We start from the raw sequence: 56,865 nt of genomic DNA on the forward strand, positions 1-56,865 counted from the left end.
CTGCGTGACCTCAAGGTGACCCTGAGCGCCAACCGCCTGCTGGTGGAAGTGGCCGCTGCAGATGCCGATGTGTTCGGTGGCGATGATCTGCTGGAAATCGAGCATGCCAGCGATGCGGCGGAACTGGCGGAGATCGGGGAGACGTTGAGGACTTTGCTGGCGGGTGTCGGGACATTGGAAATCAACTGACCTCGCTCTCCGCAGCCCTGTCTATCTGCATACGTGTAGGAGCGGCCAGTGGCCGCGAAATGGCCGGCCGACGCAACCGATCTCTGTGGCCGTGCAAGCTTGTTCGCGGCCACTGGCCGCTCCTACGGAACTCAGAGGTGCCCGGTCGAACACGCCGATTCCTCTCCCACCCCCCAATGCATTAAAGTAGCTGCCCCCGGCCAAGACGCCCTCACCCGCGTACTCGGTCCCTTCTTCAGGAACCGTCAACGATGGAACATCGTGAAGCGCTGATCGCGCTGCGAACCTTTCTTTCCACGCAGATCCTTGGCCAGGAGAAACTGGTCGAGCGCCTGCTGATCGTGTTGCTGGCAGACGGTCACATGCTGGTCGAGGGCGCGCCGGGGCTGGCCAAGACCAAAGCGATCAAGGAACTGGCCGAAGGCGTCGAAGCGCAGTTCCATCGTATCCAGTTCACTCCAGACCTGCTGCCCGCCGACATCACCGGCACCGAGATCTATCGACCTGAAACCGGCAGCTTCGTGTTCCAGCAGGGTCCGATCTTTCATAACCTGGTGCTCGCCGACGAGATCAACCGGGCGCCGGCCAAGGTCCAGTCGGCGCTGCTCGAAGCCATGGCCGAGCGCCAGGTGAGTGTCGGGCGCAGCACCTACGACCTCTCGCCCTTGTTTCTGGTGATGGCCACGCAGAACCCGATCGAACAGGAAGGTACCTATCCCCTGCCCGAGGCACAGCTGGACCGGTTCCTGATGCATGTCAAGATCGGCTTTCCGGATGCAGCCGTGGAACGGCGCATTCTGCAGCAGGCCCGGGGCGAGGCGCTCAATGGCGAAACCAAGCCGGAGCGGCGTGTCAGTCAGCAGGCGATTTTCGCCGCGCGCAAGGAAATCCTCGGGCTGTACATGGCCGACGCGGTGGAGGAATACCTGGTGCAACTGGTCATGGCGACGCGCACCCCGAGCAAGTTCGACGCCGAACTCGGCGAGTGGCTGGCCTACGGTGCCAGCCCGCGCGGGTCCATCTCGCTGGACCGTTGCGCACGGGCCCACGCCTGGCTGGCAGGACGTGACTTCGTCAGCCCGGAAGACATCCAGGCCGTGCTCTTCGACGTGCTGCGCCACCGCATCATCCTGTCGTTCGAGGCAGAAGCCGCCGGTGTCGACCAGGATCGCGTGATCCAGCGCATCCTCGACGTCGTGGCCGTCGCCTGAGCCCATGAGCCAGGAGCCGAGGCCAGAGCCTGGCATTCGCATCAGCCTGGCCGAGCTGATCGAAATGCGCCATCGGGTGCGCGAGGTGCAGTTGTTCTCCACCCCGGCCCAGCGCAGCCCATTGATCGGTTTGCATCATTCCAAGCTGCGCGGACGCGGTGTGGATTTCGACCAGGTGCGGGTTTATCAGGCCGGCGACGATGTGCGCAGCATCGACTGGCGCGTCACCGCACGCACCCAGGAGCCGCACACCAAGCTGTTTCATGAAGAGCGCGAGCGGCCGATCTTCATTCTTGTCGAACAGAGCCGACGGTTGTTCTTCGGCTCCGGCCAGATGTTCAAGTCGGTACTCGCGGCCCAGGCGGCCGCCCTGATCGGCTGGGCCGCGCTGGGGCATAACGACCGGGTCGGCGGGCTGGTGTTCGGCGATGGCGAGCACTATGAAATCAAGCCCCGGCGCAGCAAGCAGAGCCTGCTGCAGCTGCTCAACCGTCTGGTCCATGTGAATCAATCACTGCACACCGAAGCGTTGCCCGAGAAGGATGCGCTGGGCATGGCCCTGCGCCGGGCACGGGAGGTGCTGCGCCCTGGCAGTTTGGCCATCGTCATCTGTGACGAACGGGCGCTCACCGATGGCGCCGAGCAGCAGCTCAGTTTGCTCTCGCGTCATTGCGACCTGCTGTTGCTGCCAGTCTCCGACCCGCTCGACCATGCGCTGCCGGCCGCCGGGCTGTTGCGTTTCGCCCAGCGCGGCAGGCAGATGGACATCGATACGCTGAATCCGGACATGCGCCTGGCCTATCGCGCCCTGAGCGAGGCACGCATCGCTCGGTGGGAACGCCTGGCGCAGAAACTGCGCGTGCTGCTGATGCCTCTGAGCACTCAAAGCGAAATGATCGAGCAGCTGCGTGAGTACCTCAATCCGCAACGGCCGGGCAAACTCAAATGAGCACGCTCGAGCAACTGCAGCCTCTGATCGCGCCGCCGCCGATCGGCCTCTGGCCACCGGCGCCTGGCTGGTGGCTGCTCGCGGTGCTCCTGCCGGCGCTGGCATGGGCCAGCTGGCACTGGCGTCACCGCTGGCGGCGCAAGATCGTGCTGCCTGTTGCAGCCGAGCAACCCCTGGATCCCGTTCGCCAGGGCGCGCTGGAAGAGCTGGCGCGCCTGCCCAGACCCTACGACGGCGCCCCCGCAGGCGCCTGGTTGCAGCAGATCAACGGGCTGCTCAAGCGCCTGTGCCGCAACCATTATCCGAACGCCAACAGCCATGTGCTCAATGGCCGCCAGTGGCTGGCATTTCTCGACAACCGCTGCCCCGCCGCCGGCCTCACGCGCTGGATGGTGCTGGTGGAAGGGGTCTACAAACCCGAATGCAAGCTTGACGACAAGGCCATCGCCGGCCTGCAGCAGTCGGTCGAAACCTGGATACGCAAGCATGTTTGAGTTTGCCTGGCTGTGGGTCTTCGCCCTGCTGCCGCTGCCCTGGCTGCTGCGCGTGCTGTTGCCGCCAGCCGACAGCGGCGAGGCGGCGCTCAAGGTCAGCTTTCTCGATGAACTCGAAGGTCTGGCCGGTCGCCGCGCACGGATCAGCCTGCCGACCTGGCCGCAACAGGCACCCTACGTACTGCTGTGGCTGTTGCTGCTGATCGCCGCGGCACGCCCGCAGTGGCTGGGTGATCCCCTGCCCATCGCGGCCAGCGGTCGCGACCTGCTGGTAGCGGTGGATGTGTCCGGATCCATGGATTACCCCGACATGCGCTGGCAGAACGAGGACGTCAGCCGGCTGGAGCTGGTCCAGCGCCTGCTGGGCGACTTTCTCGAACATCGCCAGGGCGATCGGGTCGGTTTGATCCTCTTCGGCAGCAAGGCCTATGTGCAGGCGCCGCTGACCTTCGACCGACGCACGGTGCGTAGATGGCTGGACGAAGCGCGCATCGGCATCGCCGGCAAGAACACCGCGATCGGCGATGCGATCGGCCTGGCGCTCAAGCGTCTGCGCCAGCGCCCGGCGCAGAGCCGGGTATTGATTCTGGTCACCGACGGCGCCAACAACGGCGGTCAGATCCACCCCATCACGGCGGCGCGCCTGGCGGCTCAGGAGCATGTGCGCATCCATACCATCGGCATCGGCGCCGACCCCAGCGCCGATGGCGCGCTGAGCATGCTCGGCCTCAACCCTAGCCTGGATCTGGACGAGCCGAGCCTGCGAGAGATCGCACAGATCACCGGCGGTCAGTATTTCCGTGCCCGCGACGGCGACCAGCTGCAGGCCATCGGCGCCAGCCTGGATACGCTGGAACCGGTCGACCAGCAGCCCACCCAAGCCCGTCCGGCGCAGGCCCTGTACATCTGGCCGTTGAGCGCGGCGTTGCTGCTCAGCGTATTGCTGGTGGTGCGCGAGAACTGGCCGAACAATCCGCTGCAACGATTTCTGCGCCAGCGCCGGTTTCTGCCGACCGCACCGCAGTGGCGCGAGCGCCTGGAGCGGCTGCAGTTGCGGAGGCGCAAATGATCGAGGCGTGGCCGCATTGGTTTCGGCCCTGGTGGTTACTGGCCTGGCCTGCGCTGGCCTGGCTACTCTGGCAACTGTGGCACCGGCAGAAACGCGCCGGGCGCTGGCAGTTGCTGCTGCCGCGCCACTTTCACGCGGTATTGCTGGGCGGTGGCAGCGGCCGCCAGAGCAAGGCGCCGTGGATCGTGCTGGGCCTGGCCTGGCTGTTGACGGGCGTAGCCCTCTTGGGCCCCAGTTGGCAGCGCATCGAGCAGCCCGGCCGAACGGTCGTCGACCCGCTGGTGGTGGTCCTGGCGCTGAGCCCCGACATGCTCGCCACCGACGTGGCGCCCAACCGCCTGGAACAGGCCCGGCGCAAGCTGCTGGACCTGCTCAACGCACGTCGCGATGCGCAGACGGCCCTCATCGTCTACGCCGGCAGCGCCCACGTGCTGGTGCCGCTGTCCGACGACCTGGGCACCAGCCGCAACCTGCTGGAGGCGATCAAGCCTTCGATCATGCCGGTCGAAGGCCAGCGCGCCGACCTCGGTGTACAACGGGCCCTCGAACTGCTCGACCAGGCCGAACAGGGCCAGGGACGCATTCTGCTGCTGACGTCGCAATTGTCCGAAGCAGAGCGCAGGGGTATTGCCCAGCGTCTGAACAACCACTCGCCACAGTTGTTGATCCTGGGTATCGGCACCCGCGACGGTGCGCCGGTAAAGCAGGAAAACGGCGACTTCCTCAAAGACGAACAAGGTGCGATCCGCCTGTCCCGCCTCGACGGGGCCGGGCTGCGCAGCTTCGCCGCCGACGTCGGCGGCCTGTACCGCCAGGCACGTATGGATGACCTGGATCTGCGCAACCTCGGACTGTTCGATCGCCCTGCAGTGTTGCGCAGCAATGGCACCACGCAACAGCTGGACAGCTGGGCCGATCAGGGTCACTGGTTGCTGCTGCCCCTGCTGTTTCTGGCCGCCCTTGCTGGCCGTCGCGGCTGGCTGTTCTGCCTGCCGCTGTGCTTGATGATGGCGCCTCAGCCCGGCTATGCCTTCGAGTTCCAGGACCTTTGGCTACGCCGTGATCAGCAAGGGCAGGCCTTGCTCGAACAGCAGCGTCCGGCCCAGGCCGCGCGGCGGTTTAGCGATGCGCAGTGGCAAGGCATGGCGCTGTACGAGGCCGGCGACTACGAGGCGGCCGCCGAGCGTTTCGCTCAGGGCGACAGCGCCCGTGACCACTACAACCGCGGCAATGCCCTGGCCCGCAGCGGCGAGTTGGAAGCGGCGCTGGACGCCTACGACCAGGCCCTGGAGCGTCAGGCGGACCTGCGGCCAGCACTGGAAAACCGTGCGCTGGTGGAACAGTTGCTGCGCCAGGCGCCGACCGAGCCTGCCGCAACTTCCGCCAATCCCCCCGACAAACCGCAGGCACCGGGTGCCACGGCGCCAGACGGGCAGGAGCCGAATTCGTCCGCCACGGCCGACGAGCACGCCCAGGACACCGAGACCCAGAGTGGTCAGGAAAGCCCTGCCGGGCAAGCCGGGGGGGATCAGAATCAGGCACAATCCTCGCCACCGACCCAACCGCCAGGCGACGATTCCACGACCCGACCACCACCACGCCCGCCCCAGAGCAGCCTGGATGCCGAACAACGCCAGGCACTGGAGCAATGGTTGCGGCAGATTCCGGACGATCCGGCCGAGCTGTTGCGGCGTAAATTCTGGTACGAACAGCAACAGCATCAGGACAAGATTCGATGAGTCGCCTCAGTGCCCTCTGCATCAGTGCAACCCTGGCCGTACTGGCCCAATGGGCGCAGGCCGCCACCTTGGTAGCCAGCGTCGATCGCTCGCGGCTCAACTCGGGGGAAACGGTCGAGCTGACCCTGGAAACCAACGATGTCACGCAGTTCGGCAAGCCCGATCTGACGCCGCTCGAAGGTCCGTTCGAGGTGCGCGACACGCGTCAGGTCAACCGCCTCACCAGCCTGGATGGCGACCACCAGGCGACGACCCGCTGGATCATCACCCTGCTTCCGCGCCAGACCGGCAGCGTGACCATCGCCCCCCTGCAACTGGGTGAGCTGCGCAGCCAGCCGATCCTCTTGCAGGTGCTGCACAGTGACCAGCCGCCGCGGGCAAACATGGCGCCAGTGTTCATCGATGCCAGCCTGGATGGCGACAGTGTCTATGTGCAGGCCCAGGCGGTGTTGACCGTGCGCATCTATCACTCGGTGCCACTGTACGATGACAGCAACCTGACGCCCCTGCAGTTGGCCGATGCACGCGTCGAGCCGCTGGGTGGGTCGCGAACGTTCGAGAAGATCATCAACGGTGTCCGCCACGGCGTCATCGAGACGCGCTATGCCATTTATCCGCAACGCAGTGGCGAGGTGTCGATTCCGGCGCTGGTGTTCACCGCCACCACCGTCGAACCGGCCGCACCGGGCGAGAGCGGCAACAACGCGCCGCAGCCAGGCAAGCAGATCCGGGTGACGTCCGCCCCGATATCGTTGACCGTGAACGGTGTCCCTGCGGCCTACCCTGCCGATGTGCCCTGGTTGCCGGCACGCAGCTTGAGCCTGAGCGAAAGCTGGAACCCCGATCCGCCCAGCAGCCAGGTCGGCGACTCCCTGACCCGTACGTTGGAGGTCAAGGCCGAAGGCCTTTCCAGCGCGCAGCTGCCGGACCTGCCGGATACCCAGGTGGAAGGCCTGCGCCGCTACCCGGATCAGCCCCAGCTGAGCAATCGGACCGATGAGCGAGGCCTGACCGGCAGCCGCCAGGAGCGTGAAGCGTTGGTACCCTCACGCAGCGGCACCCTGCAATTACCGAGCGTCGAGGTGGTCTGGTGGAATACCCATGAAGACCATCTGGAACGTACCGCTCTGCCGGCGCGCAGCCTGGAAGTCGCCGGCAACGCCGGCCTGATGGTCGATGCGCCGGTCGGCAACGGCGATGCCGAGCCGGACGTGGCCTGGCCTTGGAAACTGGCCAGCGTGATGCTGCTATTCACCACGATGATCGGCTTTGCACTGTGGTGGCGGGCCCGGGGCCAGCCAGCGGTGCTGCGCACAGCGCAAAGCGGACCGAGCCCGCGCACCTTGCTTGATGACCTCAAGCGCGCGTGCCAGGCCAATGACGCTCAGGCCACACGTCAGGCCCTGGACGCCTGGGCGCGTCAGCAACCGGAGACACTGGCCGACATGGCGGCGCGCTTCGTGCCGTTGTCCGACGCCCTGGATGGGCTCAATGGAGCGCTCTACAGTGAAAGCGGCCAGTATTGGCAAGGCGAGGAACTGTGGCGCGCGATCGGCAGTATCCTGCGCAGCGGCCCGGCCCTGGATCCGGCGGCTGACAACGCCGGGTTGCCGCCGCTGTATCCAAAATGACCCCCACAGGGTGGGGATCTAGGGTCTGTGTGAAAAGTCTTGAGACGAAGGTCAGGTAAGGCGAAAACAGCCGAGGAAGCGGAGTTTACAGGTTGTAAATGAGCATTCCGAAGCTGTTTTCAACGCAGCATCACCGAGTATCAAGGCTTTTCGCACAGAGCCTAGAGCGGTTTGTGTTCGGTGTGGGTCCAGTCATGCAACAGGCTGTAAGCCACCGCCAGCAAGGTGGGGCCGATGAACAGGCCGATGAAACCGAACGCCAGCAGCCCGCCGAACACCCCCAGCAGCACGATCACCAGAGGCAGGTTGCCGCCGCGACTGATCAGGTAGGGCTTGAGCACGTTGTCCACGCCACTGATGACGAAGGTCCCCCAGATGCCGAGGAAAATCGCATAACCGTAGTCGCCATGCCACACCAGCCAGGCGGTGGCCGGGATCCAGGCCAGTGGCGGTCCCATGGGAATCAGGCTGAGCAGGAAGGTGACGATGCCCAGCACCAGGGCCCCCGGCACACCGGCAATGAGAAAGCCGATCAAGGCCAGGATCGCCTGAGCGGCGGCGGTGCCGATCACCCCGTTGACCACCCGTTGCACCGTGGCAGCCACCAGGTCGATGTAGTACCCAGCGCGTTCGCCGATCAGCCGTTGCAGCAGCCTGAGCACGAAGGCCGCCATCCGCGGCCCGTCGCGATAGAAAAAGAACACGAAGACCAGACTCAGGGTAAGTTCGAGAATCCCGCCACCGATCTGCGCGCTGCGGGCCAGCAGAAAGTTGCCGACCTGCCCCAGGTACGGCCGCACACTGGCCAGAAGCGCCGCGCCCTGCTCGTCGAGGGTGTTCCACAGGCCGACCAAGCTGCCACCGACCAGAGGAATGCCTGCCAGCCAATCGGGCGCATCGGGTAGCCCATCGACCTGGACATCACGGATGAAGGCCGTCGCATCGCGCACATGGTCGGCCAGGTTGAAACCCAGCCACACCAGCGGCAAGACCACCAGCAACATCCAGCAGCCCGTGAGAATGCCCGCGGCCAGCGACTCGCGTCCGTTAAGCCAGCGGGTCAGCAGACGCATCAGCGGCCAACTGGCATAGGCCAGGATCGCCCCCCACAGCAGCGCCGAGCAGAACGGCGCCAATACCCAAAGGCAGGCACCGAGCAAGGCCAGCAAGACGATCTGTACCAGCAGGCGGTCGTTACTCAGCATTCAGGCTCCAAAGGCCGAAACAGGCTCAACGAATGATTTCCAGGTGCAGCCCCTTGACGCTCTCGCTTCCGGTTTCCAGACGGGCGGCGCGTACGCCCTTGGCTACCAGGGCATCGCGCCAGGCGGCCGCCGAGGCAGGCGAGACGCCGGAGACGCTCGCGCGAATCGAGCTGTCGAGTTGCAGACTGCGGGCCAGCAAGGCCACCCAGGTGTCGTCGGGGGTTTCGCCAAGGGCGGGATAGTCGAGATCGCCGGTGCTGCGCAGTTCGTGCAGCACCGTGGCCGGCGTAGGCAGCAAGGTACCCAGCGGCGCGTCGGCGACGAAGGTTTCGACATGCAGATAGGCGCGACGGTTGCCGCGGGTGATGGCGTAGAGGGCGGTCAGGGTGTTGTCGTCTGGAGCGGCCTGGCGCAGCAGCACGAACGCCTGCTGATCGTCGGCCCCCGATAGCCGTGCGCCGTCGAAGACATCGTTGACCCACAAGCTGCTTTCCCCACAGTCGCGCGCCTGGCACCAGTACAGCGTATGCGCCCCACCCTGCTGCAAGGCCTCGCGTGCGTCGGTGAACGCCTGACCCGCCGTTTGGGTTTCGGGAAGCTCGTAAGTGGTGGAACTGACCTGGCCCTTGGCGTTGACCTGGCCATCCATGCGCAGCTTGCCGCTGATCTTGCGCAGCGACCCCAACGGATAGATGCGGTCCTTGTCGACCGCAGGGCGCTGGTCGACGACCTTGGCGTCGACCGGCCCCGGCACCTGGGCGGCGAACGCGGCGGTACTCAGCGCTGCGGTGCACAGCAAACCGGCGAGTACCGGCAGCAGCCGCTTGGGGGCGTTCATGAGGGCAGCAGGGCGTGAAGGGCCAAAGGGCCGTAGACGAGCATAGCAGCGAGTTCCATCGGGGGTCTTCTCCTGTTTCAACCTGACAAGCCTCGGCAGTTGACCGCTGCAAGTCAAGGTATCGCAAAAAAGCGATTGAAACAGTCTGCGACAAGCTTGGCCCCGGTGTCGTCATTCAGGTGCAGGTGATGGCCTCCGGGCAACTGCTGCACAGGGAGCCCCAACCGGGCCAGCAGCGCGGTATTGTTCACCAGCAGGCCCTCCTGCGCGAGGATCAACAGGCTGGGACAGCGAATCGCCTGAACGTACGCCAGTGCCTGCTCTTGGCTCAAGCGGACCGGCGACGGTAGGGTCAGGCGACTGTCGCTGCGCCAGCTGAATCCACCGGCCACGACTTCAAGCCCTCGCGCCGCCAACAACTCGGCCGCCTCGTGGCTGACGGCGATACGCCCATGCCTGCGCGCTGACACCGCCCGGGCGATGTCGGGATACACCGATTTGCGCTTATGAGCCAACGCCTGTTGCGCCTGCAGGGCTTCGCCGAGGCGCAGTGGCCCCTCCTCGGCAGCACCGAGCGGCGGCACCACACCGTCGATCAGCGCCAGGCGCTCTATTCGCTCGGGCATGGCGCTGGCCAGCAAGGTGGCGACGATCCCGCCCAGCGAGTGCCCCAGCAGGGAAAAGCGCTGCCACCCAAGCTGGTCAGCCGCCTGCAGCACGTCGTGGGCGTAGTCCCACAGGGCATAACCGGCGCCGATCGGGCGATGCCCGGAGTAACCATGCCCGGCCAGGTCGAGGGCGACGATGCGCAGCCCGGTCAGCTTCGGCGCCAGGCGGGCGAAGCTGTTGGCGTTGTCCAGCCAGCCATGCAGCGCCAGCACCGGCCTGCCGTCTTCGGGTCCGTAGACCTGAGCGGCCAGCTCGATATGGGGCAGCGACAGACGGATTTCGCGGACCGGCGCAGACACGACTCAGCGCGCCGGAGGGTTCTGCCCCAGCGGCACGACGGCCACCGTCAGGCGTGAAATGCAGCTGGGCTTGCCGTCGTCGCCTTGCAGGCGGATGTCCCATACGTGGGTGGTACGGCCGATGTGCACGGCACGAGCCACGCCTGTCACGCGGCCGCTGCGCAACCCACGCAGATGGTTGGCATTGACCTCCAGGCCCACACAGTAGAAACGCTCGGTATCGATGCACAGAAAACTGGCCATCGAGCCCAGGCTTTCGGCCAGCACCACCGAGGCGCCGCCATGGAGCAGGCCGAATGGTTGGTGGGTACGTGCGTCGACCGCCATGCTGGCGGTCAGGGACTGGCCATCGAAGCTTTCGAAGCGGATGTCGAGCAACTCGCCGATGGTGTTTTTCTGCGCGGCATTCAAGCGTTCCAGATCCGGTTCGGTGCGCCACAGGCTCATGGGTGTATTCCTGACAGGTTAGGGATGACGAACCGCTTGCAGGGACATCAGCCCCGCGAGCGGCCAGTCGCCGTGCAACTCGGCCAGGCTGGCCGTCTGCATGGGCTCGGGGTGACGCAGGTTGCCGTGCACGAGCAGGCTCAGCAGGTTGCCTACCAGCGGCTGATGGCTGACCAGCAGGACGTTGTCCAGACCCAGCGCCTCCAGGTGGCCGATGACCGCCAGAGGATCGCTGTCGGGCGTCAGCCAGGGCACGGTCTGTATCGGTGGAGCCGCCTGCAGGGCGCCATGAACCAGGGTTGCGGTCTGTTGTGCGCGCACATAGGGGCTGGCAAGGATGGCGTCCAGCGCTTGATCGTGCAGGTGCGCAGCGCTGCTCAGTGCCTGGCGCTCGCCGATGGAAGTCAGGGCACGCTCGGCATCGCTGCGGGCATGGCTGACGGCCTCACCATGACGCAGGACCCAGAGCTTCATGGTTTGGGCTCGTCATCGGCCAGCGGGCGACCCGCGCCTGCCGGGTGGGCCGTTTCGCCGTCGGCTGGACGCGCTTGGGGCCAGTCGGAAAACGGCCAGGGTTTGTGCTCGGTGTGGAAGCTGCCAAAGCGGCCGATCTGGGCCAGGTATTGGCTCAGGCTGTCGCCGAAGGCCATCATGCCCGCGTTCGGCGCGCCATAGACCAGACGATAGATCAGCTGCACCAGCACCAGCGCGCCGAGCAGGAACTGGGCGACCTGCCAGACCAGCACGAACACCACCATCCAGAGCACACGCAGTACGATGGCCTCGCGGTCCGGATCGTTGAAAGAACGGTTCATGAATTGCTCCTCAGTTGAAGCCGCTGGTGGAAATGAAGTCGACATCGGTTTTGGGTTCGGCCCTCATCAGCAGGTCGATGACCTGATTCAGGGTACGCCCTTCGAAGAGGATTGCATGCAGGCCCGCCACCAGCGGCATGTACACCTGCAGCTCTTGCGCCTTGGCCTTGAGCACCTTCAGGGTGTTGACCCCTTCGGCCACTTCGCCCAGGCGCGACACGGCGTCTTCCAGGCTCAAGCCTTCGCCCAGCGCGAACCCTACCTGATAGTTGCGGCTCTTGGGCGAGGAACAGGTGACGATGAGGTCACCGACTCCGGCCAGGCCCAGGAAAGTCATGGGGTTGGCACCCTGGCTGACGGCGAAGCGGGTCATTTCGGCGAGCGCGCGGGTGATCAGCATGCTCTTGGTGTTCTCGCCCATGCCCAATGCCACGGCCATGCCGGCAATGATCGCGTAGACGTTCTTGAGGGCGCCGCCCAGTTCGACGCCGAAGCGGTCACTGCTGGCATAGACGCGAAAGGTGCGGCCATGGAGAACGGCCTGGACGCGTTCGCAGAGGGCTTCGTCGGCGCTCGCCACCACGGTGGCGGTCAAGGCATGCTCGGCGATCTCGCGGGCCAGGTTGGGCCCGGACAGCACGCCGATGCGCGCGCCCGGCGCGACGTCTTCGAGGATCTCGCTCATCAGCTTGAAGGTCTGCGCCTCGATGCCCTTGGTCAGGCTGACCAGCATCTTGCCCGTCAGTTGCTCGGCGTGCACGGCCAGTACGCTGCGCAGGGCGCTGGAAGGCAGCGCGACGAAGATCAGCTCGCTGCCGGCGATTGTTGCGGGTAGGTCCGTGACCGGCGTCACCCCCGGCAGGATCTTTATACCTTTGAGGTAGCGCGGGTTTTCCCGGTTCAGCCGAATGGCCTCGGCCTGCTCCGGATCACGCATCCATTGCCGGACCGAATGGCCGTTCTCGGCCAGCAGGTTGGCCACGGCGGTGCCGAAACTACCTCCCCCCAGCACGGCTATCGGCTGCTCTTGAGTCATATCCCATCCATTTGGTCGAGTTGAAGGCGATTGACGACATTATACGGAGGCGTCCCGACACGACCAGTCCCGGCCTGCTCCCCGGCAACATTACGACTGGAATTGTCGCCCTGACCGGTTAACATGCCTGACTGTTCAACTCGAATCAGGCCCTGTCGTGTTCGCCATTTTCCCATTGCCTCGCGCCCTGACATGAAGTTGCGCCTGAACCGCGACATTCATACGCGCACCCAGATCATCAGCGTCGGGCCGGCGCTGCTGCTGACGCTGTTGCTGATCGGCTTCTTTACCTTCGTGCGTCTGCAGGACCTGCGTCAGGAACTCAACCACACGGGCCAGTTGATCGCCAACCAGCTCGCCCCCGCGTCCGAGTACGGTGTGGTCACCGACAATGCCGCAGTGCTCGAAGGCTTGCTCGGCGCCACTCTGGCCACTCCACATGTACGCTTTCTGGAGATCCAGGACCAGACCGATCAGCGCCTGGCCTACGTCGAACGGCGTGTTGGCGACGAGCATCGCTCGGCCCATGTCGAGGTATTCCAGGCGCCGATCCAGATCCGCGGCGCGTTCATGGAAGACCATCGGGCACAGGTGCAGCAACACCTGGTGAGCGCCAGCAGTGGCGACTATCTGGGGCGGGTCATCGTTGGCATGTCCGACGATGCCTTCAGTCAGCGCCAGCAGGAGATCGTGCTCAAGGCCGGCGTACTGGCGCTGTTTGCCCTGCTGTTCACCTACCTGCTGGCCCGGCGCCTGGCGCGCAGCCTGGCCCAGCCGATCAGCGAAATGAGCCGGGTGGTCAAGGCCATCGGCCAGGGCCGCTTCGACACGCCGCTGCCGATCGTCGACGACAGCGAACTGGGTCATCTGGCCGGGCACATCAACAACCTGGCCAGCGCCTTGGCCAAAGCCAGCCAGGAGCAGCATCAGGCCATGCAGCAACTTATCCAGACCCGCGAGGAGGCCGAACGCGCCAACAGCGCCAAGTCGGACTTCCTGGCGATGATGAGCCATGAACTGCGCACGCCGATGAATGGTGTGCTGGGCATGCTCCAGTTGCTTGAAACCACCACCCTGAGCGACGAACAGCGCGACTATGCCCAGGTGGCTACCGAGTCTACCGAGCACCTGCTCAAGGTCATCAACGACATCCTGGATTTTTCCCGTATCGAACGGGCAGCGATGGAACTGGAGCACATCGGCTTCAGCTTGCATGAACTGATCACCAGTTGCGTGCAGGCCTTCCAGCACACCGCACGACAGCGAAAACTGACGTTGGAGCTGGCGCTGCCCGAAGGCATTGCAGGGCTTCAGGTCGAAGGTGATCCGACCCGTATCCGACAGATTCTGGTCAACCTGATTGGCAATGCGCTGAAGTTCACCGACGACGGCGGCGTGCACGTCGGCGTGCAGTGGCAGGTACTGGATCACCAGTTGATCTGGCTGACCTGCACCGTGCGCGACACGGGCATTGGCATTGGCGAAGATCGCCTGGAAAGCATGTTCGTCGCCTTCGCCCAGGCCGACAGTTCGATCTCACGGCGCTACGGCGGTACCGGTCTGGGCTTGCCGATCGCACGCACGCTGGCCGAACGCATGGGCGGCACGTTGCGGGCTCAGAGCCAGGAGGGTAAAGGCTCGCTGTTCACCCTGGAGATGCCCTTGGCCCTGAGCCAGCAGAGTCTGGCGCGTCCGGCACCCGTGCCCAACACGTGCGCCCACGACGATGGCACCGGTCACCGCGTTTTGCTGGTGGAAGACAACCCGGTCAATCAGACCGTGATCGAAGCCATGCTGCGCAGCCTGGGGTACGACGTCGATGTGGTGAGCGACGGTGCCGAAGCAGTCGACCAAGTGCGTGAACGGCTCTATTCGGCGGTGCTGATGGACTGCCGCCTGCCGATTCTGGACGGCTATGGCGCTTCGCGGCAGATCCGCCAGATACCCGACAGGGCCGAGTTGCCGATCATCGCCCTGACGGCCAACGCTTTGCTCGGCGACCGCGACACCTGCCTGGAAGCGGGAATGAACGATTACCTGGCCAAACCGTTCAAACGTGCAGACCTGCAACAGGTACTGCTGCGCTGGACGAGCTGAAAACGCGCCGCTGAATGACCACCCGATACCCTCCAGATAACGCCCGTTGCTGGCAAGAAATGTTAAAGTGCGGCAGTCTTGTACATCCATTCGGACAAAGCCTGTCGTCTGGCATTATAATTTCAGTGAACAAGTGTACTTCCGTATCGCTTGCGCTGTGACTTTCACTACAACGCAATAGTCTATGTGTAGGCTGCCGACCCAGGCTTTGATCCTTCTGGTCGGTAGGGAAGATCTGCCCCCTGCCACCAGGGACTATTGAGGAGCTCGCATGACCAAACAAAACGCCTTTACTCGGGAAGATCTGCTGCGCTGCAGTCGTGGCGAGCTGTTCGGCCCAGGTAACGCGCAATTGCCCGCCCCCAACATGCTGATGGTGGACCGCATCACCCATATCAGCGCCGAAGGTGGCAAGTACGGCAAGGGTGAATTGGTCGCCGAGCTGGATATCACCCCGGACCTGTGGTTCTTCGCCTGCCACTTCGAAGGCGATCCGGTGATGCCGGGCTGCCTGGGCCTGGATGCCATGTGGCAGCTGGTCGGTTTCTTCCTGGGCTGGCAAGGCCTGCCGGGCCGCGGCCGTGCGCTGGGTTCGGGCGAAGTGAAGTTCTTCGGCCAGGTGCTGCCGACCGCCAAGAAGGTCACCTACAACATTCATATCAAACGCGTGCTCAAGGGCAAGCTGAACATGGCCATCGCCGATGGCTCGGTCAGTGTCGACGGTCGCGAGATCTACACCGCCGACGGCCTTCGGGTTGGCGTCTTTACATCCACCGAAAATTTCTAAGGGTTATCCGCATGCGCCGCGTTGTTATCACTGGTCTGGGCATCGTTTCGTGCCTGGGCAATGACAAAGACACCGTCTCCGCAAACCTGCGGGCAAGCCGCCCTGGCATCCGCTTCAACCCGGAATATGCCGAAATGGGTCTGCGTAGCCAGGTTTCCGGCTCCATCGACCTCAATCTGGAAGAGTTGATCGACCGCAAGGTGTACCGCTTCGTCGGCCATGCCGCCGCGTACGCCTACCTGGCCATGCAGGATGCCATCAAGGATTCCGGCCTGACCGAAGAGCAGGTCTCCAATCCTCGTACCGGCCTGATCGCAGGTTCGGGCGGCGCCTCCACCTTGAACCAGATGGAAGCACTCGACATCCTGCGCGAAAAAGGCGTGAAGCGCGTCGGCCCGTACCGTGTCACCCGGACCATGAGCAGCACCGTGTCGGCCTGCCTGGCCACCCCGTTCAAGATCAAGGGCCTGAACTACTCCATCGCCTCGGCGTGCGCCACCAGCGCGCACTGCATCGGTACGGCCATGGAACAAATCCAGATGGGCAAGCAGGACGTCGTGTTCGCCGGTGGCGGTGAAGAGGAACACTGGAGCCAGTCGTTCCTGTTCGATGCCATGGGCGCCCTGTCCAGCAAGCGCAACGACACGCCCGAGAAAGCTTCGCGTGCCTATGACAGCGACCGTGATGGCTTCGTCATCGCCGGTGGCGGTGGCATGGTGGTGGTCGAGGAACTGGAACACGCCCTGGCCCGCGGCGCGCACATCTACGCCGAGATCGTCGGCTACGGCGCGACCTCCGATGGCTACGACATGGTCGCGCCAAGCGGCGAAGGCGCCATCCGCTGCATGCAGCAGGCCCTGTCCACCGTCGACACCCCGATCGACTACCTGAACACTCACGGCACTTCCACGCCGGTGGGCGACGTAGCCGAGATGAAAGGTGTGCGTGAAGTCTTCGCTGGCAAGTATCCGGCCATCAGCTCGACCAAGAGCCTGTCCGGTCACTCTCTGGGCGCCGCTGGCGTGCACGAAGCGATCTACTGCATGCTGATGATGGAAGGCAACTTCATCGCAGGCTCCGCCAACATCGACGAACTGGACCCTGCCGTGGCCGATCTGCCAGTGCAGACCGTTACTCAGGAAAACGTCGAGATCAACACCGTGATGAGCAACAGCTTCGGCTTCGGCGGCACCAACGCTACCCTGGTGCTCAAGCGCTGGACCGGCCAGTAAGGCTCATAGCCTTGCTTGAAGACGGCGCCTGCGGGCGCCGTTTTTTTGCCTGCAGTCGGTCGGCTGATGACAGTTGAACCCCTTTGGCGGCACAAGCCTCTATACAGTGTGGTTTGTGCACTCTAACGAAGGGATCTCCATGTCTATCACCGTGACTACCGAACCCGGCGACGGATTTCGCCACCGCATCGACATCGATGGCCGCCACTCATTCCATACCGACCTGCTCGAAGCCTTGGGTGGCGCAGATTCGGCCCCCTCGCCCCATGACTATTTCGACGCTGCACTGGGTGCCTGCAAGGCCTTGACCCTCAAGCTTTATGCGCAGCGCAAAAACATCCCATTGACCGGGGTGAACATCGAGGTCAAGCGCGACAACAGCCAGGAGCCGACCGGCAAGTACAGCCTGCGGGTCAAACTGACGCTACTGGGCAATCTGACGGAAGCGCAACGCCATGACCTGGACCGGGTCGCCGATCATTGTCCGGTGCACAAACTGATGACCAGCGCGGTGATCGATATCGAGACGTATCTGGCGGAGGCTTAGGTGGGGTCCTTCGCGGCCGCTGACCGCTCCTACGCAATTTCCGCAGGAGCGGCCAGTGGCCGCGAACAGGCATTCCCAGTCACATGCTGACTCAGGCCTGGAACACTTCGTCGAGCAGGTTGTGCATGGCCTGGAAAGCGCGCGCCGAAACTGTGGCATCGTACATCTGCACACCCGGGTTGTTGGCCTCGGTGTCGGTGAACGAATGGTAGGCACCGCCGTAGCTGGTCAACTGCCAATCCACGCCCGCCGAGTTCATTTCGGAACGGAACGCAGGCAACTGCTCGGCAGGTACCAGTGGGTCGGCGTCGCCGTGCAGTACCAGGACCGAACCCTTGATGTCATGAGCATCGGCCGGATTGGGCGTGTCCAGCGTGCCGTGGAACGACACGGTGGCTTTGAGCGCTGCGCCGGTACGTGCCAGCTCCAGAGCACAGCAACCGCCGAAGCAGAAACCGAAGGCTGCGGACTGTGCAGGATCGACAGCTGCGTGGGGTTGCTCATGCAACTGCTGCAACGCCACCTGCATGCGCTTGCGCAGCAGGGCGCGGTCGTTCTTCAGCGGAGTCATGGCCGCTGCGGCTTCGTCGTTGTTGCTCGGGCGCACGCCCTGCCCATACAAGTCCACCAGCAGCACCACATAGCCCTTGGAAGCCACGGCATGGGCGATGCGCTCGGCACCCTCGCTGACACCCATCCAGTTGGGCGCCATCACCAGCCCCGGACGTGGAGAAACGATATCGGCGTCGTACACCAGACGGCTTTCGTACGCCTGCCCGTCGATCTGGTAGACCACGGATTGAACGGTCAATGTGCTCATGCTTGTACCCCCAAAAGGTCTTGACTGAAAACGAAAAAGCCCGCCGAAGCGGGCTTTTACCTGGACTGCTTAAACGGACAACTCGACCAGCAGCTTGTTCAGCCGCCGCACGTATCCGGCAGGATCTTTCAAGCTGTCACCGGCCGCCAGCGCCGCCTGATCGAACAGGATGTGGGAGAAGTCGGCGAAACGATCTTCGCTCTGCTCCACGTCCAGCTTGGCGATCAGCGGGTGGTTGGGGTTGAACTCGAAGATCGGCTTGGAATCCGGCACCTTCTGGCCGCTGGCTTCCAGGATCTGGCGCATCTGCAGGCCCAGATCCTGCTCACCGATGGCCAGGATCGCGGGCGAATCGGTCAGACGGTGGGAAACCCGCACTTCGCTGACGGAATCACCCAGAGCCGCTTTCAGGCGCTCGACCAGGCCTTCCTTGTCCTTGGCGATTTCTTCCTGGGCTTTCTTGTCCTCCTCGGAGTCCAGCTTGCCCAGGTCGAGGTCGCCACGGGCAACGTCGACAAAGCCTTTGCCATCGAATTCGGTGAGGTAGCTCATCAGCCACTCGTCGATGCGATCGGTCAGCAGCAGCACTTCGATGCCTTTCTTGCGGAAGACTTCCAGGTGCGGGCTGTTCTTGACCTGCGCATAGGACTCGCCGGACAGGTAGTAGATCTTGTCCTGACCTTCCTTGACCCGTGCCAGGTAGTCGGCCAGGCCGACGCTCTGCTCGCCGCTGTCGTCGCTGGTGGAAGCGAAGCGCAGCAGGCCGGCGATCTTTTCCTTGTTGGCGAAATCTTCGGCAGGGCCTTCCTTGAGGACCTGGCCAAAGTTCTTCCAGAAGCCTTTGTATTGCTCGGGCTCGTTCTTGGCCAGTTTCTCCAGCATGTCGAGAACACGCTTGGTCAAGGCCGTTTTCATCGAGTCGATGATCGGATCTTTCTGCAGGATCTCACGCGACACGTTCAGGGACAGATCGTTGGAGTCGACCACACCCTTGATGAAACGCAGGTACAACGGCAGGAAGGATTCGGCCTGATCCATCACGAACACGCGCTGCACGTACAGCTTGAGGCCACGCGGGGCTTCGCGCTGGTACAGGTCGAACGGTGCACGGGCCGGCACGTACAGCAGCGAGGTGTATTCCAGCTTGCCTTCGACCTTGTTGTGGCTCCAGCTCAGCGGGTTCTCGTAGTCGTGACCGACGTGCTTGTAGAACTCCTGATATTCCTCGTCCTTGATCTCGGTACGAGGACGGGTCCACAGGGCGCTGGCGCGGTTGACGGTTTCCCACTCCTGCGCCGGGGCCTCTTCGCCTTCGGCCGGCGCGCTTTCCTTGGGCAGCTCGATCGGCAGGGCGATGTGGTCGGAGTACTTCTTGATGATGTTGCGCAGACGGTAGCCGTCGGCGAATTCGTCTTCGGCGCTTTTCAGGTGCAGCACGATACGAGTACCGCGCTCGGCCTTCTCGATGTTGGCGACTTCGAACTCGCCTTCACCCTTGGACGACCAGTGCACACCTTCGCTGGCCGGGGTGCCGGCACGACGGCTGTAGACGTCGACCTGATCGGCGACGATGAAGGCCGAGTAGAAGCCCACGCCGAACTGACCGATCAGGTGCGAATCCTTCTTCTGATCGCCGGTGAGGTTCTTCATGAAGTCGGCAGTGCCGGACTTGGCGATGGTGCCCAGGTGGGTCACGACATCGTCACGGTTCATGCCGATACCGTTGTCTTCGAGGGTGACGGTCTTGGCGTCCTTGTCGAAGCTGACACGGATTTTGAGCTCGCCACCGCCTTCGAGCAGCTCAGGCTTGGCGAGCGCTTCGAAACGCAGCTTATCGACGGCGTCGGAGGCGTTCGAGATCAATTCGCGAAGGAAGATTTCCTTGTTGGAATACAGCGAATGGATCATGAGGTGCAGCAGTTGCTTCACCTCGGTCTGGAAGCCCAGGGTTTCCTTTTGAGTTTCCACACTCATGGTCATCAAACTCCAATCAGATGGCAGGTGCCGCCGATGAGCGGCGGGATGACAAGGAGATGGGGCCACCGATCGGTATTTCAAGGGTGGCGTCGGTAGACGGATGAGCCAGCACCCGTGAACGGCTTCTTTCACCCAGGGCCACTGTGAAAACCGGACGAGTGCTTGAACGGTACAGCACAGCTGCAGAAAAACCTCATTGCGATCCGACACTTATATATAACCGTAGTGACGGAACTTATATCCGGGGCACACCCTCTTAGCCTCGTAGATACCCAATAAGGAGAAACACCATGCGCAAGACACTCGCTTACTCCCTGATGCTGGCTGCCACCCTTGGTCTGGCTGCTTGCGACAAGAAATCCGAAGACAAGGCTCAGGACGCTGCAGAGCATCGTCAGGAAGCGCAGGAAAAAATGGACTCGGCTCAAGAAAAAATGAACGACGCCGCCAAGGAAAACGCCAAGGCCAACGAAGCGGCTGCCGAATCGAACAAGGCTGCAGCTCAGGAAGCGACCAAGTCCGACTCGAGCATGCCCGTAGCCCCAGGCACCACCCCTGCTACCCAGGTGCCGCCTGCCAAGAACTGATTGATCGGCGGCGCCCGCTTCGCGGGCAGAGCCCGCTCCCACAGGAGCGAGCTCGACCTGGCGATGAACGCGCCGCAATCAAGACAAAAAAAATCCCCGAACCAGTCGGGGATTTTTTATGCCTGAAGACTATACGCAATCAGTCTTCGCGATAGCGACGCAGCTTCAACTGCTTGCCAGCGACGCGGGTGTCTTTCAGCTTGCTCAGCAGACCTTCCAGACCTTCTTCCGGCAGCTCGACCAAGCTGAAGCTGTCACGCACCTGGATGCGACCGATAGCTTCGCGGGCCAGACCGCCTTCGTTGAGGATGGCGCCCAGCAGGTTCTTCGCGGCGATGCCGTCACGAGCACCCAGGGCAGTACGGCAGCGTGCGCGGCCTTCACCCAGTGGCATGGGAGCGCGACGCTCGCGGTCACCACGGTCAGGACGATCACCGCTGGTGCGTTCGCGTGGAGCGCTGGTCGGAACCAGTGGCTGCTCTTTGTTGACAGCATCCAGGGTCAGCGCCTGGCCATTGGTGGCCTTGCGCAGCAGGGCCGCGGCCAGGGCACGCGGGCTGCAACCGATGTCGGCGGTCAAGCGATCCAGCAACTCGCCGTGGGTGCTTTCGGCATCACCCACCAACGGCGCGAGGCTGTTGGTCAGCTTGCGAATGCGCGCATCCAGCACGGCCTGGCCATCTGGCAGGCGAACTTCAGCGACCTTCTGGCCGGTGACACGCTCGATGACCTGCAGCATGCGACGCTCACGTGGAGTCACCAGCAGCAGCGCACGGCCTTCGCGACCGGCACGGCCGGTACGGCCGATACGGTGCACATAGGACTCGGGGTCGTACGGCATGTCGACGTTGAACACGTGAGTGATGCGCGGTACGTCCAGGCCACGGGCAGCGACGTCGGTAGCGACGACGATGTCCAGGCGACCATCCTTGAGCGAGTCGATGACGCGCTCGCGCTGGTTCTGGGCGATGTCACCGTTGAGTGCCGCAGCCTTGTAGCCTTTGGCTTCAAGGGCGCTGGCCAGGTCGAGGGTGGCTTGCTTGGTGCGCACGAAAGCGATCAGCGCATCGAACTCTTCGACTTCCAGCAGGCGCAGGACAGCCGAGGTCTTCTGGTCGGCGTGAACCAGCAGGTGAGCCTGCTCGATCGCGGTGACGGTCTGAGTCTTGGTCTGGATCTTGACGTGCTTGGGGTCTTTGAGATGACGCTCGGCGATGGCACGGATCGACTGCGGCAGGGTTGCCGAGAACAGTACGGTCTGGCGAGTCTCGGGCATGGCCTTGAAGATGACTTCCAGGTCATCCATGAAGCCCAGCTTGAGCATTTCGTCGGCTTCGTCGAGCACCAGGTGGTTCACCGTAGCGAGGACTTTCTCGTCGCGACGCAGGTGGTCGCAGAGACGGCCGGGGGTAGCGACGACGATTTGCGCGCCGTTGCGGATGGCTTTCAATTGCGGGCCCATCGGGGCACCGCCGTACACGGCCACTACGGTAACGCCAGGCATCTGCTTGGCGTAGGTTTCGAATGCAGTGGCTACTTGTAGCGCCAACTCACGGGTTGGCGCCAGGATCAGGGCTTGCGGCTCGCGCTTGCTCGGGTCGATACGATGCAGGATCGGCAGAGCGAAGGCGGCGGTTTTACCGGTGCCTGTCTGCGCCTGGCCGATCATGTCATGACCGGCGAGAATGATCGGGATCGATTGTTGCTGGATAGCCGAAGGCTCTTCGTAGCCGGTAGCGACCACAGCAGCAACAATGTTCGGATGAAGTTCGAGAGCGGCGAAGCCGCCGGTTTCCTGGGTCATGGGTCTGCCTCTAAGTGCATCCGCAAAGACCCATGCTCCAAAGCTGCGCATGCCTTGTAAGACTCGAGAGTCACCCTGGCAGCTTTGTCGGCGGGGATTTGCGAAAACGATTGAATGAAAGAATCGTTAGGGAGAGTCCGCGGAACGGACATGCAGCCGAAGCTGTCTTCGGGGGATTGCGCTACCTAAACGTGGCCTGGTTAAAGACCGGCGCGCACTATACCTGAAAACGGCCGCAAGGTGAGACTTTTTTGTACCTTGGTGCCGCATGCACGGCAGAGCCACGCGGGCTTTGCGCGAATCGGCATCACGGTCTATTTTAGCGAAGGCGCCTGCGCAGGTGCGGCGGCTGAAACCTTTCATCCAAAACCTTCGGAGAACGCCGTCATGCCCACCCCCTGCCCCGGCAAGGTCAGCTGCGAGCTGCGCGAGCACGTCATGCTCATCGGCCTTGACCGCCCTGCCAAACGCAACGCGTTCGACCTGCCCATGCTCGATGCCCTGAGCCTGGCCTACGGCGCGTTCGAGCGCGAGCCGATGGCGCGGGTGGCGCTGGTGTATTGCCACGGTGACCATTTCACCGCAGGGCTGGATCTGACGGCGGTGAGCACGCGTCTGAGCCAGGGTTGGCAGGTACCGCCCGGCGGCTGCGATCCCTGGCGGGTGTCCGGGGGGCCGGTAGTCAGCAAACCGGTCATCGTCGCGGCGCAGGGGTACTGCCTCACCGTGGGCATCGAACTGATGCTCGCGGCCGACATCAACCTGTGCGCCAGCAATACCCGCTTTGCCCAGATGGAGGTGCAGCGCGGGCTGTTCCCGTTCGGCGGTGCCACTCTGCGCCTGCAACAGATCGCCGGTTGGGGCAATGCGATGCGCTGGCTGCTCACCGGCGATGAGTTCGACGCTCACGAGGCCCTGCGCCTGGGGCTGGTCCAGGAAGTCATGGCCAGTGAAGACCTGTTGCCCAACGCGCTCGCCCTGGCCCAGCGGATTGCCCGGCAGGCGCCGCTGGGCGTGCAGGCGACCCTGGCGTCGGCGCGCCTGGCGATCAGCGACGGCGAAGTGGCCGCCAGCCGCCAATTGGCAACGACCACGGGACGGCTGTTCGCCAGCGAAGACGCGCACGAGGGCCTGGCGGCGATGCAGCAGCAGCGCCCTGCCGTGTTCGTCGGCCAGTAGCAGGGGGCATCGAGTCGACGCGGCGTGTCAGGTCGCCGGGCGGATCAGGTCGATCAGGCTCTGCAGGGAATAGCCCAACTGCGGCGCCAGGGCTTCGGCACGCTGGCGCAGACCGGGCAGGTCCAGCTGCTGCTCGATATCGGCCGGTACCATCACGATCACGTTGCCCTCCTTCACCGGCAATTCCCAGTAGTGGCGCTGGTAGAGCCCGCGCAGCAACGCAGCGCCGAGCGGCTTGCCATCGTTGCCGGCCCACTGGTTGATGATCAGCCAACCGTGCGGGTTCAGGCGTTGCTGGCACTGTTCGAGAAAGCGCCAGGCCAGATGTGCGGGCGCCGGGCCGTGATCAGTATACAGGTCGACGAAGATCAGGTCGGCGGTTTCGGCGCTGGGCAGCAGTTCCAGTGCGTCGCCGACCCGGATGTACAGCCTGGGATCGTCTTCCAGGCCCATGTATTCGATGGCCAGCCGGGGCACGTCGGGGCGCAGTTCGATGCATTCGACGTCTTCGAGTGGCAGGAACTTGAGGCAAGCCTGGGTCAACGTGCCTGCGCCGAGGCCCAGGAACAGGGCGCTTTCGGGTTCGGCATGGCACAGTGCGCCCACCAGCATGGCCCGTGTGTAGTCGTACTCCAGCCAGCTGGGGTCGGCAGTGAAAGTGCAGCTCTGCTCGATGGCGTCGCCGAACTCCAGGAAACGGTAGTCCGCCACTTCCAGCACGCGGATCATGCCCCAGGCGTCGTGCACCTCGGCCAGTACGTGCTCGGTGCGTTCGCGGGGTTGCAGGGTGTCTTGATCTTCCACCTGAGGGCTCGTCGCGGCGAATTGAAGCGCCGATTGTGGCATTAATCCACCGAAACCGGGCACCCCGTGCGGTCGATTCGAGCTAGACCCTGAACACTAAACCTTGAACAGCAGCAGGACCGCGCACAGCAACAGGAATACGCAAAAGCTACCCCGCAGGACTTTTTCCGACAGGCTGTAGGCGATCTTCACGCCCCAGCTGATGCTCAGCAGACCGCCCAAGGCCATCGGTATGCCCATGGCCCAGTCGACGTGATCGTGCACCGCGTAGGTCAGCAGGGTCACGCTGGTACTCGGCGCAGCGAGGGCCAGCGACAGGCCCTGGGCCATGATCTGGGAGGTGCCGAAGACGCTGGTCAGCACCGGCGTGGCCAGCACAGCGCCACCGACGCCGAAGAAGCCGCCGATTACCCCGGAAAAGCCACCCAGTACGCCCAGCCATGGCCAGGCATGACGCATCTCGCCCGTGCCACTGACCGGCCGTAGAAACATCTGCGCGATGTTGTAGACCACCAGCGCCAACAGGAACACCACGAAGCCCACTCGCATCGATCCCGGGTCGAGCCCGGATGCGAGCATCGAGGCCAGCCAGGCGCAGACCAGACCACCCACGGCCAGGGGCAAGGCGTGCCGCCAGGGAATGGGACGGCGCTGGTGATAGCGCCACATTGCCAGGAGCACGTTGGGCACCACCATCACCAGCGACGTGCCCTGCGCTAGTTGCTGGTCCACGCCGAACAGCAGGCCCAGGGCCGGGATCGCGATCAGGCCGCCGCCGATGCCGAACACGCCGCCCAGCGTGCCCATCGCCGCACCCAGTGCAATGTAGAGCAATGTTTCGAACATACCGCCTCTCTCTATCCGGGGTGCACCCTCAAGCCGTGCATCCTACCAGTGTGACCGCCGTCGATGGGCATGCACGTCGGGCACAACCTCGAACGAACTATGGGCGACGTTTGTAGCTCGAAATCAACAGCAGCCTCATCACGGAACGAGCGAGCCGCCAGCCCTGCCATCGGCGAATCGCGCAATGCTCTCGCACTATTGGAAAAAGGATCAGCATGAACACCGAATCCACTCATGACAGGGCAGTCACCGCGGACGACAGCCTGCTGCTGGATAATCAGCTGTGCTTCTCGTTGTACTCGACATCGCTGTTGATGACCAAGGTGTACAAACCCCTGCTGCAAGCGCTGGGCCTGACCTACCCGCAATACCTGACCATGATGGTGTTGTGGGAACGAGACGGCATGACCGTGGGCGAAATCAGTACGCGGCTGCTGACCGACCCCGGCTCGCTGACGCCCCTGCTCAAACGCCTGGAAGCCGAAGGCCTGCTCAGCCGTACCCGCAGCAAGGATGACGAGCGCGTGGTCATCGTCGAGCTCACGCCTCAGGGCCGGGCGCTGCGCGACCAGGCCGAGTCCGTGCCACTGAACATCGTCAAAGCCAGTTGCCACAGCAGTGCGGAGCTGCGTGCCTTGCAGGCCAGCCTGCTGTCGTTGCGCAAGAACCTGCAACAAGGGCTCTGACAGCCCGCCCGAATACTTGGTGCGCAGGTGCTATCATCGCGCATTACCTGCCCCAAGGACCGAATGCGCCCCATGGATTATCGCAAGCCTTCAGATCGCAAAAGCATGCACTCGCGGATCGTCCAGGAACTAGGGATGCAAATCGTCTCCGGTCGCTTCAAGCCCGACGACCGCCTGCCCGCCGAAGCCCTGCTGTGTGAAGAGTATGCGGTGAGCCGCCCGGTGCTGCGCGAAGCCACCCGAGTCCTGGTGGCCAAGGGTCTGGTGTACTCCAAGCCGCGGGTGGGCTCGGTGGTCAAACCGCGCCGTGAATGGCACATGCTCGACCCGGACGTGTTGCATTGGGTCATGCAAAGCACGCCGCAGAACGAATTCTTCGCCCTGCTGACCAGCGTGCGCACCATCATCGAACCGGCAGCAGCGGCGCTGGCCGCCCAGCATGCCACCGACGCCGAGGTCGCATCGATCGGCGAGGCCTACCAGCGCATGGAAGCGGCCGGATCGGTCGACGACGTGCTGCAGCCCGACCTGGATTTCCACAGCCGAATCGCCGACGCCACCCACAACGACCTGCTCGCGCACCTGTGTAACATGCTGTCGCTGGCGCTGCGCGAGGCCCTGCGTCATTCCAACCAGCGGCCCAACCTGCACGAGCTGGCCCTGCCGCGGCACAAGGCGATCCTCACCGCCATCGAGAACCGCGATGCCCTGGGGGCCCGGCATGCCACGCTGGTCCAGCTGGACGACGCACGCAATGCACTCAGTGTGGTGCTGGGGCGGGCCGAAGCGCTGTAGGCCGGACCAGCAGCCACGCCAGGGCCGGTAACAACCACAAGGCGCCAAGCATGTTCCACAGCAGCATGAAGGTCAGCATCAGGCCCATGTCGGCCTGGAACTTGATGTCCGAGAACACCCAGGTCACCACCCCGCATGCCAGGCACAACCCGGTGAACAGGACCGCTCGCCCGGTGGATCGCAACGTCTGGTAGTAGGCCTGCTGCAACGGCAGTCCGGCGCGCAGGTGGCTGGCCAGACGACTGTAGAGGTAGATGCCGTAGTCCACGCCGATGCCCACGCCCAGGGCGATCACCGGCAAGGTGGCGACTTTCACGCCGATCCCCATGAACGCCATCAACGCGTTGCCCAGCACCGAGGTCAGCATCAGCGGCAGAACGATGCACAGGGTCGCGGCAAAGGAACGAAAGATCAGCAGGCACATGACCGCGACGCACAGGTAGACCAGCATCAGGACCTGCGGCTCACGGGCCTGGATCACCTGATTGGTCGCCGCTTCGACTCCGGCATTGCCGGCGCCCAGCAGGAACTGCAGGTCGTCGCGATCATGTTGCGCGGCGAACGCCTGGACCGCGTCCACCACGCGGTCCAGGGTGAGGGCCTTGTGATCGTCGAGATAGATCAGGACCGGCGCCAGCGAACAGTCGGCGTTGTACAGACCCTCTGCCCGTGCGACGGCACTGTTGAGCACGGCCGCGTTGCGGCTCAGGGTTTCCCACTTGAGGTTGCCCTCGTTCATGCCCTTGATCGTCTGCCGCGCCACACTGACCAGGGAAACCGTCGACTGCACCCCAGGGGTGTTGTCCAGGGTCCACATCAGGTCGTCGATGGCCGCCATCGTCGGGTAGGTCGAGCAGCCTTCGACCGGTGTCTTGACCATCACCACCAGCACGTCGGCGCGGGTAGCGTAGTGATCGATGATGAACCGGTTGTCGCTGTTGTAGCGTGAATCGGGACGCAGTTCGGGCGCGCCCTGATCGAGATCGCCGATCTGCAGGTTCTGGCTGTACCACAGGCCTGCGGCGCCCACCAGCACTGCCATGACGATCGAGACCGCTGCCGCGCGCGGGCTGGCCACGCGTGAAAAGACGCGCCAGAAAGCCTGCTCGCGCGCACTGTCGGCCACTGCGCGTGGCCGAATGCCGATGTAGGAAATCACCACAGGCAGCAGGATCAGGTTGGTGAAGACGATCACCGCAACGCCTATCGAGGCACCGATCGCCAGCTCGCGGATGACGCCGATGTCGATGACCAGCAAGGCGATGAAACCCACGGCGTCGGCCAGGATGGCGACCATTCCAGGCAGGAACAGCTGCCGAAAGGTCCGTCGCGCGGCCGTCAGCGCGTCATCGGCAGTGCTCGCGTGCAGGGCGATGCCGTTGATCTTCTGCACCCCGTGGGAAATGCCGATGGCGAAGATCAGAAACGGCACCAGCATCGAATACGGATCGATGCCGAAACCGATCGCGTGCATCAGGCCCAATTGCCAGACCACGGCCACCAGGGTCGCGGTCAACACGGCCACGGTGCTGCGCACGCAGCGGGTAAATGCGTAGAGCAGGAGCGTCGTGATGAGCACGGCCACGGCGAAGAACGAGGCCACTTTCATCAGGCCATCGATCAGATCACCCACCTTCTTGGCAAAGCCGACGATGTGCACCTTGACCTGCGGATTGCGCGCTTGGAACTGCTCGCGAATGCGGTCTTCGAGCTGATGGGAAAACTGCTGGTAATCGAGTGTCAGCAAGCTGCCGGGACGTTGCGGATCAGGATAGCGTTCAAGCAGCGGGACCTCGATGATGCTCGAACGAAAATCGTTGGCCACCAGGCGGCCGACCTGCCCCGAGCGCAGCACGTTGCTGCGCAGCGCCTCCAGACTCGCCGCCATGCCGTCGTAGCGTTGCGGGATCACCTCACCGCCGGCGAAGCCCTCCTCGGTGACCTCGGTCCACCGCACGCTGGGACTCCACAGCGACTTCAAGCCGGCACGGTCCACACCTGGCAGGTAGAACACCTCGTCGTGGAGCTGGCGCAGGGTTTCCATGTAGGCCACGCTGAAAATGTCCCCGTCGGTGGCCTGCACAGCGATGCGCACGCTGTTGCCCAGGTGGGCGAGATCGTCGCGGTGGGCAAGCATGTTCTCGATGAACGGGTGCTGCAGCGGAATCATCTTTTCGAAGCTGGTGGCCGGGCGAATCAATATGGCCTGCCAGCACAGCACGAGACTGATCAGCAGGCACAGGGCAATGACGGCGGGACGGTGATCGAAGATCAGCCGTTCGAGCCACGACCCTTGCTGCTCATCGAGCGCAGGCTGCGGCTGGGGCACCTCACCTTGAGAGCCCGTCACGGTGCCACCGGCGCGCCGTCGCCGTCGACGCGTTCCAACCCGCCCTGCCCGGCCAGTACCCAGCGATCCGGTCCGGCCGCTGTGACGCCTGCCAAGGCCCGCCGGTCGGCGCGGCGGTAGAGGCTGAAACGGTGGCCATGGTCACGACTGCGCAGGACGCTGCCAGCGTTGCCCACCAGCAGGATTTCGCCACTGTCCAGCCGCGCCGCCCCGGCCAGGCCGGACGCCAGCACGCCCTGGGCGTCGCTCACCTCCACCGATTGCCAGCTGTCGCCGAAATCCTCGGAGCGATACAGGCTGCCGCGCAGGCCGTAGATCAGCAGGGTGCGCGGCAGTCCGGTGTCGATCACGCCGAACCAGGAGCCGGTGTAGGGGCTGGGCACCGCGGTCCAGCTCGCGCCAGCATCGGCGGAGCGGTACAGACTGCCCTGCTCGCCGACCACGAACAGGCCGCCGTCCGGAATCATGGCGATGCCGTTGAGGTGGTACTGATCGTCGTTGGGCAGGCGCTCGCTGACCTCTTTCCAGGTCTGCCCGCCATCGTGGGTCTGCAGAACCAGACCATAGGCACCGATGGCGAAGCCGTCGTCGACATCCTGGAACCACACATCCAGCAGAGGTGCTTCACGGTCCGGATCTTCGTGCTGTTTGCGCCAGCTGATACCACCGTCGGAGGTGGCCAGGACCACCGCGTCATGACCCACCGCCCAGCCATGCTGGCCGTCGACGAAGTACAGCGCGGTGAGCAGCTGTCGGGTCGGCACGCGAGCTTGCTGCCAGGTCAGGCCCTGGTCTGCCGAATGCAGAATGTGCCCACGCTCACCTACGGCAACCAACCGCCGACCGGCCTGGACGACGTCGAGCATCAGGCCGTGTGCGGCGCGGCTCGATTCGATGGCGTAGTCGTCTGCGGCGCACACCGGCTGTAGGCCCTGCGAGACGATCAGGCACACACCGAGCAGGCTGCTCGCCAATCGACCCCACGACAGCGGCCCGCGCCGGGCGATCACCGACCGCGGAGCCACAGCCGAAAACGCGAGATGAATTCGGGCACGGCACTGAAGAGGTAGGCGTTGACGCCCAGGTTGGCCAGCGACACCACCAGAAACAGCTGGGGGATGGTCAGTTTGGCCATGCTGAGCAGGACGATGGACAGGATCGCCGACACCACCATGAACAGCGCGTTGAGAATGTTGTTGGCGGCGATCACTCGGGCGCGCTGGTCTGCGGCGGTGCGCGACTGGATCAACGCGTACAACGGCACGATGTAGAAGCCGCCGAAGACGCCCAAACCGAGGATGTCGAGCAAGACCCACCAGGTCTGACCCTGTCCCAGCGCCCCGATCCAGGTCTGAGGCGCCGTCGCTGGCACGTGACCGTTCGAATGCCACCACAGCAGCAGCCCGAACAGTGTCAGGCCGAGCGCGCCCAGCGGCACCAGGCCCATCTCGACCCTGTGCCGGGACAGCCGCTCGCACAGCATCGAGCCCAGCGCGATGCCCACGGAGAACACGGTCAGGATCAGGGTGACCACGGTTTCGTCCCCGTCCAGCCACTGCTGGGCGTAGGCCGGAATCTGAGTCAGGTAGATGGCGCCGACGAACCAGAACCAGGAATTGCCGATCAGCGAGCGCGAGACCGCCCGGGTCTGCCCCAGGCCCAGGCGCAAGGTGACCCAGGTCTGCCGGGCGATATTCCAGTCCAGGACCAGCCCAGGATTGGCGGCGCTCACCGGCGGTATGGCACAGCTGGCGAGATAGCCCGCCAGCGCCACCAGCAGCACGGCGCTGGCCACGACACCGGCGTGGTGGGAGGACGACATCATCACCCCGGCACCGATGGTGCCCGCCAGGATCGCCAGGAATGTACCCATTTCCACCAGGCCGTTGCCCCCCACCAGTTCTTCGGGGCGCAGTGCCTGGGGCATGATCGAGTACTTGACCGGGCCGAACAGCGCCGAGTGGGTGCCCATGGCGAACAGCGCGGCGAGCATCAGCCACAGGTGGTCGAATGCGAACCCCACCGCGCCCACTGCCATGATGACGATCTCGGCCAGTTTGATGGCGCGGATCAAGCGGTGTTTGGGAAATTTTTCACCGAACTGCCCGGCCAGCGCCGAGAACAGAAAGAACGGCAGGATGAACAGCAGCGCGCAGAGATTGACCCAGACGCTGCGGTCGCCTTCGATGGCGAGCTTGTAGAGGATCGTCAGGATCAGCGATTGCTTGAAGATGTTGTCGTTGAAGGCACCCAGGGCCTGGGTCACGAAAAACGGCAGGAAACGGCGCTTGCCGAGCAAGGCGAACTGCGACTGCTGACTCATCGATCCTGTCCCTGAATGATGCCGAGTGGGCTGGCCATGGGGGTAGTGTGGCGTGGCGACGAGGCCCTGTACGGCATTCATGACCTGCACTTGAGAGGTGTCTTCGTCGGCGCACAGCATAACCCTATACCGTCCATCGCCCAACTGGATGACAGCGGTTGCGACCATGGTCGGCACTGACGTCGCAGCGCCTGCCGTGCGAGACTGGCGGATGCCCGTTGCGATGGGCACCTGCCCGTCCCGTTCCGGAGTCATCGATGTCGTTGTCCAGCGGATTGATCGCCACCGTTGCCCTGGCCTACATGGCCGTGATGTTCGCCATAGCCTTCTACGGCGACCGCCGCAGCGCGCCGCTGCCACCGCGGGTGCGCGCCTGGGTCTACAGCCTGTCGCTGGCGGTGTACTGCACCAGCTGGACGTTCTTCGGCGCGGTGGGCCAGGCGGCCGAGCAGCTCTGGGCGTTCCTGCCGATCTACCTGGGGCCGGTACTGCTGATGCTGCTGGCGCCCTGGGTGCAGCAGAAAATGGTGATGATCAGCAAGCAGGAAAACATCACCTCCATCGCCGACTTCATCGCGGCGCGCTACGGCAAGTCGCAGAGCCTGGCGGTGGTCGTGGCACTGATCTGCCTGATCGGTGTGCTGCCCTACATCGCCTTGCAGCTCAAGGGCATCGTGCTGGGCGTGAACCTGCTGATCGGTGCCGGTGCCGACGCCACCGGCACCCGCGTGCAGGACACCGCCATGGTGGTCACCCTGGTACTGGCGCTGTTCACCATTCTCTTCGGCACGCGCACGCTGGACGTCACCGAGCACCACCGCGGCATGGTCCTGGCCATCGCCTTCGAAGCGCTGGTCAAGCTGTTCGCATTCCTGGCCGTGGGCATCTTCGTCACCTACGGCTTGTACGACGGGTTCGATGATCTGCTCGATCAAGCCATGCTGGCGCCACGCCTGGAAGCGTACTGGAAGGAAACCATCAACTGGCCCTCGATGGTGGTGCAGACCGGCGTGGCCATGATGGCCATCCTGTGCCTGCCCCGGCAGTTCCACGTCACCGTGGTGGAGAACACCGATCCCCAGGACCTGCGCCTGGCGCGCTGGGTGTTTCCCGCCTATCTGATCCTGGCCGGGCTGTTCGTGGTGCCAATTGCGCTGGCCGGGCAGATGCTGCTGCCCAGCTCGGTGATTCCGGATTCGTTCGTCATCAGCCTGCCCCTGGCCGAAGCCCACCCGGCCCTGGCTTTGCTGGCGTTCATCGGCGGCGCATCGGCGGCCACCGGCATGGTCATCGTCGCCAGCGTGGCGCTGTCGACCATGGTCTCCAACGACATGCTGCTGCCGTGGCTGTTGCGTCGGCAGAGTGCGGAGCGGCCTTTCGAAGTGTTTCGCCAGTGGATGCTCAGCGTACGCCGGCTGAGCATCGTGGTGATCCTCTTGCTGGCCTACGTCAGCTATCGCCTGCTCGGCTCCACCGCCAGCCTGGCCACCATCGGCCAGATTGCCTTCGCCGCCGTGACCCAACTGACGCCGGCGATGCTCGGTGCGCTGTACTGGAAGCAGGCCAACCGGCGCGGGGTTTTCGCCGGGCTGGCGGTGGGCATCTTCCTCTGGTTCTATACCCTGGTGCTGCCGGTCGCGGCGCACAGCCTGAACCTGCCGCTGAACCTCTTTCCTGGTCTGGCCTGGATCCACGGCAACCCCTTCGGTTTGCCGATCACCCCGTTGACCCAAGGTGTGGTGTTGTCGCTGGCCGGTAACTTCATCCTCTTCGCCTGGGTTTCGGTGCTGTCGCGCACCCGTGTCAGCGAGCACTGGCAGGCCGGGCGTTTCATCGGTCAGGAGATCAACGCCGGTCCCCATGGGCGCTCGCTGCTGGCGGTGCAGATCAACGACCTGCTCAACCTGGCCGCGCGCTTCGTGGGTGAAGAGCGCGCTCGGCAGAGCTTTCTTCGCTACGCCTACCGCCAGGGCAAGGGCTTCAACCCCAACCAGAACGCCGACGGCCAGTGGATCGCCCATACCGAACGGCTGCTGGCGGGCGTACTGGGCAGTTCATCGACCCGCGCGGTGGTGAAGGCGGCCATCGAAGGTCGTGACATGCAACTCGAAGACGTGGTGCGCATCGCCGACGAAGCCAGCGAGGTGCTGCAATTCAACCGCGCGCTGTTGCAGGGCGCGATCGAAAACATCACCCAGGGCATCAGCGTGATCGACCAGTCGCTGCGCCTGGTGGCCTGGAACCACCGCTATCTGGAGCTGTTCAATTACCCGGACGGCTTGATCAGCGTGGGTCGGCCGATTGCCGACATCATCCGCTACAACGCCGAGCGCGGCCTGTGCGGACCCGGTGAAGCGCAGGTCCATGTGGCCCGGCGCCTGCACTGGATGCGCCAGGGCCGCGCGCACACTTCCGAGCGGCTGTTTCCCAACGGTCGGGTGATCGAGTTGATCGGCAACCCGATGCCGGGCGGCGGCTTCGTCATGAGCTTCACCGATATCACCGCCTACCGGGAGGCCGCGCAGGCGCTCAAAGATGCCAACGAAGGACTGGAACAGCGGGTCGCCGAGCGCACCCATGAACTGTCGCAACTGAACCAGGCGCTGACCGAGGCCAAGGGTCATGCCGAATTGGCGAACCAGTCCAAGACCCGTTTCCTGGCCGCGGTCAGTCATGACCTGATGCAGCCGCTCAATGCCGCACGGCTGTTCTCCGCCGCGCTGTCGCACCAGCCCGGTTTATCGACCGAGGCCAGCCAACTGGTGCAGCACATGGACCATTCACTGCGCTCGGCCGAAGACCTGATCAGCGATCTGCTGGATATCTCCCGCCTGGAGAACGGCAAGATCAGCCCGGATCGCAAGGGCTTCGCCCTCAGCGAACTGTTCGATGGGCTGGGGCCGGAATTCAAGGCGCAGGCCCGCGAACAGGAGCTGGATTTCCGCGTGCGCGGCAGCCGCTTGCGGGTGGACAGCGATATCAAGCTGTTGCGCCGCGTGCTGCAGAATTTCCTCACCAACGCGTTCCGCTACGGCCGCGGGCCGATCCTGCTGGGGGTGCGGCGCAAGCCCGGCGCCTTGAGCCTCGAGGTGTGGGACCGCGGCCCGGGCATCGCCCGTGACAAGCTGGAAACGATCTTCGAGGAATTCAAGCGCCTGGACAGCCACCAGACCCGGGCCGAAAAGGGTCTGGGCCTGGGCCTGGCGATTGCCGACGGGCTGTGCCGGGTGCTCGGCCATCCGCTGCAGGTGCGCTCCTGGCCGGGTCATGGCAGCGTGTTCAGCGTGACGGTCCCGCTGGCCGGCGTCGACACCCAGAACGCCCTGCCCGCTCCGGCGCCCGTGAGCCAGCCGCTGGGCGGGGCGCGAGTGCTGTGCGTCGACAACGAAGACAGCATCCTGCTGGGCATGCACAGCCTGCTCAGCCGCTGGGGGTGCGAGGTGTGGACCGCGCGCAACCGCCAGGAGTGTGCGGCGCTGCTGGCCCAAGGCAAGCGTCCGCAACTGGCCTTGGTCGACTACCATCTGGACGAAGGCGAGACCGGGACGCACCTGATGGCCTGGCTGCGCACTGCGCTGGCCGAGCCGGTGCCGGGCGTGGTGATCAGCGCCGACGTGCGCCCCGAAACCGTTGCGCAGGTGCATGCCGCAGGCTTGGACTATCTGGCCAAGCCGGTCAAACCGGCGGCCTTGCGGGCGCTACTCAACCGGTACCTGGGCCGGCACTGACACGCCGTCGGCATCGGCCTCGGCGCCGGCGTCCTGACGCGCTTCGGTCATGGCGCGTTCGAGCAGGTCGGGCGGCAGGCTCTTGCTGGCACGGGCGCCAAGCAACTTGAGCTGCTCGCTGCGGCTGACCAGGTTGCCGCGCCCTTCGGTGAGCTTGTTGCGCGCCGCGCCGTACGCCTTGTCCAGCTGCTGCAGGCGGTTACCGACCTCGTCGAGGTCCTGGATGAACAAGACGAACTTGTCGTACAGCCACCCGGCGCGCTCGGCGATTTCGCGGGCATTCTGGCTTTGCCGTTCCTGCTTCCAGAGGCTGTCGATGACCCGCAGCGTTGCCAGCAAGGTGGTGGGGCTGACGATGACGATCTGCCGGTCGAAGGCTTCCTGGAACAGGTTGGGCTCGGCCTGCAGCGCAGCAGAGAAAGCTGCTTCGATGGGCACGAAGAGCAGGACGAAATCCAGGCTGTGCAGCCCGTCCAGGCGACTGTAGTCCTTGCCGGACAGCCCCTTGACGTGGTTGCGCAACGACAGCACGTGCTGCTTGAGCGCGGCCTGCGCGATGGCACCGTCTTCGGCGGCGATGTACTGCTGGTAGGCGGTGAGGCTGACCTTGGAATCGACCACCACCTGTTTGTCACCGGGCAGCATGATCAACACGTCCGGCTGGAAACGCTCGCCGTCCGGTCCCTTGAGGCTGACCTGGGTCTGGTACTCGCGGCCCTTTTCCAGCCCGGCATGCTCCAGCACCCGCTCCAGGATCAGCTCGCCCCAGTTACCCTGGGTCTTCTGGCCCTTGAGGGCCTGGGTCAGGTTGGTCGCTTCGGTGCTCAGGCGCTGGTTCAGCTGTTGCAGACGCTCCAGCTCCTTGCTCAGCGAGAAGCGCTCGCGCGCCTCGTTCTGGTAGCTCTCTTCCACGCGTTTTTCGAACGACTGGATGCGCTCCTTGAGCGGATCGAGCAGTTGACCCAGGCGTTGCTGGCTGTTTTCGGCGAAGCGCTGTTCGCGCTCGTCGAAGATCTTGCCGGCCAGTTCGGCGAACTGCGCGCGCAGTTCGTCCCGTGAACCCTGCAGGTCGTTCAGGCGCTGCTGGTGGCTGTCCTGCTGTTCGCGCAGTTCAGCCGACAGGCCGGCACATTGCGCATCCAGACGGCGCAATTCGGTTTCACGGGTGCTGCGTTCGATACTCCAGGCGTGGGCGGCATCGCGGGCATTGTCGCGCTCGTTCTGCAGCAGCTCGACCTCGCGGCGCAGGCCGGCCAGTTCGGCCTGCTTGGCCGAGTTGGCCTGGCTCAGGTCGCTGACCTCGTCGCGGCAGGCATCGAGCTGCGCGCTCAGGCCGTCCTGAGCCAACTGCGCGTTGCTCAGGCGCTCGTCGAGCAAGGCGACCTGGGCCAGGGCGGCAGTGCTTTTGCGCTGCAGCTGCCAGGCCAGTGCCAGGCACGGTAAGGCGGCCGCCAGCAGGCCGATCAACAGGCTGGTCACGTCCAGGGCCATGGTTTGCTCTCATGCAGGGTCGATGAGCGGCAGTCTGAGGCCATTGGCCTTTCGGGGCAAACCGGGTGTCAGCTGCGGCGCAGATGGCTCAACGCGGTCTGGGCGGCCGGATCGCCGGCGCGAGCCGCCTGGCGCAGAAGTTCCTGGCCGATGCGCTGGTCGCGGGCGTTGCCGCAGTCACGGCACATCAACTGGCCAAGCCGGCTTTGCGCGACCACTACCCCTTCGCGTGCGGGTTGCTTGAGCATGCGCCCGGCAAGGTGTTTGACGTTGGCCTTGTGGCCCAGGCGGGGGCTGTCGAGCAGCCAGAGGGCGACCTTGAGAGTGAAACGCTTGGGTGCAGCGGGAGCTGAACTTTTCATGAAAAACTTTGGGCAGATCGGAAAAGCGCGCCACTCTACTCTTTTTTCCCGGCGAATGCGCGGGGCCAGTGACCAGCGCCACACCCGCCCCTCCCGTGGGAGGGTCCGTGGCCGCGAAGGGGCCAGCGCAGGCGGTCAGGTGGCGAGGGTTACGCTGCCGATGCCAGGGAAGTCGACTTCGATGCTGGCGCCTGGGGGCGCCCAGTGGATGCCGGTCCAGCTTCCGGTGGCGATCAGATCGCCCGCGCGCAGGGGGTTGCCCAGTGCGACAGCGTGTCGCGCCAGCCACGGCAGGGAGTTCAACGGTTCGCGGAACGGGTGGCTACCCAGGCCACGCACCACTTGTTCGCCGTCGACGCGCAGCGTTGCGGCCTGGGCCGACCAGTCGGGGATGGACGCCAAAGCCACCGGCATGCCCACAATCAACCCCCGGTTCAGTTGCTGGTCCGCCAGTCGCAGCAAAGCATCGGCCTGGGCGCCGTTCTCCCAGCGCGTGTCGCACAACTCGATGCCAGGCATCCACGTGTCGATCGCTGCATACGCCCCAGCCAGGTCGGTGTGTTCATCCAGATCCCTGGACAGCCGCACGAACAGTTCGCCCTCGATACCGAACCCGTGGCAGTGGCCCGGTGGCACCTGCCAACCGGACGCCTGCACCGCGCTGGCCGGCACGCCGGCGGCGCTGATGAAACCTGCGGGCGCACCGCCCAGCTTCCACACCCGTGCGGGCGCGTGGGCGAACCAGCCCATTGCCTCGGCCACCCGCTGCTGCACCTCATACGCCTGCGCTTGGGTGTCCAGGCGCACACCGTCGACCGGCTGCCGCCGATGCTCGCGCCAGGCGCGGGTCAGCCGCTCGGCCACCTGCTCGACCGCGCTTATACCGGCAACTCGGTCTTGCGCCGACGTACCTGCGCCGGTGCCGGACGCTCGCAGGGCAAGAACTGCCCGCGCCCCGCTTCGCCCCGAGGCTCACCGTCCCATACCACCTCGCCGCGCGACAGCGTGATGGCCGGCCAGGCGCTCAATTGCATGCCGGCGTAAGGGGTGTAGTCGACGTTGTGGTGCAGCATTTCGTTGCTGATCGACACCGGCTGCCCTTCGTCCCAAATCACCAGATCGGCATCGGCGCCGATGGCGATACTGCCCTTGCGCGGGTACAGCCCGTACATCTTTGCAGCGTTGGTCGACGTCAGCGCGACGAAGCTTTGCGCCGTGATGCGCCCGGTGCGCACGCCTTCGGACCACAACAGCGCCATGCGGGTTTCGACACCGGGAATGCCGTTGGCGATCTGGTCGAACGACACGTCTTCGCCGTGGGCCTTCTTGCCATCGGGGCCGTCGTACCGAAACGGCGCGTGGTCGGACGAGAAGATCTCGAACGAACCGTTTTCCAGCCCGTCCCAGATCACCTGCTGGTTTGCGGCGTCCCGAGGCGGTGGGCTGCAGATGCATTTGGCGCCTTCGAAGCTGTCGTCGCAGCCCAGCGAGTCGGCGGTCAGAAACAGGTATTGCGGGCAGGTTTCGGCATACACCTTCAAGCCGTGGTTCTGCGCCCAGCGAATCTGCTCGACGGCCTCGCGACCCGATACGTGGACGATAAGGATGGGCACATCCACCAGTTCGGCCAAGGCAATGGCGCGGTGCGTGGCCTCGCGTTCCACCAGCATCGGTCGCGAGCTGGCGTGGTAGCGCGGCGCGCTGAGCCCGGCCGCCAGCAGCCGCTCGGTGAGCCAAGCGATGCAATCGCTGTTCTCGGCATGCAGCATGACCATGGCCCCTTCGCGGCGGGCCACGGACAGAGTTTCGAGAATCTCTCGATCGCCCAGTTTCAGCGCGTCGTAGGTCATGTAGATCTTGAACGAGGTATAGCCCTCGGCAATCAGTGCCGGCAATTCTTCACGCAAGACCTGCGGGGTCGGGTCGGTGACGATCAAGTGGAACGCGTAGTCGATGACCGGCTTATTGCCTGCCCGGCGATGGTAGTCATCCACTGCTGCACGCAGGGTTTCACCTTTCTGCTGACAGGCGAAAGGAATCACTGTGGTGGTCCCGCCGCAGGCCGCCGACACCGTGCCACTGAAAAAATCATCGGCCATCACCGAGCCATCGCCGGTGGGCTGGTCCAGGTGCACATGGCTGTCGATGCCGCCCGGGGTCACATGCCGACCTGCGGCATCGATTTCCTTGAGGCCTGGGGGCAGGTCCAACGCCAGGGCGACGATGCGCCCGTCGCGAATGCCGATGTCACTGGTGAAGGTGTCTGCGGCAGTGACCACGCGAGCGTTGCGAATAACCGTATCGAAAGGTTGCATATCAAGCCTCTTCAAGCAGTAGCCGGCCCCAGCCGGTCAAGCGACGTGTGTCCACGCCGGTCATGTTCAACATGTCCCAGAGCACCGTCGTCACCGTGTCTAACACCGGTACCCCGTGCTGGCGCTCCCAGGGTTCGGCACGGTGGGCGGCGTGCAGGTTGGTGCAGAAGGTGGTGATGGCCTCGGCACCGGCCGCGACCACGTCGGCCACCTGACGATCCAAGGTGGCTTCGTCCACTTCGGCAAAGGAGAAATTGTCCTGCAGCGACAGGTGGCTTTCGGCGCTGGCATCGATGCCCAGCGCGGCATAGTTGGCAACGATCTTCGCCTGTACTTCCGCCAGATACGGCGAGACCAGGCCCAGGCGGCGAATGCCGAAGCGCTGCAGCGCCTTGTTCAGTGCCAGCACCGAGGTCGTCGCCGGTATCGCCGTGGCCTCGGTAATGGCCTGGCATAGCGCAACGTCGGTCTCGAAACCCAGCCATCCGGCAGATGTGCCGCTCCAGCCGATTACGTCGACATGGGCATCGGCCAGCAAGCGCGCCGCGTCCAGAATCCGCTCGAGCTGGAACTGGCCCAGCGCGTCGGCGCTGAGGGCGATCTGAGTGACACTGAAGCGTGAGAAATGCACGCTGACTTCCGGCAGGCCGGCTATCAACGCCTGGGTCAGTGGCTCCAGTGCGGTGTTCGAGGAAGGCGTAAGCACGCCCAGGCGAATACGGCGGGTCATGCTGGACCTCCAGTGATCGCGTGCGAGGAAGGATAGGCGCGCAAAGGCTTTTCGCAACGTTGCCACAGGTCGCGGCACACGGTGTCGGCTGCGGCACGTACACAGGCTTCGTCGACCTGGGTCGAGCGGCCTTGGTCGATCACCACCCGACCGTCGACGATCACGGTTTCGACGTCGGCCCCGGTGGCGTTGTGCACCAAACTGCCCAGCGCATCGATGCAGGGAGTGAGGTGGAGCTGTCGATAGTCGAGGATGGCCAGGTCAGCCAACTGGCCGACCGCCAATCGACCCAGGTGTTCGCCCCAACCTAGCGCCGCGGCGCCGTTGACGGTGGCCATGCGCAGCACGTCGCGTGGTTGCCAATCGCCGGCTACTTGCCCGGCACTCAACCGCCCTACCGCGAGCGCCCAGCGCATGACCTCGATCATGTCGCCGTGCATGGTGTCGGTAGCCAGGCACAGGCGCGCGCCGGCCTGCAGCAGGCGACGCGTCGGCGCCACCCGTCCGGACATGGCGTTGCCGACCGGGATGTGCACGACATGAGCACCCGAGGCGCCGATGCGGGCGATGTCCTCGTCATTCACGTGAATGCAGTGACCGGCCAGCAGGCGCGAATCGAGCATGCCCAGCTCATCGAGCAGTTGCACCGGCGAGCGGCCGTGGGTAGCGCGCACCCAATCCAATTCGTCCTGGCTCTGCGCCAGGTGCGTGCTGATCTGCAGACCATGCCGGCGGGCCAAGGCATCGATCTGGCGCAGGAACTCCAGCGAGCAGGTATCGGGCGCGTGAGCGGTCAGGTGGGCCTGGATACGTCCGTCGGCTTGCCCTGCCCAGCGTTCGACGAAGGCCTCGGCGTGGTCCAGCTGGGCCAGGCCACGCTTCAGGTCGAAGCGCCGCGTGCCTTGCAGCACCGAGGCGAAATCGACATCGGCCAAACGTTGGCTGGCGAACAGGCGCACACCTGTCTCGGCCATGCCTGCCACTGTGTGCTCGGCATGCACGAAGCTGTCCACAAGCGTCGTGCAACCCGCCCGCAGCGCTTCCAGTGCACCGAGGCGGGACAACGCCAGTGCTTCTTCCGGGCTGAGCCATGAAGCCTGTGGCAAGCCGGGGGTGTAGGACGGCGCGAAGCCGCAGTCCGGCGCCACTCCACGGACGAAATTCAGGCCAGCATGGTAATGGGTATTGACGAAGCCGGGCACCACCACCCGGCCCGGCAGGTGCAGATGCCGCACGGCTTTGGGAGCAGCCTGGTGGGCTGGCCCGACGTGGGCGATGCGTTGGCCACGGATGCCCAGGCTCGCGGACTGCGCACGGCCGTCGACCGGGTCCAGCAGCACCGCGCCGGTAATCAGTAGATCCAGTGGGTTGTCGATCATGCGGCCATCCACCCGCCGTCCACCATCAACGTGGTGCCGGTGATGAAGCTGGCCTCGGCGCTGGCCAGAAACAGCACGGCCTTGGCGACATCGTCGGGATGGCCCAACCGCGGCCAGGGGGTACGCCGCGCGGCCCGCGCCATCACCGCCGGGTCTACCGCCCGGCCACCGGCGCCGGTCTGGATCTTGCCGGGCGCCACCGCGTTGCAGACGATACGCTGCTCGGCATAGTCGCCGGCAACCTGCCGGGTGAGGTAATCCACAGCCGCTTTGCTCACGCCATAGGCCAAGTCGTGGGGCGCGGCAATCATGCCGTGTTGCGAGGACAGGTTGACGATGCGTCCGCGGGTTTCACCGACTATCGCCTGGCCGACCATTTGCCGCACGGCAGCCCGGCAACAGCGGTAGACACCTCCGAGATTGACGTCCAGGACACGCTGCCAGTCGGCCTCGTCAAGCTCGAGCAAGGGCCGCGCGTGACGGATGCAGGCGTTATTGACCAGCACATCGAGGCGCCCGAAGCGCGCTACCGTGGTCTCGACCAAGGCTTCGACCTGAGCGCTGTCGGCAACGTCGGTCTGCACGAACAGGGCTTGATGGCCAGCGGCGCGAATCAGGTCGGCAGTTGGCTCGCCGCCCTCGATGACAGCCGTGGTGACATCGGCGATGACCACGCAGGCACCGTGGCTTGCCAGGTGCCAGGCAATGGCGCGGCCGATGCCGGATGCCGCACCGGTGACGATGCACACTTGGCCCGCCATGCTCGACGAGTTCGCCAAAGGGGTGGGAGTCATGGGTTCACCCTTGTCTGGGGGCCTGCCGCCTGGGCAAGCCAGTGATGAAAATCGTGATCGGCAGCGTCGATGTCGAATCGCGGAGCGAAGCCGCAGTCTTCGCGCAGACGGTCGACCGCCATGCTCGCCCGGTCATAGTCGGCGTACAGCTCGATGTTCGGTGTTTCCCCTGGCGCCGCCAGACGCCAGCGGAAGTCCGGGAAGCGTGTGGCCAGGCGAGTGCACCATTGACTGAGCGGCCATTGAAAACCAGCTGCCAGGTTATAGAGGGGATATCGCCACTGCGGCTGGTCCAGCAGGCAGCCGATGGCCTGCGCGGCGTCGCGGACATACAGCCAGTCGCGCAGGCTGTCGCGCGCCAGGATCGCCGTGCCGCCACGGCGGGCCACTTGCAACAGTTGCAGGGGCGCGCTGAGGGTGTCGCGCACGCCGCTGTCGGCTTCCCAGGGCCCGAAGCAAGTGCCCAGGCGGCCGATAACCAAGGGCAACCCATGCAGTTGGGCAAGGCGCCGCGCCGCATCCTCGGCGCTACGCTTGGATTGGCCGTAGAGGCCCTCGGGGGCCAAGGCGGAACGGGCTTCGTCGAGCAACGGCGCGTGACGCCCGGTGCTGCCGTAGACCGAGCCCGAGCTGATGTGCACCACCCGTGACACACCGCACTCGGCGCTCGCGCCAATGGCCGCGAGTACCCCGCCCACGTTCACTTCGAAGATCGCCTGTGGCGCCAGAAGCTCGCGCTCGGCGTCGGCGGTGATGGCGGCCAGGGTCACCACCCGCTGGGGACGATGGCGACCCATGAGCGTGCGCAGGTCGCTCGCATCCCGCACATCGCCCTGATGCTCGATGAGACGTCCCGGCAATTTGGCGAAAATCGCGCGCGCGGCGTCCGGAATCGGCCCCAGGTCGAAACCGATCACTTCTTCACCCGCCGTCAGCAAATGCTCGCTCAAGGCCAGGCCGACGAAGCCACTGCTGCCGGTGATCAGCGTTTTCATCTCAGGCGTTTTCCCGCAGCGGTTCCGGGCGCAGCAGCGCCAGGATGTGCCGCTTGTAGTCGTTGAAGGCCTTGCTGGTGGGGTCGCGCGGACGTTCTAGCTCGATCGGCAGCAACTCGCGGATGCGCCCTGGGCGGGCCGACATCACCGCCACATGGGTACCCAGTGCCAAGGACTCATCGATGCCATGGGTGACGAATACGATAGTACTCTGGCTCTCGCGCCAGATCCGGATCAGCTCGGCGTGCATGTCCATCTTGGTCTGTTCGTCCAACGCACCGAACGGCTCATCCATGAGGATCACTTCAGGGTTCATGAGCAATGCGCGGGCGATGCCCACGCGCTGATTCATGCCGCCGGAGAGTTCGCTGGGAAAGTGGTTCTCAAAGCCGGTCAGGCCCACCATTTCGATGAATTTCTGCGCTTTCTCACGACGTATGTCCTTGCCCACGCTGCGCATCTTCAGGTGAAAGGCGACGTTCTCCCAGACCGGCAACCACGGCATCAGGTTGGCTTGCTGAAACACCACGCCACGATCGGCCCCCGGCGCGGTTATCGACTGCCCGCCCACGCTGACGGTGCCCTGGGTAGGGTGATCGAAGCCGGCGATCATGTTCAGCAGGGTCGACTTGCCGCAGCCACTGGGGCCCAGCAGGCAGAGAAATTCGTTGCGCGCCACTGTCAGGCTGACGTCGTCCAGGGCAACGATGCCGGTAGGTCGCTTAGGGTCGTCGAACACGCGCGAGACGCGGTCGATGGTGATCAGTGCCATGCCTCAGCCCTCCTTCTGCAACGTGGAACCGCGCTGCCAGCGCAACAGGTATGCGCCCACCCGCTTGATCGCATAGTCACTGAGAAAACCCAGCAGGCCGATGCTGACCATGGAGGCGATGACGATGTCGTAACGCAGGAAATAATAGGAATCCCACAGCACATAGCCGACGCCGCTTTTCACCGCGACCATTTCCGCTGTGACCGTGAGCATCCACGCCGAGCCGATGGCGATGCGCAGACCCGAGAAGATGCTCGGCAGCGCCGCCGGGAAGACGATGTAGAGCAATAGTTTGCTTGGCGTACCACCGGTCATGGCGCCTGCGCGCAACAGGTTGCGGTCGCAGTTCTTGACACCGTGAATGGTGCTCAACAGCACCGGGAAGAACGACCCCATGAACACCAGAAAGATTGCCGGTTTGTCGGCGATGCCGAACCAGATGATCGCCAGGGGAATCCAGGACACCGGCGGTATCGGGCGCAGAATCTGCAGCACCGGCTCGAACAGGTTTTCTGCGGTGCGCGACCAGCCGATGGCCATGCCTGCGCCGACGCCGAGCACAGCCGCGATAGCGAAGCCTGCGAACACCCGGAACGAGCTGGCGGCTACATCGAGGATCCAGTGGCCGCTGTAGCTCTGGGTGTTGCCATCGGTGGCGAAGACCCAGTCTGCCCAGGCGATCATGACCTGGGACGGCGCCGGCAGCAGCGCCCGCGGCAAGATCCCGGAGCGGGAAAAGATCTCCCAGCCCACCAGCAGCAGTACCGGCACAATGCCGCGCTCGATGCGTTTGTACAGGCGCAGGCTCAGGGATAGCCCATGCCTTCGCCCGCCCCCGTGCGCCTTGATGGCGGTACTTTTCATATCAGTACCCCAGCTCGGTTTTCGGCTTGCCGGTCACCGCTTCCAGAAAGCTGTAGTCCAGGTTCTTCTCTACCTGCTGGCTGACATCGGTGCTGATGTACTTGAGGTCACGCATCATTTGCGCAATGGCCACCGCCGAGGCGCGGTGCATGGCGTAGTCGGGGTAAAGGTTGTCGACCGCGCCAGTGGCGATGGCCTTGTCCAGCCCGGTGACTTTCTGGATGGTGTCGATGAACAGCGGCTTGTCGTTGGCCATCAGGTCATTGACCTTGACGATGGAACGCACTGTTTCCTCGACGCCCTTGCGGTTGTCCTCAATCACATCGGAGCGGGTAACGATCAGGTTGGTCAACTTGCCAGCAGCCTGATCGTAGGGAAAGTCGAAGAACTTGGCCGCCTTGACCTCGCGGATCTGCGTGGCGAACGGGTCCACCGACGTGATCAGCTCCACTTCGCCGCGGCGCAGTGCCTGCACGTGGTCAGACGGGTTGGGGATGTTGATGAATTGCACATCCTTGTTGATATCGATGCCGTGCTTGAGGAACGCCCCACGCATATGGATATCCTGGGCGTTGCCGCGCGAAGCGGCGACACGGAAAGGCTTGTCTTCGGCCTTGTACTTGTCGATGAGCGCCTTCAAGCCGACCCAGTCGCCTGGCTGCAGCGGCAGGTCGTTGCCCACCAGAATCTGTGAGCCGCCGTTGATCTGCCCGGACACGGCCACCACGTCGAACCCCTTGTCCAGCGCGGTGGCGTAATGCAGGTAGGTGACCTGCGCCACGTCGATGCTCTTGGACAGCAGCGCCGTGAGCACGTCGTTGCCGGTGTTAAAGGCAATGGCGTCGAGTTTCACCCCGGTGGCGTTTTGCGGCGTCAGGGACAACGGCGTGCAGTGGGCGCACTTGGCGTAACCGAGCTTGACCGGTTTGGCTTCGTCGGCATGGGACATGGCCATCATGCCGAGGCTCAACACCAAGGCCGAAAAGGCACGCTTGAGCAAGGTAGTGGACGAACGAATAGCTGGCATCGGGCTTCTCCAATTGTCACTAAAGGCTAAGGCTTTGTGGCAAAGAGTTTGCAACCGTTATGCCATGTTTGTGGCACTGGCCGGAAACCGCGTTGGTTTCAAAGCAGGCCTATGGAGCTCAGGGGCTGCACAGCGGGGCCTCGCTAACCGCACGCAGCGGTTTTCGCGGTCGCAGACTGCGCCCGTGAGTACGGGCTGATCATGGGCGGGAAAGCGATCGCTGCCCGCCTATGGGTCGCCGTGGTGCATGTTTGGACAACCACACACCATTTTGTGACAATCCGCCATCTGACAGTAACGAAGCTTACGAGGAGCCTTTACGTGCTCGATCAACAAACATTCTCCCCCCGCTCGCGTCGTGTTCGCAGTACCGGGCAGATCCTGGGCACCGGCAGCACCCGCGATGGCATCTACGAGCGCATCCTCAACGCCGTGATGGAGCACCGCCTGATCCCCGGTACCAAGCTGGTGGAGGAGAAGCTGGCCGGGGTGTTCCAGGTCAATCGCACACGCATCCGCGAGGTGCTGGCGCGCCTGGCCCATGAGGGAGTCGTCACCACCATTCCCAATCGGGGTGCGTTCATCGCCAGCCCGTCAGTGGAGGAAGCCCGGCATGTCTTTCAGGCCCGGCGCATTCTGGAGCCGGCGCTGATCCGTAGCCTGGTGGCCAAGGCCGACAGCCAGCAGTTCAGTCGCCTGCACGCCCACGTGGCTGAAGAACGCGCCGCTCGCGAGACAGGCGACAAGCGCGCGGTGATTCGCCTGTCCGGCGAGTTTCATCTGCTGATCGCGCAGATGGTCGACAGCCCACCCCTGGTCAAACTGATGCGCGAGCTGTCCTCGCTGACTTGCCTGATCATTCTGCTGTACGACTCGCCGAACGTGCCTGCCTGCCCCAACCATGAGCACACCGAAATCGTCGAAGCCATGGAGCGAGGCCAGGTCGAGGCAGCCATCGCCTTGATGCTGGGGCACCTGGACCACATCGAGGCGACGCTGGACCTATCGGTTGAAGAAGAAGCCGAAGTCGACCTGCAGGCAATTTTCGGCTGACGCCCCACGCAACCGGACCCCCAGGAACCGCCATGAGACTGCTGATCATCAATCCCAATATCTCCCACAGTGTCACCGACCTGATCGAGGCAGAAGCGCACCGCACTGCGGCTGCGGATACGCAGATCCAGATGGCGACCGCGGCGAGCGGTGTGGCTTACATCGAGACCCGCTTCGAAGCCCTGCTCGGCGCCCACGCAGCCACAGTGATCGCCGGGGAGCGCCTGGGCAGCTACGACGCAGTACTGGTGGCAGCATTCGGTGATCCCGGGCTGCTTGCGCTCAAGGAGGTACTGGACGTGCCGGTGGTGGGCATGACCGAAGCGGCATTGATGACGGCCGCCCAACTGGGCCAGAGGATCTCGATCATCGCCATCTCCCGGCGTATCACCAGTTGGTACCGTGAGTGCGTGGCACAGAACGGCATGCTCGACCGCCTGGCCAGCATTCGCCATCTGGACCGCCCGTTGCGCGACGCTGGCAGCGTTCAGGAAGATCATGCCGAGCGCCTACTGGAGCTCAGCCACCTGGCGGTGAACGCAGATGGCGCCGACGTGCTGATCCTCGCCGGTGCCCCACTGGCTGGGCTGGCGCGGGGGTTGGCCGGGCGGTTGCCGGTTCCGGTGGTGGACGGCGTATCGTGCGGCGTGGCCCAGGCGCAGTTGTTGCACCGCCTGCAGGCCGGTCGGGCCACCCAAGGCAGCTTTGCCCGCCCGCCGGCCAAACCCAACCAAGGCTTGCCAGCGGGGTTACAGGCCCTCCTGTAGTGGCGTCCGGGGTGACCGCTGGGTGTCTGCCAAACCGCATGTGCCGCCGACGCGGCTTGCGCCGCTGCTACAGGGGTTGGGGGATACCTTGGTTGCGCAGCATGGGCGCCTCGAACGACAGGCCCAGCACCCGCTCCATTTCCGCGGCGGCCTGAAGCACGCGCCCGTCCATGTAGCGCGCGGCAACCACCTGCAGCCCCACCGGCAGCCCGTGCTTGCCGAAGCCACAAGGCAACGACAGTGCGGGCACCCCGCAGTAGTTGAACACCGGGGTATAACCGGCATGTCCGCGCGGCCCGGCGGGCTGACCGCCAATGGTCGCGGGGCCCAATTGCCCCACGGCCCAGGCTTCCACCGGCGCGGTCGGACACAGCAGCAGATCATAGTCGTCGAAGAATGTGGCCAGGCTCAGCGACAGTCCGTTGCGCAATTCCAGCAAGCGGGCCGTGTGTACGCCGGAAAGCGCCCGACCTGTTTCGATCTGCGCCAGGATGTCTGGGTCCAGGCGCTGCAACTGATCATCTGCAAGCCCCCCGAACTGTGCGGCCAAAGCCGTATGCTGCAAGCCCAGCAACGCATAACCTTCCAGGCCGCCTGGCCAGCGGGGACTGGCGATCTCGATGGACCAGCCAGCGCGTTGCAGTGTCGCCAATGCGGCCGCCATGGCCATGGCCACATCGCTGTCCAGCGCCATGCCCAGGCCCAGGTCCGGCGACCAGGCGACCCGCAGCGACCGCTGGTCCCGTGACTGTCGAGCCAGCGACTGGGCACTGAAATGCGGCTGTGACAAGGGGTCGGCGGCGTACCAGGCGAACAGACTGCGAGCCATGAGGGTAACGTCCTCGACATCGCGCCCCAGTTGGCCGATCACCGAGAGCAGATGGTTGGGGTCGGCGAACCCCCAAGGATTGGGTACGGCGCCAAGGCTCGGTTTGAAGCCGACCAGCCCGGTGTGCGCGGCGGGACGCCGCGTGGAGCCACCCGCGTAGGTCGCCAGGGCCAACGGCCCCAATCCGGCCGCCACCGCAGCCACCGCGCCCCCTGACGATCCACCTGGAGTCAGTGCCAGGTTCCACGGGTTGCGGGTGGTGCCGTGCAACGGGTTGGTGGTGATGCCCTTGCAGGCAAACTCGGAACAGTTGGTCATCCCCAGCGCAACCCCGCCCAGCTCGTTCAGGCGTTGCACGCACCAGGAGTCGCGCGGCGCCACGAAGTCGGCAAACACGCTGGAACCGAAAGTCGCCGGTCGGCCGCCCAACCAGAGGTTGTCCTTGACACTGAACGGTACGCCGGCCAAAGGCAGATATTCCTTGGCGGCGACCCGCTGGTCGCTGCTACGCGCTCGAGCCAGCACGTCGGCCCGCTGATAATCGATGAACGCATTGAGCGACGGATTCAACCGCTCGAGACGATCGCACACCGCTGTCGCCACCTCGACCGCGCTTAGCTGACGGGTGTTGACCAAGTGAGCGATCTGCTGCGCCTTGAGACGATGAATATCCATGGTTCACTCCACTGCGAAAGGCTGATACCGCTGTTTCAGCAAGATCCGCGCCGCCGCGCTCAGGTGCCGTAACAGCGGGTGCGGGCAAGCAGTTCGGGGCGGCTGGCAAGCAACATAATGGTGAACACCAGCAGATTGAGTACTGATCCAGTGCAATTCTTAGTTCACTATTTTGTGCACAATCCAGATTCCAGGATAGCCTGCACACAAGCATCGATTCATTTAAAACAACGAGTTAAACCGTGCGAAGACCGGCTCTGTCCTGCTTGGCACATGCATTGCTTCGAGCCATATAACCTAGTTCAGCACTGCGAGCTCCCGCATGAAGACTGCCACCGCCGGTTTCGACCTTACCCTGGACGACATCTTCCACCAGTACGCCGGCGCCACACCGGCGGTCGACCACATCACCCTGGAAGTGGCTGCCGGCGAGTTGGTCGCGCTGCTGGGGCCGTCCGGCTGTGGCAAGACCACCCTGCTGCGCATCATCGGCGGCTTCCAGCCGCAAACCTCCGGCAAGGTAGTGATCGGTGGCAAGCTCGTCGACCACTTGCCTGCGCATCATCGCGACATCGGCATCGTGTTCCAGAACTACGCCTTGTTTCCTCACTTGAGCGTGGCCGAAAACATTGCCTACGGCCTGGACGCTCGCCGCGTTCCACGCGCCCGGCGCAAGCCGCGCATCGATGAAATGCTCGACCTGATCCAGCTCGGCCATCTGGCCGATCGCTATCCGCGTCAGCTCTCCGGCGGTCAGCAGCAGCGTGTAGCACTGGCCCGGGCATTGGCCGTGGAACCGCGAATCCTGTTGCTCGATGAGCCGTTCTCGGCCTTGGACAAAAGCCTGCGCATGGACATGCAGATCGAGATCAAGCGGCTCCAGCGCCAGTCGGGCGTGACCTGCGTGATGGTCACCCACGATCAGGAAGAAGCACTGTCGATGGCCGACCGTGTGGCGGTGCTGAACGCCGGCCGCCTGGAGCAGTTCGCCGCGCCGTCGAAGATCTACGATTCGCCCAGCAGCCTGTTCGTCAATACCTTCGTCGGCAACGCCAACGTGCTGCCCGGGACCCTGGAAAGCTACGCCGGGGAGTCGGCTCAAGTACGCTTGGCCGACGGCAGCCTGCTGGCCTGCCGCACCCCGCAGGACGCTCGGCCCGGAAGCGCCGTAGTGGCATGCATCCGCCCCGAGAACCTGGAACTGACCACCGCAGGCGACGGGTTTCCCGTCCAGGTCGAACTAGGCCTGCCACTGGGCCCTTCGATCGTCCACGAAATGCTCACGCCCGGCGGACAGCGGATCAAGATCGCTTCGCCACGCGGCCTGGGTGCCGAGCCATTGAAGCCCGGCACTCAGGTGGGCCTGCGGCCTATCAGCGCCCACGCGATCACCACGTTTACCGCGCCCAGCCTGTAGCCCTGAACTGACCCGCACGAGGAATCGACGATGGATATTTCCCGCAGACGCATCATGCAATCCGCCCTGGCCTTGGGCGCACTGCAGCTGTTCCCGCAGCTGACCATGGCTCAAGCGCGCAATCTGGTGTTCGCGACGTTTACCGGCAGTTGGGAAGAAGCCCACAAGGCTGTGCTGGTGCCTGCCGCGCTGGAACACATGAAAGACGCGAACGTCATTCTCGACCCGATGATCTCAGTCGACCAGATTTCCAAGGTCATGGCCTCCCGTGAACATCCGCCTATCGACGTCATGTTGCACGATCCGGGCCCTGCCCTGACCGCCATCGAACAGGGCTTGATCGAGCCCTACCCGGTGGCGGACAGCGCCTACTACCAGCAGTTGATGCCCGAAGCCCAAGATCCGATGGGGCCGAGCATCTTCTATCAGATCGTTGGCCTGACCTATAACCCGGACACCATCCAGACCCCTCCCGACTCCTGGATGGACTTGTGGAAGCCCGAGTACAAGGGCCGGGTAGGCATCACCAACATGAACTCCTCTCTGGGCACCGGCTTCATGGTCGAGCTGGCCAAACTGCATGGCGGCTCGGACAGCAACATCGAGCCGGCCTTTGAACTGCTGACCAAACTCAAGCCCAACCTGGCCGCCGTCGCCGCCAACCCCGGTCAACTGGCTTCGCTGTTCCAGCAAGGCCAGATCGACATCAGCCCGGGCAACTTCAACGCCATCCAGATCCTCAAGGCCCGTGGCGTACCGGTGGAATGGGTGGCGCCCAAGGAAGGCGCGATCGCTTTCAAGACCAGTATCCATATCGTCAAGAACTCACCGAATCGCGATCTGGCTTTCGCCTTGATCGAGGCGTCGATGTCGCCCCAGGTGCAATCGCAGCTGATGGAAGCGCCCTACCTGGTAGTGCCGACCAACATGCAGGTGAAGATGTCTGGCGAGATAGCCGAATCACTGGCCAAGGACCAGGCAGAAATGAAATCCCGGTTTCGCTTTCAGGACTGGAAGGTGATCAATCCGAACCGGGCGGCCTGGATCGAGCGCTTCAACAAGGACATCCAGGTCTGAGCCATGCCTGAAGCCATCCCTTCCCGCTGTGAGGAGTCCGGCACGTGAGCGCCCGAAACCATGACGTCACCGTGTACAGCCTGCGCTACGGTCTGCCGTTGGCAGCATTCTTCGTGCTGTTCTTCATCACGCCGCTGTTGTTGCTGGTGCTGGTCAGCCTGCACGACGACGCCGCCGTCAGCGTCTGGGGCGTAGCGCAGTACGCGAAGATCTTTGGCGAAGGCCTGGCCTTGCGCGTGCTTGGCGATACCTTGTGGCTCGGCGTGCAGGTTACCGTGCTGTGCCTCGGCCTGGGCTACGCTCTGGCCTGGGCCTACGTGCGCAGCTCGCCGACCACCCAGAAGGTGCTGATGATGATCATCGTCATGCCTCTGCTGACCAGCGTGGTGGTGCGCACCTTCGCCTGGGTGGTGATCCTCGGGCGCCAGGGCATCGTCAACGAGCTGCTGCTGAGCTGGGCATGGATCGACAAGCCGCTGCGCCTGCTCTACTCCCGAGAAGGGTTGATCTGGGCGCTGGCCAATGTGCAGTTGCCGCTGATGACCCTGCCCCTGATCACTACCTTGCAGCGCCTGGAAAGCAATCTGGAGGATGCCTCCGCCGCCTTGGGCGCCAATGCCTGGCGCACCTTCCGGCGGATCACCGTGCCGCTGTCGCTGCCGGGCATCATCGCCGGCAGCCTGCTGACCTTCTCGGCGACCATCACCGCCTTCATCACCCAGTCTCTGGTGGGCGGCGGGCAGATGCTGTTCATGCCGATGTACATCTACCAGCAGGCGTCGTCCCTGCAGAACTGGCCATACGCGGCGGCTATCTCACTAGTGTTTCTGGTGGCCGTGATCGGCTGCGTGACGCTGTTGAGCTACCTGGGCCGCCTCAGCAAGGGGTACGCAACCACATGAGCATGGGACGTCGCAACGACCTGTCTGATATCGTCCTCAAGGCCACACTCTATCTGGTGGCCTGGGCCGCCTTGATTCTGCTGTTGGCGCCTACGCTTATCGTGCTGATCGTCTCGTTCACCGACAGCTATTCACTGCGCTTTCCGCCCCAAGGCTTCTCGACACGCTGGTATGTCGCCCTGCTCAAGGCGTTCACCCTGCATTTCGCGGCGTGGAACAGTTTTCTGGTGGCGTCGATGACCACGCTCTTGTGTGTGGTCATGGGCACTGCCGCCTCGCTGGCAATCGCCCGTTCCACAAGCAAGAAAGCGCGCTGCCTCGACGCGCTGTTCATGTCGCCGTTGATTCTGCCGGGGCTGGCGTTCGGCTTGTCGGCGCTGATCTTTTTCAGCGAGCTGGGCGTGCCGGTGTCGATGACCACGCTGGTGATCGGTCACACCGTGGTCTGCGTACCCTACGTCATCCGAACCACCTCTTCGGCGCTGATGCAATTACCGCCGGCGCTGCTGGAAAGCGCGGCCAGCCTGGGATCCTCGAGAGCTCACGCGTTGCGGCGCATTACCTTGCCGTTGATTGCGCCGGGCATCGCGGCCGGGGCATTCATTGCGTTCATGTCGTCGTTCGATAACACTGCCGTCTCGCTGTTTCTGCGCGACGCGCGCACCGACATGCTGCCGATCCGCATGTGGCAGGACCTGGAGAGCAAGCTGGACGTAACCATCGCCGCTCTGTCCAGCGTGCTGGTCATTGTCACCCTGGTGATGATGATCGTGATGGAAAAATTGACCGGCATCAGCCGACGCATCCGCGGGTGACCGCGGGCAAGGGTACGTCAGGAAACGGATATGGATCTGAGCACACCACAGGATGCCGACGGCATCGCCGAACACATCACCATCGCCATCATGGAGCACCGCCTGCCGCCGGGTATCAAGCTGGCCGAGGAGAAGCTGGCGATCGCTTTCGGCGTGGGTCGCAACAAGATCCGCCAGGCCTTGATGGCGCTCGCCAAGGAAGGTCTGGTCAAGCTCCACCCCAACCGCGGCGCGTTCGTCACCAGCCCCACCGTGCAGGAAACCCGCGACCTGTTCGCCACCCGCCGGCTGCTGGAACCGGAGATCATTCGCAACGTCATCCATCGCTCGACCAAGGCCCAACGCAAGCCACTGCATGCACACCTGAAAAAGGAGGCCATGGCGCGCAAGAACCAGGACCGCCGCGCGCTGATCAAGCTGTCCGGCGATTTCCACAGCCTGCTGGCCGAGATCGCCGGCAACAGCTTCATTACCCGTATCATGCGCCAGTTGTGTCCGGTCACCTCACTGATGCATGCACTCTACGATGGTCCGCAGATGCACGCCTGCCCGGAGGACGAACACGGTGCAATCGTTGCCGCCATCGAAGCGCAGGACGAGGAACGCGCTATTGCCCTGATGCTGCATCACCTCGCCCACGTGGAAAGCGTGCTGGACCTGAGCCAGGAACAGCACAGCGCGATCAGGTGGGAGAGTGTCTTCGGGTAAAGAGAGCCGCTTTCACACTGCGGCGGCGTCACGTTCCAGCCAGGCCTGGGCGATCTGTTCGCGGGTGGCGAACCAGACGCCTTCGTGGCCCTGGGCGTATTCGATGAACTTCTGCAGGGCGCGCACTCGGCCTGGGCGGCCGACCATGCGCGGGTGCAGGCCGACGGACATCATGCGCAAGCCATTCGCGGACTCCTCGTGCAGCACCTCGAAGCTTTCCTTCATGTACTCGAGAAAATCCGAAGCCTGGGAGAGGCCCGGTGAATTCCAGTAACGGAAATCGTTGACGTCGCTGGTGTACGGCACCACCAGGTGGCGTTTGCCTTCCACGTCGACGAAGTACGGCACGTCATCGTTGTAGGCGTCCGAGTCGTAGAGAAACCCACCCTCCTCGGCCACCAGGCGACGGGTCCGCACGCTGGCGCCATAGCGGCAGTACCAGCCCACCGGGCGCTTGCCGCAGGTGCGCTGGAAGGATTCGATGGCCAGGCGAATGTGCTCGCGCTCCTGCTCCTCGGTAAGGCGGAACACCTCCTCCCAGCGATAGCCATGGCTGCACACCTCATGGCCCAGCTCGACCGCCGCGCGGGCGACGTCTGGATTCTGTTCGAACGCCACCGCGCAGGCATGGAAGGTGGACGGCACGTTGGCCTTCTGCAAGATCTCCAGAATCCGCCAGATGCCGACCCGCGAGCCGTATTCGTACATCGATTCCATGGCCAGGTTGCGCACGCCATCGGGAAACTGATAGCTGCCCCATTCGGTCATGCTTTCCTGATCGGGATCACCCATGGCCAGGGAGCGCTCGGAGCCTTCCTCGTAGTTGATGACCAGACTGATCGCCAGTCGGGCACCATTGGGCCAAGTACCTTGGGGACGTTGCTGGCCATAACCGACCAGATCTCTGAGGGGGAATGTCACGGTACGGCTCTCCAGCAGGTTGGGCAAAAAGCCGGGCCTGGGGCCTCAGCAGTCGATGTCTTTGAGGGCTTCATGGTCGCGGCCATCACCGAAGGCCAGACCCATGGCCAGAGTCTGGGCGACGCAGAACGCCGCGGTCAGCGAGCGGAAACCGAGCAGCTCGGCGTCGTCGACTTCGATCATCACCGCAGCGCACTGGCCGATCGGGCTCAACAGGCTGTCGGTGATGGCCACGATCGGCGTGCCGGCCGCGACCGCCTGATTGCAGGCGTCGATGGTTTCCTGGGCATAGGGCGGAAAGCTGACGGCCACCAGTACGTCGTCGCCATGCAGCGCCCCCACCTGCTCGCGCAGGCTGCCGCCCAGGCCGCTGATGTGCACGGCGCGGCGGCCGACCCGGCTCAAGGCATAACTCAGGTACGCGGCCATGGGAAACGAGCGGCGCATGCCGACCACGAAGGTGGTTCGCGCCTGTTGCAGCAGGGCGATGGCCTGTTCCAGCGCCTGCACCTGCTGCCCTTCGGCGAGGTGTTCGAGGGAGACGATATTGGCCCGGCTGAAGGCGCCGAGCATGGCGCCCACGTCGGTCGGATCGTCCAGCAGCTGCTCGCCGCGGTAGTGACGGATACGCTCCTTGAAGCTGCCCTGCCCGGCCTTTTCCAACGGCGCCTTGCACACGCGCTGCAGGTCGCTGAAGCCACCATAGCCCAAGGCCTGAGCCAGACGAATGAAGGCCGAAGCGGGAATCTGCGAACGCGCGGCCAGGGCGGCGACCGTGTTGAGCGCCACGTCATGGGGGTGCTCGATCACGTACTGCGCGGCATCGCGCATGCGCGCGGTGAGTTTGTCCTGGCCGACGGCGATGGCGCTGCGCAGCTCTTCAAGGGTTTGCGGTAATGGCATGGTTCTGTGGCTCGATAGCTCAATGGCTCGATGACGGTCAGCGGGGACGCAGTTCTGCGATGGCGTGGGCCAGGCATTCCACCAGTCGGGTCATTTCGTCGACGGTGTTGTAGTGCGCGATGGAAACACGCACCACCCCGCCCTGAGGCGCCAGGCCCAGTGCTTCGATCAAGTGACGGGCGTAGAAGTCACCAAAACGGATGCCCAAACGCGCTGCATCGACGCGGCGTACGATCGCCTCGGACTGCACGCCCTCGACCACGAAACTGATGGTCGGCACCCGGTCACCTGCGGTGACGCGCGGCTTACCGATGATGCGGACGCCGTCGGCCTCGCGCAGATAGCCCAGCAGAATCTCGGCCAGCACGTTCTCCTGCACTTCGAACGCATCGAAGGCTGCCTGCATGATCTGTCGCTCGCTGCCTTCGCCGCCCAAGCGTCGACCGATGTCCAGCAGGTAGTCGCTGATGCCGATGCAGCCATAGGACAGCTCGTAGTTGACGTTGCCCGGCTGCAGTTTGTACGGCAGCACGTCCTGGCCGATGAAGAAGTGGTTGAGGCTGGGCAGCTCCAGCAACAGCTCGCGCTTGCCCCACAGCACGGCGAAATGGGGACCGAAGACCTTGTAGAAACTGAACACGTAGTAGTCGGCGCCACTGGCCTGTACGTCCACCAGACGGTGCGGCGCGTACGCCACCGCGTCCACCACAAGCTTCGCACCGCAAGCATGCACGTGCTCGGCGACCTGCGCGACCGGGTTGACGCTGCCCAGAATGTTCGACGCGTGGGTCATCGCCACGTAACGGGTGCGTGGCCCCAGCAGTGCTTGGAGGTCGTGCAGCTCCAGCTCCAGGCTGGACGGGTCCACCAACCACACGCGCAGCGTGGCCCCGCGCTCTTCGCACAGACGCTGCCA

At 64.2% G+C, this 56,865-nt stretch carries 52 protein-coding genes and 2 pseudogenes (2 of these 54 running past the window's edge); 24 read left to right on the plus strand and 30 right to left on the minus strand.

Annotated features, from left to right (window positions below; genetic code table 11):
* The 7 genes from ASF66_RS06680 to ASF66_RS06710 form a co-directional block, all read left to right on the plus strand.
* Window positions 1–189 carry the 3' portion of a hypothetical protein gene (locus tag ASF66_RS06680; RefSeq protein WP_056843215.1) on the plus strand. Its footprint begins 162 nt before the window's first position, so the window shows 189 of its 351 coding nt (coding positions 163–351); the start codon falls outside the window, past its left edge; the stop codon is at window positions 187–189.
* Window positions 190–440: 251 nt separating this feature from the next.
* Window positions 441–1,400 (plus strand): AAA family ATPase, encoded by a 960-nt coding sequence (locus tag ASF66_RS06685; protein ID WP_043187645.1) that lies wholly within the window; start codon window positions 441–443, stop codon window positions 1,398–1,400.
* Between the two features lie 4 nt (window positions 1,401–1,404).
* Window positions 1,405–2,349, plus strand: coding sequence for a DUF58 domain-containing protein (locus tag ASF66_RS06690; protein WP_049861000.1), 945 nt, complete (start codon window positions 1,405–1,407; stop codon window positions 2,347–2,349).
* Window positions 2,346–2,843 (plus strand): DUF4381 domain-containing protein, encoded by a 498-nt coding sequence (locus ASF66_RS06695; protein WP_056843216.1) that lies wholly within the window; start codon window positions 2,346–2,348, stop codon window positions 2,841–2,843. Before ASF66_RS06690 ends, ASF66_RS06695 begins: the two co-directional genes overlap by 4 nt.
* The gene (locus tag ASF66_RS06700) at window positions 2,836–3,912 is read left to right on the plus strand and encodes a vWA domain-containing protein (RefSeq protein ID WP_056843217.1); all 1,077 of its coding nucleotides are present in this window, start codon (window positions 2,836–2,838) and stop codon (window positions 3,910–3,912) included. Before ASF66_RS06695 ends, ASF66_RS06700 begins: the two co-directional genes overlap by 8 nt.
* Window positions 3,909–5,651 carry a VWA domain-containing protein gene (locus ASF66_RS06705; protein WP_056843218.1) on the plus strand — a complete coding sequence of 581 codons (1,743 nt, stop codon included), beginning with the start codon at window positions 3,909–3,911 and terminating at the stop codon, window positions 5,649–5,651. Before ASF66_RS06700 ends, ASF66_RS06705 begins: the two co-directional genes overlap by 4 nt.
* Window positions 5,648–7,282 carry a BatD family protein gene (locus ASF66_RS06710; protein ID WP_056843219.1) on the plus strand — a complete coding sequence of 545 codons (1,635 nt, stop codon included), beginning with the start codon at window positions 5,648–5,650 and terminating at the stop codon, window positions 7,280–7,282. Before ASF66_RS06705 ends, ASF66_RS06710 begins: the two co-directional genes overlap by 4 nt.
* A 161-nt stretch (window positions 7,283–7,443) precedes the next feature.
* Here ASF66_RS06710 and ASF66_RS06715 read toward each other — a convergent pair whose 3' ends face one another.
* The 7 genes from ASF66_RS06715 to ASF66_RS06745 form a co-directional block, all read right to left on the minus strand.
* Window positions 7,444–8,487, minus strand: coding sequence for an AI-2E family transporter (locus ASF66_RS06715; RefSeq protein ID WP_056843220.1), 1,044 nt, complete (start codon window positions 8,485–8,487; stop codon window positions 7,444–7,446).
* A gap of 25 nt (window positions 8,488–8,512) precedes the next feature.
* The gene (locus ASF66_RS06720) at window positions 8,513–9,325 is read right to left on the minus strand and encodes a DUF4892 domain-containing protein (RefSeq protein ID WP_056843221.1); all 813 of its coding nucleotides are present in this window, start codon (window positions 9,323–9,325) and stop codon (window positions 8,513–8,515) included.
* A gap of 113 nt (window positions 9,326–9,438) precedes the next feature.
* Window positions 9,439–10,293, minus strand: coding sequence for an alpha/beta fold hydrolase (locus ASF66_RS06725; protein ID WP_056843222.1), 855 nt, complete (start codon window positions 10,291–10,293; stop codon window positions 9,439–9,441).
* A gap of 3 nt (window positions 10,294–10,296) precedes the next feature.
* The gene (locus tag ASF66_RS06730; protein ID WP_049861008.1) at window positions 10,297–10,740 is read right to left on the minus strand and encodes a hotdog fold thioesterase; all 444 of its coding nucleotides are present in this window, start codon (window positions 10,738–10,740) and stop codon (window positions 10,297–10,299) included.
* An 18-nt stretch (window positions 10,741–10,758) separates the two neighbouring features.
* Window positions 10,759–11,214: a phosphohistidine phosphatase SixA gene (gene sixA / locus ASF66_RS06735; protein ID WP_056843223.1), complete on the minus strand. Its 456-nt coding sequence runs from the start codon at window positions 11,212–11,214 to the stop codon at window positions 10,759–10,761.
* A complete protein-coding gene (locus ASF66_RS06740; protein WP_049861010.1) occupies window positions 11,211–11,555 on the minus strand; it encodes a DUF4389 domain-containing protein in 345 nt (114 codons plus the stop codon). Before ASF66_RS06740 ends, sixA begins: the two co-directional genes overlap by 4 nt.
* Window positions 11,556–11,565: 10 nt before the next feature.
* Window positions 11,566–12,591 carry an NAD(P)H-dependent glycerol-3-phosphate dehydrogenase gene (locus ASF66_RS06745; RefSeq protein ID WP_056843224.1) on the minus strand — a complete coding sequence of 342 codons (1,026 nt, stop codon included), beginning with the start codon at window positions 12,589–12,591 and terminating at the stop codon, window positions 11,566–11,568.
* A 192-nt stretch (window positions 12,592–12,783) separates the two neighbouring features.
* Here ASF66_RS06745 and ASF66_RS06750 point away from each other — a divergent pair, with 192 nt between their 5' ends.
* From ASF66_RS06750 to ASF66_RS06765, 4 genes are all read left to right on the plus strand, one after another.
* Window positions 12,784–14,688, plus strand: a complete 1,905-nt coding sequence (locus ASF66_RS06750) for an ATP-binding protein (RefSeq protein ID WP_056843225.1) — start codon at window positions 12,784–12,786, stop codon at window positions 14,686–14,688.
* A 271-nt stretch (window positions 14,689–14,959) separates the two neighbouring features.
* On the plus strand, window positions 14,960–15,475 hold the full coding sequence (gene fabA, locus ASF66_RS06755; RefSeq protein ID WP_049861013.1) for a 3-hydroxyacyl-[acyl-carrier-protein] dehydratase FabA: 516 nt from the start codon (window positions 14,960–14,962) through the stop codon (window positions 15,473–15,475).
* 11 nt (window positions 15,476–15,486) lie between these two features.
* Window positions 15,487–16,707, plus strand: coding sequence for a beta-ketoacyl-ACP synthase I (gene fabB / locus ASF66_RS06760; protein WP_049861014.1), 1,221 nt, complete (start codon window positions 15,487–15,489; stop codon window positions 16,705–16,707).
* Between the two features lie 139 nt (window positions 16,708–16,846).
* The gene (locus ASF66_RS06765; RefSeq protein ID WP_056843226.1) at window positions 16,847–17,254 is read left to right on the plus strand and encodes an OsmC family protein; all 408 of its coding nucleotides are present in this window, start codon (window positions 16,847–16,849) and stop codon (window positions 17,252–17,254) included.
* 91 nt (window positions 17,255–17,345) lie between these two features.
* Here the strand turns inward: ASF66_RS06765 and ASF66_RS06770 are convergent, their stop codons facing one another.
* Window positions 17,346–18,074 (minus strand): dienelactone hydrolase family protein, encoded by a 729-nt coding sequence (locus ASF66_RS06770; protein ID WP_056843227.1) that lies wholly within the window; start codon window positions 18,072–18,074, stop codon window positions 17,346–17,348.
* A 69-nt stretch (window positions 18,075–18,143) separates the two neighbouring features.
* Window positions 18,144–20,048, minus strand: a complete 1,905-nt coding sequence (gene htpG / locus ASF66_RS06775; protein ID WP_049861132.1) for a molecular chaperone HtpG — start codon at window positions 20,046–20,048, stop codon at window positions 18,144–18,146.
* Window positions 20,049–20,341: 293 nt separating this feature from the next.
* Between htpG and ASF66_RS06780 the strand changes: the two genes are divergently transcribed.
* Window positions 20,342–20,638: a hypothetical protein gene (locus ASF66_RS06780; RefSeq protein ID WP_049861017.1), complete on the plus strand. Its 297-nt coding sequence runs from the start codon at window positions 20,342–20,344 to the stop codon at window positions 20,636–20,638.
* A 139-nt stretch (window positions 20,639–20,777) separates the two neighbouring features.
* On the opposite strand, the pseudogene ASF66_RS06785 reads toward ASF66_RS06780, so the two are convergent.
* Window positions 20,778–22,476, minus strand: a pseudogene (locus ASF66_RS06785) (DEAD/DEAH box helicase).
* Between the two features lie 353 nt (window positions 22,477–22,829).
* On the opposite strand from ASF66_RS06785, the gene ASF66_RS06790 reads away from it, so the two are divergent.
* Entirely contained in the window at window positions 22,830–23,621 is a 792-nt protein-coding gene (locus ASF66_RS06790) for a crotonase/enoyl-CoA hydratase family protein (RefSeq protein WP_056843466.1), read from the plus strand.
* A 27-nt stretch (window positions 23,622–23,648) separates the two neighbouring features.
* On the opposite strand, the gene ASF66_RS06795 is transcribed toward ASF66_RS06790, so the two are convergent.
* On the minus strand, window positions 23,649–24,350 hold the full coding sequence (locus ASF66_RS06795; RefSeq protein WP_056843467.1) for a spermidine synthase: 702 nt from the start codon (window positions 24,348–24,350) through the stop codon (window positions 23,649–23,651).
* A 171-nt stretch (window positions 24,351–24,521) separates the two neighbouring features.
* Window positions 24,522–25,271, minus strand: a complete 750-nt coding sequence (locus tag ASF66_RS06800) for a sulfite exporter TauE/SafE family protein (RefSeq protein ID WP_056843229.1) — start codon at window positions 25,269–25,271, stop codon at window positions 24,522–24,524.
* A gap of 215 nt (window positions 25,272–25,486) precedes the next feature.
* Here ASF66_RS06800 and ASF66_RS06805 point away from each other — a divergent pair, with 215 nt between their 5' ends.
* Entirely contained in the window at window positions 25,487–25,957 is a 471-nt protein-coding gene (locus tag ASF66_RS06805) for a MarR family winged helix-turn-helix transcriptional regulator (protein ID WP_049861021.1), read from the plus strand.
* Between the two features lie 72 nt (window positions 25,958–26,029).
* Window positions 26,030–26,752 carry a FadR/GntR family transcriptional regulator gene (locus tag ASF66_RS06810; RefSeq protein WP_049861022.1) on the plus strand — a complete coding sequence of 241 codons (723 nt, stop codon included), beginning with the start codon at window positions 26,030–26,032 and terminating at the stop codon, window positions 26,750–26,752.
* Here ASF66_RS06810 and ASF66_RS06815 read toward each other — a convergent pair.
* The 3 genes and pseudogenes from ASF66_RS06815 to ASF66_RS06825 form a co-directional block, all read right to left on the minus strand.
* Window positions 26,718–29,081 carry an efflux RND transporter permease subunit gene (locus ASF66_RS06815; protein WP_056843468.1) on the minus strand — a complete coding sequence of 788 codons (2,364 nt, stop codon included), beginning with the start codon at window positions 29,079–29,081 and terminating at the stop codon, window positions 26,718–26,720. The genes ASF66_RS06810 and ASF66_RS06815 overlap by 35 nt on opposite strands.
* 17 nt (window positions 29,082–29,098) lie before the next feature.
* Window positions 29,099–30,112, minus strand: a complete 1,014-nt coding sequence (locus tag ASF66_RS06820) for a WD40/YVTN/BNR-like repeat-containing protein (protein ID WP_442962751.1) — start codon at window positions 30,110–30,112, stop codon at window positions 29,099–29,101.
* An 8-nt stretch (window positions 30,113–30,120) separates the two neighbouring features.
* A pseudogene (locus ASF66_RS06825) lies at window positions 30,121–31,425 on the minus strand (MFS transporter); the annotation flags it as partial.
* 15 nt (window positions 31,426–31,440) lie between these two features.
* Between ASF66_RS06825 and ASF66_RS22460 the strand changes: the two are divergent.
* Both ASF66_RS22460 and ASF66_RS06830 read left to right on the plus strand, forming a co-directional pair.
* Window positions 31,441–31,605, plus strand: a complete 165-nt coding sequence (locus ASF66_RS22460) for a hypothetical protein (protein WP_156463140.1) — start codon at window positions 31,441–31,443, stop codon at window positions 31,603–31,605.
* Window positions 31,606–31,682: 77 nt separating this feature from the next.
* On the plus strand, window positions 31,683–35,153 hold the full coding sequence (locus ASF66_RS06830) for a hybrid sensor histidine kinase/response regulator (protein ID WP_056843230.1): 3,471 nt from the start codon (window positions 31,683–31,685) through the stop codon (window positions 35,151–35,153).
* On the opposite strand, the gene rmuC is transcribed toward ASF66_RS06830, so the two are convergent.
* The 11 genes from rmuC to ASF66_RS06885 all read right to left on the minus strand — a co-directional run bounded on the left by rmuC (window position 35,124) and on the right by ASF66_RS06885 (window position 45,882).
* Window positions 35,124–36,530, minus strand: coding sequence for a DNA recombination protein RmuC (gene rmuC, locus ASF66_RS06835; protein ID WP_177327970.1), 1,407 nt, complete (start codon window positions 36,528–36,530; stop codon window positions 35,124–35,126). The two genes, ASF66_RS06830 and rmuC, sit on opposite strands and share 30 nt — an antisense overlap.
* 182 nt (window positions 36,531–36,712) lie before the next feature.
* Entirely contained in the window at window positions 36,713–37,006 is a 294-nt protein-coding gene (locus tag ASF66_RS06840; protein WP_049861025.1) for a hypothetical protein, read from the minus strand.
* A gap of 135 nt (window positions 37,007–37,141) precedes the next feature.
* Window positions 37,142–37,870: a 2-keto-4-pentenoate hydratase gene (locus ASF66_RS06845; protein WP_236707052.1), complete on the minus strand. Its 729-nt coding sequence runs from the start codon at window positions 37,868–37,870 to the stop codon at window positions 37,142–37,144.
* A gap of 14 nt (window positions 37,871–37,884) precedes the next feature.
* Window positions 37,885–39,321 carry a dihydropyrimidinase gene (gene hydA / locus ASF66_RS06850; RefSeq protein ID WP_056843232.1) on the minus strand — a complete coding sequence of 479 codons (1,437 nt, stop codon included), beginning with the start codon at window positions 39,319–39,321 and terminating at the stop codon, window positions 37,885–37,887.
* A gap of 1 nt (window position 39,322) precedes the next feature.
* On the minus strand, window positions 39,323–40,051 hold the full coding sequence (locus ASF66_RS06855) for a maleate cis-trans isomerase family protein (RefSeq protein ID WP_056843233.1): 729 nt from the start codon (window positions 40,049–40,051) through the stop codon (window positions 39,323–39,325).
* On the minus strand, window positions 40,048–41,430 hold the full coding sequence (locus tag ASF66_RS06860; RefSeq protein ID WP_156463141.1) for an amidohydrolase family protein: 1,383 nt from the start codon (window positions 41,428–41,430) through the stop codon (window positions 40,048–40,050). The genes ASF66_RS06855 and ASF66_RS06860 overlap by 4 nt, the downstream gene beginning before the upstream one ends.
* The gene (locus ASF66_RS06865; protein WP_201782763.1) at window positions 41,427–42,224 is read right to left on the minus strand and encodes an SDR family NAD(P)-dependent oxidoreductase; all 798 of its coding nucleotides are present in this window, start codon (window positions 42,222–42,224) and stop codon (window positions 41,427–41,429) included. Before ASF66_RS06865 ends, ASF66_RS06860 begins: the two co-directional genes overlap by 4 nt.
* On the minus strand, window positions 42,221–43,219 hold the full coding sequence (locus tag ASF66_RS06870) for an NAD-dependent epimerase/dehydratase family protein (RefSeq protein WP_056843235.1): 999 nt from the start codon (window positions 43,217–43,219) through the stop codon (window positions 42,221–42,223). The genes ASF66_RS06865 and ASF66_RS06870 overlap by 4 nt, the downstream gene beginning before the upstream one ends.
* A 1-nt stretch (window position 43,220) precedes the next feature.
* Window positions 43,221–43,991 carry an ABC transporter ATP-binding protein gene (locus ASF66_RS06875; protein ID WP_056843236.1) on the minus strand — a complete coding sequence of 257 codons (771 nt, stop codon included), beginning with the start codon at window positions 43,989–43,991 and terminating at the stop codon, window positions 43,221–43,223.
* Between the two features lie 3 nt (window positions 43,992–43,994).
* Entirely contained in the window at window positions 43,995–44,855 is an 861-nt protein-coding gene (locus ASF66_RS06880; protein WP_056843237.1) for an ABC transporter permease, read from the minus strand.
* 1 nt (window position 44,856) lies between these two features.
* Window positions 44,857–45,882: an ABC transporter substrate-binding protein gene (locus ASF66_RS06885; RefSeq protein ID WP_056843238.1), complete on the minus strand. Its 1,026-nt coding sequence runs from the start codon at window positions 45,880–45,882 to the stop codon at window positions 44,857–44,859.
* Window positions 45,883–46,203: 321 nt separating this feature from the next.
* On the opposite strand from ASF66_RS06885, the gene ASF66_RS06890 reads away from it, so the two are divergent.
* Window positions 46,204–46,935: a GntR family transcriptional regulator gene (locus ASF66_RS06890; protein WP_056843239.1), complete on the plus strand. Its 732-nt coding sequence runs from the start codon at window positions 46,204–46,206 to the stop codon at window positions 46,933–46,935.
* Between the two features lie 32 nt (window positions 46,936–46,967).
* Complete coding sequence (locus ASF66_RS06895; protein WP_056843240.1) at window positions 46,968–47,702, plus strand: aspartate/glutamate racemase family protein; 735 nt, start codon at window positions 46,968–46,970, stop codon at window positions 47,700–47,702.
* A gap of 67 nt (window positions 47,703–47,769) precedes the next feature.
* Here the strand turns inward: ASF66_RS06895 and ASF66_RS06900 are convergent, their stop codons facing one another.
* Window positions 47,770–49,206, minus strand: a complete 1,437-nt coding sequence (locus tag ASF66_RS06900) for an amidase (RefSeq protein ID WP_056843241.1) — start codon at window positions 49,204–49,206, stop codon at window positions 47,770–47,772.
* A gap of 322 nt (window positions 49,207–49,528) precedes the next feature.
* On the opposite strand from ASF66_RS06900, the gene ASF66_RS06905 reads away from it, so the two are divergent.
* From ASF66_RS06905 to ASF66_RS06925, 5 genes are read left to right on the plus strand one after another with little or no spacing between them, the layout of a single operon-like run.
* Window positions 49,529–50,623 carry an ABC transporter ATP-binding protein gene (locus ASF66_RS06905; RefSeq protein WP_056843242.1) on the plus strand — a complete coding sequence of 365 codons (1,095 nt, stop codon included), beginning with the start codon at window positions 49,529–49,531 and terminating at the stop codon, window positions 50,621–50,623.
* 30 nt (window positions 50,624–50,653) lie between these two features.
* A complete protein-coding gene (locus ASF66_RS06910; protein WP_056843243.1) occupies window positions 50,654–51,700 on the plus strand; it encodes an ABC transporter substrate-binding protein in 1,047 nt (348 codons plus the stop codon).
* A gap of 44 nt (window positions 51,701–51,744) precedes the next feature.
* A complete protein-coding gene (locus tag ASF66_RS06915; RefSeq protein ID WP_056843244.1) occupies window positions 51,745–52,602 on the plus strand; it encodes an ABC transporter permease in 858 nt (285 codons plus the stop codon).
* A complete protein-coding gene (locus tag ASF66_RS06920; RefSeq protein ID WP_056843245.1) occupies window positions 52,599–53,417 on the plus strand; it encodes an ABC transporter permease in 819 nt (272 codons plus the stop codon). The genes ASF66_RS06915 and ASF66_RS06920 overlap by 4 nt, the downstream gene beginning before the upstream one ends.
* A gap of 30 nt (window positions 53,418–53,447) precedes the next feature.
* Window positions 53,448–54,125 (plus strand): GntR family transcriptional regulator, encoded by a 678-nt coding sequence (locus ASF66_RS06925; protein ID WP_201782764.1) that lies wholly within the window; start codon window positions 53,448–53,450, stop codon window positions 54,123–54,125.
* 12 nt (window positions 54,126–54,137) lie between these two features.
* Here the strand turns inward: ASF66_RS06925 and ASF66_RS06930 are convergent, their stop codons facing one another.
* The 3 genes in view from ASF66_RS06930 to ASF66_RS06940 are tightly spaced (at most 45 nt apart) and all read right to left on the minus strand, a layout consistent with a single transcriptional unit that may run on beyond the window.
* Complete coding sequence (locus ASF66_RS06930; RefSeq protein ID WP_056843471.1) at window positions 54,138–55,046, minus strand: allantoinase PuuE; 909 nt, start codon at window positions 55,044–55,046, stop codon at window positions 54,138–54,140.
* A 45-nt stretch (window positions 55,047–55,091) separates the two neighbouring features.
* Window positions 55,092–55,949, minus strand: coding sequence for a MurR/RpiR family transcriptional regulator (locus ASF66_RS06935; RefSeq protein WP_056843246.1), 858 nt, complete (start codon window positions 55,947–55,949; stop codon window positions 55,092–55,094).
* 37 nt (window positions 55,950–55,986) lie between these two features.
* On the minus strand, window positions 55,987–56,865 hold the 3' portion of the coding sequence (locus ASF66_RS06940) for a cysteine desulfurase-like protein (RefSeq protein WP_056843247.1). 369 nt of this gene lie beyond the right edge of the window; 879 of the gene's 1,248 nt are visible here — the last part of the coding sequence; its start codon lies off the right edge, out of view; its stop codon occupies window positions 55,987–55,989.

The organism is Pseudomonas sp. Leaf129 (genome assembly GCF_001423465.1).
GTDB classification, from domain to species: Bacteria; Pseudomonadota; Gammaproteobacteria; order Pseudomonadales; family Pseudomonadaceae; genus Aquipseudomonas; species Aquipseudomonas coleopterorum.

Coding starts and splice junctions, on each gene's coding strand:
- ASF66_RS06925 (WP_201782764.1), top strand. CDS start 53,448: ATGGATCTGAGCACACCACAGGATGCCGACGGCATCGCCGAACACATC.
- ASF66_RS06715 (WP_056843220.1), bottom strand. CDS start 8,487: ATGCTGAGTAACGACCGCCTGCTGGTACAGATCGTCTTGCTGGCCTTG.
- ASF66_RS06830 (WP_056843230.1), top strand. CDS start 31,683: ATGTCGTTGTCCAGCGGATTGATCGCCACCGTTGCCCTGGCCTACATG.
- ASF66_RS06805 (WP_049861021.1), top strand. CDS start 25,487: ATGAACACCGAATCCACTCATGACAGGGCAGTCACCGCGGACGACAGC.
- ASF66_RS06770 (WP_056843227.1), bottom strand. CDS start 18,074: ATGAGCACATTGACCGTTCAATCCGTGGTCTACCAGATCGACGGGCAG.
- ASF66_RS06790 (WP_056843466.1), top strand. CDS start 22,830: ATGCCCACCCCCTGCCCCGGCAAGGTCAGCTGCGAGCTGCGCGAGCAC.
- ASF66_RS06800 (WP_056843229.1), bottom strand. CDS start 25,271: ATGTTCGAAACATTGCTCTACATTGCACTGGGTGCGGCGATGGGCACG.
- ASF66_RS06910 (WP_056843243.1), top strand. CDS start 50,654: ATGGATATTTCCCGCAGACGCATCATGCAATCCGCCCTGGCCTTGGGC.
- ASF66_RS06810 (WP_049861022.1), top strand. CDS start 26,030: ATGGATTATCGCAAGCCTTCAGATCGCAAAAGCATGCACTCGCGGATC.
- fabA (WP_049861013.1), top strand. CDS start 14,960: ATGACCAAACAAAACGCCTTTACTCGGGAAGATCTGCTGCGCTGCAGT.
- ASF66_RS06695 (WP_056843216.1), top strand. CDS start 2,346: ATGAGCACGCTCGAGCAACTGCAGCCTCTGATCGCGCCGCCGCCGATC.
- ASF66_RS06920 (WP_056843245.1), top strand. CDS start 52,599: ATGAGCATGGGACGTCGCAACGACCTGTCTGATATCGTCCTCAAGGCC.
- ASF66_RS06685 (WP_043187645.1), top strand. CDS start 441: ATGGAACATCGTGAAGCGCTGATCGCGCTGCGAACCTTTCTTTCCACG.
- ASF66_RS06900 (WP_056843241.1), bottom strand. CDS start 49,206: ATGGATATTCATCGTCTCAAGGCGCAGCAGATCGCTCACTTGGTCAAC.
- ASF66_RS06885 (WP_056843238.1), bottom strand. CDS start 45,882: ATGCCAGCTATTCGTTCGTCCACTACCTTGCTCAAGCGTGCCTTTTCG.
- ASF66_RS06690 (WP_049861000.1), top strand. CDS start 1,405: ATGAGCCAGGAGCCGAGGCCAGAGCCTGGCATTCGCATCAGCCTGGCC.
- ASF66_RS06700 (WP_056843217.1), top strand. CDS start 2,836: ATGTTTGAGTTTGCCTGGCTGTGGGTCTTCGCCCTGCTGCCGCTGCCC.
- hydA (WP_056843232.1), bottom strand. CDS start 39,321: ATGCAACCTTTCGATACGGTTATTCGCAACGCTCGCGTGGTCACTGCC.
- ASF66_RS06745 (WP_056843224.1), bottom strand. CDS start 12,591: ATGACTCAAGAGCAGCCGATAGCCGTGCTGGGGGGAGGTAGTTTCGGC.
- ASF66_RS06905 (WP_056843242.1), top strand. CDS start 49,529: ATGAAGACTGCCACCGCCGGTTTCGACCTTACCCTGGACGACATCTTC.
- ASF66_RS06765 (WP_056843226.1), top strand. CDS start 16,847: ATGTCTATCACCGTGACTACCGAACCCGGCGACGGATTTCGCCACCGC.
- ASF66_RS06865 (WP_201782763.1), bottom strand. CDS start 42,224: ATGACTCCCACCCCTTTGGCGAACTCGTCGAGCATGGCGGGCCAAGTG.
- ASF66_RS06860 (WP_156463141.1), bottom strand. CDS start 41,430: ATGATCGACAACCCACTGGATCTACTGATTACCGGCGCGGTGCTGCTG.
- ASF66_RS22460 (WP_156463140.1), top strand. CDS start 31,441: ATGATGCCGAGTGGGCTGGCCATGGGGGTAGTGTGGCGTGGCGACGAG.
- sixA (WP_056843223.1), bottom strand. CDS start 11,214: ATGAAGCTCTGGGTCCTGCGTCATGGTGAGGCCGTCAGCCATGCCCGC.
- ASF66_RS06750 (WP_056843225.1), top strand. CDS start 12,784: ATGAAGTTGCGCCTGAACCGCGACATTCATACGCGCACCCAGATCATC.
- ASF66_RS06875 (WP_056843236.1), bottom strand. CDS start 43,991: ATGGCACTGATCACCATCGACCGCGTCTCGCGCGTGTTCGACGACCCT.
- htpG (WP_049861132.1), bottom strand. CDS start 20,048: ATGAGTGTGGAAACTCAAAAGGAAACCCTGGGCTTCCAGACCGAGGTG.
- ASF66_RS06935 (WP_056843246.1), bottom strand. CDS start 55,949: ATGCCATTACCGCAAACCCTTGAAGAGCTGCGCAGCGCCATCGCCGTC.
- ASF66_RS06880 (WP_056843237.1), bottom strand. CDS start 44,855: ATGAAAAGTACCGCCATCAAGGCGCACGGGGGCGGGCGAAGGCATGGG.
- ASF66_RS06720 (WP_056843221.1), bottom strand. CDS start 9,325: ATGAACGCCCCCAAGCGGCTGCTGCCGGTACTCGCCGGTTTGCTGTGC.
- ASF66_RS06705 (WP_056843218.1), top strand. CDS start 3,909: ATGATCGAGGCGTGGCCGCATTGGTTTCGGCCCTGGTGGTTACTGGCC.
- ASF66_RS06780 (WP_049861017.1), top strand. CDS start 20,342: ATGCGCAAGACACTCGCTTACTCCCTGATGCTGGCTGCCACCCTTGGT.
- ASF66_RS06855 (WP_056843233.1), bottom strand. CDS start 40,051: ATGACCCGCCGTATTCGCCTGGGCGTGCTTACGCCTTCCTCGAACACC.
- ASF66_RS06840 (WP_049861025.1), bottom strand. CDS start 37,006: ATGAAAAGTTCAGCTCCCGCTGCACCCAAGCGTTTCACTCTCAAGGTC.
- ASF66_RS06870 (WP_056843235.1), bottom strand. CDS start 43,219: ATGAAAACGCTGATCACCGGCAGCAGTGGCTTCGTCGGCCTGGCCTTG.
- ASF66_RS06795 (WP_056843467.1), bottom strand. CDS start 24,350: ATGATCCGCGTGCTGGAAGTGGCGGACTACCGTTTCCTGGAGTTCGGC.
- ASF66_RS06710 (WP_056843219.1), top strand. CDS start 5,648: ATGAGTCGCCTCAGTGCCCTCTGCATCAGTGCAACCCTGGCCGTACTG.
- ASF66_RS06740 (WP_049861010.1), bottom strand. CDS start 11,555: ATGAACCGTTCTTTCAACGATCCGGACCGCGAGGCCATCGTACTGCGT.
- ASF66_RS06895 (WP_056843240.1), top strand. CDS start 46,968: ATGAGACTGCTGATCATCAATCCCAATATCTCCCACAGTGTCACCGAC.
- fabB (WP_049861014.1), top strand. CDS start 15,487: ATGCGCCGCGTTGTTATCACTGGTCTGGGCATCGTTTCGTGCCTGGGC.
- ASF66_RS06730 (WP_049861008.1), bottom strand. CDS start 10,740: ATGAGCCTGTGGCGCACCGAACCGGATCTGGAACGCTTGAATGCCGCG.